Origin of the sequence: Coleofasciculus sp. D1-CHI-01, assembly GCF_040218875.1 — a bacterium.
Lineage (GTDB): Bacteria > Cyanobacteriota > Cyanobacteriia > Cyanobacteriales > Coleofasciculaceae > Coleofasciculus.
In genome coordinates, this window is the sequence record NZ_JAVJQP010000129.1 from 1 (window position 1) to 45810 (window position 45810).

At 45.1% G+C, this 45810-nt stretch carries 36 protein-coding genes and 1 pseudogene; 15 read left to right on the forward strand and 22 right to left on the reverse strand.

The features are described 5' to 3' along the window. Positions 1 to 121: 121 nt before the first annotated feature. Positions 122 to 577: a hypothetical protein gene (locus RIB93_RS22935; RefSeq protein WP_446375979.1), complete on the forward strand. Its 456-nt coding sequence runs from the start codon at positions 122 to 124 to the stop codon at positions 575 to 577. A 409-nt stretch (positions 578 to 986) separates the two neighbouring features. Here the strand turns inward: RIB93_RS22935 and RIB93_RS22940 are convergent, their stop codons facing one another. Beyond that, a complete protein-coding gene (locus tag RIB93_RS22940; protein WP_446375981.1) occupies positions 987 to 1697 on the reverse strand; it encodes a hypothetical protein in 711 nt (236 codons plus the stop codon). 118 nt (positions 1698 to 1815) lie between these two features. Between RIB93_RS22940 and RIB93_RS22945 the strand changes: the two genes are divergently transcribed. Beyond that, entirely contained in the window at positions 1816 to 3417 is a 1602-nt protein-coding gene (locus tag RIB93_RS22945; protein ID WP_446375983.1) for a peptide ligase PGM1-related protein, read from the forward strand. A 316-nt stretch (positions 3418 to 3733) separates the two neighbouring features. Here RIB93_RS22945 and RIB93_RS22950 read toward each other — a convergent pair whose 3' ends face one another. The 8 genes from RIB93_RS22950 to kaiC form a co-directional block, all read right to left on the reverse strand. Then, the gene (locus RIB93_RS22950; protein ID WP_446375985.1) at positions 3734 to 4087 is read right to left on the reverse strand and encodes a phenylpyruvate tautomerase MIF-related protein; all 354 of its coding nucleotides are present in this window, start codon (positions 4085 to 4087) and stop codon (positions 3734 to 3736) included. A gap of 342 nt (positions 4088 to 4429) precedes the next feature. Then, positions 4430 to 4912: a flavin reductase family protein gene (locus RIB93_RS22955; RefSeq protein ID WP_446375987.1), complete on the reverse strand. Its 483-nt coding sequence runs from the start codon at positions 4910 to 4912 to the stop codon at positions 4430 to 4432. Positions 4913 to 5162: 250 nt separating this feature from the next. Next, a complete protein-coding gene (locus RIB93_RS22960) occupies positions 5163 to 5555 on the reverse strand; it encodes a zf-TFIIB domain-containing protein (RefSeq protein WP_446375988.1) in 393 nt (130 codons plus the stop codon). A 265-nt stretch (positions 5556 to 5820) separates the two neighbouring features. Continuing rightward, positions 5821 to 6675 (reverse strand): precorrin-4 C(11)-methyltransferase, encoded by an 855-nt coding sequence (gene cobM, locus RIB93_RS22965; RefSeq protein ID WP_446376045.1) that lies wholly within the window; start codon positions 6673 to 6675, stop codon positions 5821 to 5823. Positions 6676 to 7749: 1074 nt separating this feature from the next. Further along, positions 7750 to 8628: a prolipoprotein diacylglyceryl transferase gene (lgt, locus tag RIB93_RS22970; protein WP_446375989.1), complete on the reverse strand. Its 879-nt coding sequence runs from the start codon at positions 8626 to 8628 to the stop codon at positions 7750 to 7752. A gap of 64 nt (positions 8629 to 8692) precedes the next feature. Beyond that, positions 8693 to 9187, reverse strand: coding sequence for a DUF427 domain-containing protein (locus RIB93_RS22975; protein ID WP_446375991.1), 495 nt, complete (start codon positions 9185 to 9187; stop codon positions 8693 to 8695). A 180-nt stretch (positions 9188 to 9367) separates the two neighbouring features. Next, a complete protein-coding gene (locus RIB93_RS22980; RefSeq protein ID WP_446375993.1) occupies positions 9368 to 9721 on the reverse strand; it encodes a circadian clock KaiB family protein in 354 nt (117 codons plus the stop codon). A 127-nt stretch (positions 9722 to 9848) separates the two neighbouring features. Further along, a complete protein-coding gene (gene kaiC, locus RIB93_RS22985) occupies positions 9849 to 11552 on the reverse strand; it encodes a circadian clock protein KaiC (RefSeq protein WP_446375995.1) in 1704 nt (567 codons plus the stop codon). Between the two features lie 316 nt (positions 11553 to 11868). Between kaiC and rlmN the strand changes: the two genes are divergently transcribed. Further along, positions 11869 to 12948, forward strand: coding sequence for a 23S rRNA (adenine(2503)-C(2))-methyltransferase RlmN (gene rlmN / locus RIB93_RS22990; RefSeq protein ID WP_446375997.1), 1080 nt, complete (start codon positions 11869 to 11871; stop codon positions 12946 to 12948). A gap of 87 nt (positions 12949 to 13035) precedes the next feature. Beyond that, positions 13036 to 13596: a DUF4334 domain-containing protein gene (locus RIB93_RS22995; protein ID WP_446375999.1), complete on the forward strand. Its 561-nt coding sequence runs from the start codon at positions 13036 to 13038 to the stop codon at positions 13594 to 13596. A 662-nt stretch (positions 13597 to 14258) separates the two neighbouring features. On the opposite strand, the gene RIB93_RS23000 is transcribed toward RIB93_RS22995, so the two are convergent. Next, complete coding sequence (locus tag RIB93_RS23000; protein WP_006104027.1) at positions 14259 to 14702, reverse strand: SufE family protein; 444 nt, start codon at positions 14700 to 14702, stop codon at positions 14259 to 14261. A 244-nt stretch (positions 14703 to 14946) separates the two neighbouring features. Between RIB93_RS23000 and RIB93_RS23005 the strand changes: the two genes are divergently transcribed. Together RIB93_RS23005 and RIB93_RS23010 are read left to right on the forward strand one after the other, a co-directional pair. Then, a complete protein-coding gene (locus RIB93_RS23005; protein WP_446376001.1) occupies positions 14947 to 17388 on the forward strand; it encodes a putative PEP-binding protein in 2442 nt (813 codons plus the stop codon). A gap of 19 nt (positions 17389 to 17407) precedes the next feature. Next, entirely contained in the window at positions 17408 to 19123 is a 1716-nt protein-coding gene (locus tag RIB93_RS23010; protein WP_446376003.1) for an asparagine synthetase B family protein, read from the forward strand. Between the two features lie 230 nt (positions 19124 to 19353). Here RIB93_RS23010 and RIB93_RS23015 read toward each other — a convergent pair whose 3' ends face one another. The 5 genes from RIB93_RS23015 to RIB93_RS23035 all read right to left on the reverse strand — a co-directional run bounded on the left by RIB93_RS23015 (position 19354) and on the right by RIB93_RS23035 (position 26634). Then, positions 19354 to 20631 (reverse strand): MFS transporter permease, encoded by a 1278-nt coding sequence (locus RIB93_RS23015; protein ID WP_446376005.1) that lies wholly within the window; start codon positions 20629 to 20631, stop codon positions 19354 to 19356. Positions 20632 to 20832: 201 nt separating this feature from the next. Then, the gene (locus RIB93_RS23020; RefSeq protein ID WP_446376007.1) at positions 20833 to 22008 is read right to left on the reverse strand and encodes a diaminopimelate decarboxylase family protein; all 1176 of its coding nucleotides are present in this window, start codon (positions 22006 to 22008) and stop codon (positions 20833 to 20835) included. 116 nt (positions 22009 to 22124) lie between these two features. Continuing rightward, positions 22125 to 22586, reverse strand: coding sequence for a hypothetical protein (locus RIB93_RS23025; protein WP_446376009.1), 462 nt, complete (start codon positions 22584 to 22586; stop codon positions 22125 to 22127). After that, positions 22583 to 24526, reverse strand: a complete 1944-nt coding sequence (locus tag RIB93_RS23030; protein ID WP_446376011.1) for a pentapeptide repeat-containing protein — start codon at positions 24524 to 24526, stop codon at positions 22583 to 22585. Before RIB93_RS23030 ends, RIB93_RS23025 begins: the two co-directional genes overlap by 4 nt. Before the next feature lie 332 nt (positions 24527 to 24858). Beyond that, a complete protein-coding gene (locus RIB93_RS23035; RefSeq protein ID WP_446376013.1) occupies positions 24859 to 26634 on the reverse strand; it encodes an asparagine synthetase B family protein in 1776 nt (591 codons plus the stop codon). Between the two features lie 281 nt (positions 26635 to 26915). Here RIB93_RS23035 and RIB93_RS23040 point away from each other — a divergent pair, with 281 nt between their 5' ends. Next, positions 26916 to 27527 carry a hypothetical protein gene (locus RIB93_RS23040; protein WP_446376015.1) on the forward strand — a complete coding sequence of 204 codons (612 nt, stop codon included), beginning with the start codon at positions 26916 to 26918 and terminating at the stop codon, positions 27525 to 27527. A gap of 245 nt (positions 27528 to 27772) precedes the next feature. After that, a complete protein-coding gene (locus RIB93_RS23045) occupies positions 27773 to 28636 on the forward strand; it encodes a Uma2 family endonuclease (RefSeq protein ID WP_446376017.1) in 864 nt (287 codons plus the stop codon). Between the two features lie 6 nt (positions 28637 to 28642). On the opposite strand, the gene RIB93_RS23050 is transcribed toward RIB93_RS23045, so the two are convergent. Together RIB93_RS23050 and RIB93_RS23055 are read right to left on the reverse strand one after the other, a co-directional pair. Next, positions 28643 to 29260 carry a DUF3859 domain-containing protein gene (locus RIB93_RS23050; RefSeq protein WP_446376019.1) on the reverse strand — a complete coding sequence of 206 codons (618 nt, stop codon included), beginning with the start codon at positions 29258 to 29260 and terminating at the stop codon, positions 28643 to 28645. Positions 29261 to 29728: 468 nt separating this feature from the next. Beyond that, positions 29729 to 30901, reverse strand: a complete 1173-nt coding sequence (locus RIB93_RS23055) for a YcjF family protein (protein ID WP_446376021.1) — start codon at positions 30899 to 30901, stop codon at positions 29729 to 29731. A gap of 105 nt (positions 30902 to 31006) precedes the next feature. Here RIB93_RS23055 and RIB93_RS23060 point away from each other — a divergent pair. From RIB93_RS23060 to RIB93_RS23075, 4 genes and pseudogenes are all read left to right on the forward strand, one after another. After that, positions 31007 to 31171 (forward strand): annotated as a pseudogene (locus RIB93_RS23060) (Uma2 family endonuclease); the annotation flags it as partial. Between the two features lie 67 nt (positions 31172 to 31238). Next, positions 31239 to 34937: an eCIS core domain-containing protein gene (locus tag RIB93_RS23065; protein ID WP_446376023.1), complete on the forward strand. Its 3699-nt coding sequence runs from the start codon at positions 31239 to 31241 to the stop codon at positions 34935 to 34937. A gap of 15 nt (positions 34938 to 34952) precedes the next feature. Further along, a complete protein-coding gene (locus RIB93_RS23070; protein ID WP_446376025.1) occupies positions 34953 to 36026 on the forward strand; it encodes a hypothetical protein in 1074 nt (357 codons plus the stop codon). A gap of 9 nt (positions 36027 to 36035) precedes the next feature. Further along, complete coding sequence (locus RIB93_RS23075) at positions 36036 to 37262, forward strand: YbjN domain-containing protein (RefSeq protein ID WP_446376027.1); 1227 nt, start codon at positions 36036 to 36038, stop codon at positions 37260 to 37262. Between the two features lie 29 nt (positions 37263 to 37291). Here RIB93_RS23075 and RIB93_RS23080 read toward each other — a convergent pair whose 3' ends face one another. After that, the gene (locus RIB93_RS23080; RefSeq protein ID WP_446376029.1) at positions 37292 to 38803 is read right to left on the reverse strand and encodes an FAD-dependent oxidoreductase; all 1512 of its coding nucleotides are present in this window, start codon (positions 38801 to 38803) and stop codon (positions 37292 to 37294) included. Positions 38804 to 39055: 252 nt separating this feature from the next. Between RIB93_RS23080 and RIB93_RS23085 the strand changes: the two genes are divergently transcribed. Next, positions 39056 to 40333 carry a hypothetical protein gene (locus RIB93_RS23085; RefSeq protein WP_446376031.1) on the forward strand — a complete coding sequence of 426 codons (1278 nt, stop codon included), beginning with the start codon at positions 39056 to 39058 and terminating at the stop codon, positions 40331 to 40333. A gap of 84 nt (positions 40334 to 40417) precedes the next feature. Here the strand turns inward: RIB93_RS23085 and RIB93_RS23090 are convergent, their stop codons facing one another. Next, positions 40418 to 41428, reverse strand: a complete 1011-nt coding sequence (locus RIB93_RS23090) for an endonuclease/exonuclease/phosphatase family protein (RefSeq protein ID WP_446376033.1) — start codon at positions 41426 to 41428, stop codon at positions 40418 to 40420. A gap of 593 nt (positions 41429 to 42021) precedes the next feature. Here RIB93_RS23090 and RIB93_RS23095 point away from each other — a divergent pair. Then, positions 42022 to 43266, forward strand: coding sequence for an HhoA/HhoB/HtrA family serine endopeptidase (locus RIB93_RS23095; RefSeq protein WP_446376035.1), 1245 nt, complete (start codon positions 42022 to 42024; stop codon positions 43264 to 43266). A gap of 76 nt (positions 43267 to 43342) precedes the next feature. Here RIB93_RS23095 and RIB93_RS23100 read toward each other — a convergent pair whose 3' ends face one another. After that, positions 43343 to 44434 carry an Rpn family recombination-promoting nuclease/putative transposase gene (locus RIB93_RS23100; RefSeq protein ID WP_446376037.1) on the reverse strand — a complete coding sequence of 364 codons (1092 nt, stop codon included), beginning with the start codon at positions 44432 to 44434 and terminating at the stop codon, positions 43343 to 43345. 183 nt (positions 44435 to 44617) lie between these two features. Between RIB93_RS23100 and RIB93_RS23105 the strand changes: the two genes are divergently transcribed. After that, complete coding sequence (locus RIB93_RS23105) at positions 44618 to 44839, forward strand: hypothetical protein (RefSeq protein ID WP_446376039.1); 222 nt, start codon at positions 44618 to 44620, stop codon at positions 44837 to 44839. A gap of 185 nt (positions 44840 to 45024) precedes the next feature. Here the strand turns inward: RIB93_RS23105 and RIB93_RS23110 are convergent, their stop codons facing one another. After that, positions 45025 to 45261, reverse strand: a complete 237-nt coding sequence (locus RIB93_RS23110) for a Uma2 family endonuclease (RefSeq protein WP_446376041.1) — start codon at positions 45259 to 45261, stop codon at positions 45025 to 45027. Between the two features lie 18 nt (positions 45262 to 45279). Beyond that, the coding region (locus tag RIB93_RS23115) for an SRPBCC family protein (RefSeq protein WP_446376043.1) at positions 45280 to 45810 on the reverse strand (531 nt) is incomplete at its 5' end.

A 45810-nucleotide genomic window follows, 5' to 3' on the forward strand; every position in this document is an offset into this window, starting at 1 on the left:
CAACTATGCCGATAACCTCAAGCTAAAAAACCGGGTAATTTATTGAACCCGTTTTAACGGGTTTAAGCTTTAAGCCAGAACTTTAGTTCTCGGCTTCAATCTTTATCAAGGAGACAAAAACATGAAAACTTCAACCTTACCAGGACAATCCCAGCCAAAAATCCCCAACTATGCCGATCGCACGCCCCAATATTATATCGACAAAATGGAGCCAGAACTCCGAGCAAGTTTCACTACCCAACAGCTTCAGGCAATATTTAACGTGTTAGATGAGGCAATTCCCAAGCCATCGCCCAAGATTGTCGATTTAAGATTTTTAGTCGATTTAATCGTCACCCGTTTCTATGTCGTGTTATTAGTCGGTAAAGATAGGCGACGAAAACCCCGGCGTTACATCCCCAAAGGTGTAGCTAAAGTTGGCAATGTCATCGCGGCGATTATCCTACTGTTAGGCGTAAACCTGTTATTGAGCGCCAGTTTATTCCTATTCGCGTACTTACTCAAATCCCTAGTCGGCATCGATTTCTTTTCCGGCGATCGCCATCTTCCCGATATAATTAAAAGCATTTTCCAGTAAGTAGGGGCGCAAAGACTTGCGCCCTTTTTCCGCAGCTTAATAAATTAGGGGCTAAAGCCCCTACTACGAACCCAATTTATTCCCCAATTTTAGCTGTGTCAATCCAGTAGTGCGAGCGTCTCGCTCGCTACTGAGTCGGGCTTTTGACTTAAGGGAGTAACTCCCTATCTTCTGCTCTTGGTTTTAAGAACCCAAATTCAAACACCTGCCGAAAATAATTCACGATCACAAAAAACAAAAACCCTAACGATAGAAGCAGTTCAGCAAACTCTTGGTCTCTGGAAATAACGAATCCAAATCCATCGGTATATTCAAGAATGACATAAATAACCAACGCCAAACTAAAAAATATCGCCAAAAACCAACTGGGGACTAAATAGGTGAGATAGTGATAACCCCCTTGCTGCTGTTATCGATGCGAACGATACCAGAAAATAATTCCTAACAAACACAAAAAACTAATCCCGATAATTCCTTCTCCCCAATAATCCTGAAACCAGACCAAATTATGAATCGTGAATTCTTCTTGAACATTGTAGGTTTCAAAGAAAGGGGGGAGTTCCCAGCCAAATAATCGTTGACCCCAACTGACCTCTTCTAAACCAACAAAAATAAAGAATATACTGTATAGATAGTACCCCCAACCCAAAACCTTTTGACGCAGCCGGAAAAAATAACGACCAATCGGTATCGAAAATCCACCCGCCAGGAAATAAGCAATAACCGTGCCATATTCAATAAATCCCCCCTCATCCAGAATCATCCGATAGGAACGGCTGTCACCGAGGCGAAATTTGAGCAGCAGCAGAATAATCGTGGCGAATATCGGGAAAACTAAGAGAAACCGCTTCATTGTTTCTCGCCCGGAAAACAGGGAAAAATGAACCAACCTTTTAATCCCTTGGCTTTTCCCCAAAAGGAACAACAGGATGCCTAAAATTAAGGCACTGATATTACTCAAATTCCACGTCCAGCCCGGATAGGATTCTAAAAACGGAGAGATTTTAGCCAGTTGTGCAATAGCGGCACCGATACCAAACAGCATAAACATGATGCTGATGACTCGACTAAAAATAGTGATCCGCCCTTCCAGCGCTTTGGTTTTGGGATAGAGGGTCATCCTTGATGTTTCGCCAGTAAACGTTGATTGCTTTTCAAAGATTAACGTTTACACTATCACAGTTGTGCCAAGTAACCGTTACTATTGCTATGTATAATATTGAGGCGGTTCAGGGGCAATGCATGGATTGAATTCTTCCTCCTCCACACAAGCAGAACGGTTTCGGCGACTTCAGAGTCAGTTGCGCGATCGCTGGTCTAGTATTGATCTGTTTGACCAGGACGATCGCGACATCTTGGTGGTGCCGTCTGTTACCGTTGATCAGCGGGAACTGGCGAAGATTCCGGGGTTTCTGCACTATGAGGAACGGCTATTATTTTCCCTGATTCGCTTACGCAATCCCCGCACCCGCCTCATTTATGTGACGGCGGTACCGCTATCACCGATAGTCATTGATTATTACTTGCAACTTTTACCCGGCATTCCCTTTTCTCACGCTCGTGAGCGTTTGATGCTCCTCTCCACCTATGATGCCTCACTCAAACCCCTGAGCCAAAAAATATTAGAACGTCCCCGCTTAATGGCGCGAATTCGTCAGGCACTGCGTCCCCACAAGTCGTACATGATTTGTTATAACTCTACCCAGTTTGAGCGAGAATTATCGGTAAAACTCAGTCTACCGCTTCTCGCACCTGACCCCGATTTACTCCACTGGGGCACCAAGAGTGGGAGTCGGGAAATTTTTAAAGTTAGTGGTATCCCCTATCCCGATGGCTGTGAAACACTATGGACGGTGGACGAGTTAGTAGAAACGGCGGCTGTGTTGTGGGAACGTCATCCTGATTTAAAGCGGATGGTGATTAAACTCAATGAAGGCTTTTCTGGGGAAGGGAATGCGATTCTGGATTTGAGAAAAATCCCCGAAGCTGCGCCGGGGAAAGCGTCTCATGATCAACGAGTTGCAGCTATCCACGAAGACTTAGACCATTTAGGCTTTCAGGCAAGTAATGAAACTTGGAGTCAATTTTCCAGTCGCATCCCCGAATTAGGCGCAATTGTCGAGGTATTTATTGAAGGAGAGAATAAGCGATCGCCTAGTGTGCAAGGGTATATTACCCCAAATGGTGATGTGAAGATACTCTCCACCCATGATCAAATTTTAGGGGGTCCAGACGGTCAGATTTATCTAGGATGTCGATTTCCCGCCGATGCAGCCTATCGCTTACCCTTACAACAGATGGGAATTAAAGTGGGAGAAGCCTTGGCAGAAAAAGGCGCGATCGAGCGGTATGGCGTTGATTTTGTCGCCGTTCACCAGCCGGAACAGGGGGAGAATGTTTGGGATTTACAGGCGATCGAAATTAACTTACGCAAAGGGGGAACCACCCATCCGTTTATGTCGCTGCGGTATTTAACCAATGGTCATTATGACGCCTCAACGGGTTTATTTCACAGCCAGCAAGGTCGTCAGAAATATTACATCGCTACAGATAATTTACAACGGGATCATTACCGAGGGTTAATGCCTAATGATCTGATGGATATTATCACCCATTATCGCCTACATTTTGATAGCAGTACCCGGACGGGGAATGTGTTTCATCTGATGGGCGCCCTCTCGGAGTTTGGCAAACTAGGATTAACCTGTATTGGTGATTCCCCTCCAGAAGCGGAGGCATTTTATAACCAGGTGATGCAAGTGTTAGATCACGAAACCACAGGAACTGATAATGACCAGTTTTCTTATCCCTGTGAGCCGATTTCCTGGTTCTCTAAGTGATATCGAATCCGCTTGATTGCCCACAAATGAGGCTTTCCCGTAGTTAGGATGATAATAAAAATGAGCGAAATCGAATCCCAGACGATCTGATTCATCCTGCAGTTCGCAAAGCCTTAGAAGCTGAATGAAAATCTTTGCGTCACTCTACACAGATGAAGCTGGATAGCCAATAGGATTGGATGCTGACCTTGATTAGGGTTAGTTTTGCGTGCCAATACAGCACGGTAGAGATCCCCCCAAACCCCCCTTAAAAAGGGGGGCTTACTTTGGGTTCATCTGAAAACAGCAAAGGCTTAATCAGGATAAAACCAACCCCTCAACCAAAGGTTGTACCGTTCCACCCCCACATACTACCCTTGGCATCAGCGAACTCAATATAAATTCGCTTAATCGGGACACCCAGCTTTTCACTAATCACCTGGCAAAAGTCTTGACTCATTGCCTGGGTTTGGGCTGGATTCATCGTGCCAATATTTTTGACTTCCAGGTAGCAGGTTGGCTCAACGGTACCGCCAAATGTCATGGATACACCATCTTCAAATGCCGTCATCACATAGGATTCAGGCTTGCCTACATGCTGGGCTAGTTTACCGGAAAGGGTTTTGAGCAACCCTTCCACTAGCGTAGGTTCTGGATTACTGACAGATGATTGAACTTTAATCAGAGGCATAGGCTTATTTTTTCAACTTCATTAGAACTGAGATCGTGCAGCACTGGTAATAAATCCCCGGTTACCCGGTGGTTGGCAAGAGCAACACATGATCATAGAAGGGTGTTTGAGTTTATATACTGTTTGCGGTCACAAACCGAGCTTTTATCATGCAGAGCGCAACGGAGTCAAGCGAAGCATCTGGTCAGATTCTTCACTCCGCTATCGCTCCGTTCAGAATGACAAACTCGCTTCCGGGCGAAGTATAACTCTTGCCCACTCTACGTCAAATCAGCTTACCCTTAACTGCTGCCAGAGCTGAGTTAGAACCATTTGGGATATGGGAAAATTGGCGTTCAGTCTCTAGCCACCATATTGCCAACCGGTGCTTTCGAGTAAAAGCGGTTCTCCTTCCCGGTGGATACCTGCGGCAATCACTTCACCCACATAAATACTGTGATCTCCCTTTTCCACCGAATCGACTACTTGACATTCGATGTAACCAAGGGAGTCAGAAATGATCGGACAGCCTGTGGCTTCTCCTTCATAAAATTCCACATCCGCGAACTTATTCCCAACCCGGCTTTGGGGTTTGAAGAATTTCGCCGCCATGTCTTTTTGTCCATTTTCTAGGAAGCTGATGCTGAACACACCATTTTTTTTCAGCATTTCGTGAGAACCTGTCTCTCTCTTAATACAATTAACCACCAGTGGCGGTTCAAATGAAGACTGCATCAGCCAACTTACGGTGAAACCGTTTAAGTTATCATCATCTTTGACGCCGCAGATATACAGACCATGCGGAATCTTACGCAGCATCGTTTTTTTCGCTCGTTCGTCTAGCAAGGCATCCTCTCCCTAGTTGCACAGATATGGCATTTAGTTTACCAAGAGGTCAGGGGTTTTGGGTGCAGGGGAGAGTTTTGAGCCTTCGCCACCCTAGAGGGAACATGGTTTGTAGGGGCGGGTTTTACTACTATCGTTTCTTTTTGACCCCGATGTGACTAAACCCGCCCTGAGTGAGTTTTCAATTAACTTCCCCAGCTTTCAGACGCGCCATGGCGCGTCTCTACATTACCCTCCCACAACAGACAAGCTAATGAGGACGCCAGGTTTTGCGAACTCGACCTAGAATGCCTTTGCGTGAGAAATTCCGCTTAAACTTCTTAAATTCACCCGCATCTAACCAGACACCGTGACACTGGGGGCATTTTTCATACCAGATACTATACCGATCAATATCAATCATGCGAAACATCGTCGCGCCACAGCGAGGACAATACACATCGTCATCTACTTGATCAAATTGATGTCCCGTTTCTGGAACTCCAATGTCCAAACTCTCGGAGTCTTTAATCCGCTTGAGTTTTTCAGCTTCCAGAGAATCAAACCAAATTCCTTTGCAGTTACAGCAGCGATCGATTTCTATGCCACCATGAGTGATAGACTCTAAGCTTGCACCACATTTAGGACAAACGGTTGGCTTCATAGTTGACTACGGAACAGGGAACAGGCAATACAATCACTATACTCGCACCAGAGTTAATGATAGGAATTTTAACGCCATCGTTAGCCTGTTGGGTTTCACTTACCCCCAGCTTCCCCAGCTTCCCCAGCTTCCCCAGCTCCCTCAGCTGACACGCCGAGCGAAGTCGAGGTGTCCCCCAGCTTCCCCAGCTCCCCCAACTCCCCCAACTCCCCCAACTCCCCCAGCGCCCCCAGCGCCCCCAGCTTCCCCAGCTTCCTCTGCTCCCCTATCTCCCCTCGCGGCGAAAGAGGTGGGAGTGTTCCGGATGGTAAAGGCGGGAACGTGTCGCTGTCTTATTATCTTGACTCGATATTGTCTCTGGTAACGACCAAGGCGTTCTCAAGGCGGGACTAATAATATAAAGTGTTGTCCGAATTAGATTTTCCTGGTGAGTGAGTGCTGCCATTTGCTCTAGAGGGACAAGCCACATTTTTTCATCGGACCAACTAATCCGGAAACAGACAGCAACTGGCGTATTTGCTGGATAATGTTGCATCAGTTTGGCTTGGGCGGCTTCTATATGACGAGCGCTTAGATAAAGACAAAGACTGGCTTGATGCGCGGCTAAGGATGCTAATTCTTCCGACTCAGGTACGGCTGAAGCTCGACCACTAATGCGCGTCAGGATAATGGTTTGTACCACGTCCGGCACAGTGAGTTCAACCCCTAGTTTAGCTGCCGCCGCTTGGTAAGCACTAATACCAGGAATCACTTCAAAGGGAATTTCCGCCTCGGTAAGGGCTTGCATTTGCTCGTGAATGGCGCTGTATAGACTCAGATCACCCGAATGCAGACGAACTACCGATTTTTGCGATCGCACTCGTTCAATCATCAGGGGTAAGATGTCTTCTAGGGTTTTATTCCCAGTTCTGATAATTTCTGCATCAGGACGGGTTTCCTGCAAAATTTGTGATGGTACTAAGGAGTCGGCAAATAAAATCACATCTGCTTTTTGCAGCATTTTCAACGCTTTAACGGTTAATAACTCCGGATCTCCAGGTCCAGCACCAATAATGTAGACGGCTGGAGCTAGGGAAGGGAGAGGGTTTTGAAGTTGAGTAGAGTCAGAACTTTGATACATATAAATTTCCGGATCAGGTTTATCGGGATAGGAAGAAAGAAATGGTAGATGCACCCTGGTTCAGTCCTAGAGATTTTTTCTCTGGGGCTTTTGTTATTTTTAGACGGCTTTTCCGGAGCAAGTTCATAAGGATAGGAAGAAAGAAATGGTAGATGCACCCTGGTTCAGTCCTAGAGATTTTTTCTCTGGGGCTTTTGTTATTTTTAGACAATTCATCCGGATTAGGTTCATAGGGATAAGAAGAAAGGAATGGTAGATGCACCCTGGTTCAGTCCTAGAGATTTTTTCTCTGGGGCTTTTGTTATTTTTAGACGGCTTTTCCGGAGCAAGTTCATAGGGATAAGAAGAAAGGAATGGTAGATGCACCCTGGTTCAGTCCTAGAGATTTTTTCTCTGGGGCTTTTGTTATTTTTAGACAATTCATCCGGAGCAAGTTCATAGGGATAGGAAGAAAGGAATGGTAGATGCACCCTGGTTCAGTCCTAGAGATTTTTTCTCTGGGGCTTTTGTTATTTTTAGACGACTTTTCCGGATTAGGTTCATAAGGATAGGAAAAAAGAAATGGTAGATGCACCCTGGTTCAGTCCTAGAGATTTTTTCTCTGGGGCTTTTGTTATTTTTAGACGACTTTTCCGGATCAGGTTCATAGAGATAGGAAGAAAGGAATGGTAGATGCACCCTGGTTCAGTCCTAGAGATTTTTTCTCTGGGGCTTTTGTTATTTTTAGACAATTCATCCGGAGCCAGTTCATAGGGATAGGAAGAAAGAAATGGTAGATGCACCCTGGTTCAGTCCTAGAGATTTTTTCTCTGGGGCTTTTGTTATTTCAGTTAAGCTGTTCGGCATTTAAACCTTAATGTCAAGAATTGCGGAATCCTTGTCGTAGTATGAGCATCTTGCTCACTACATTAAGTAGAATTCCACTGACTTAAAGCTGGTGGGCAATGCCCACCCTACGGTACTTTTGTTATTGCCCACCTCACGGTATCTTGGAGTTTGTGAAGAGTTCGGCACGTCTCAGTTTAAACTTGTAGATGGTATTCTAGCGTTAAATTGACCCCAATGAACCTTGTATTACTCAGATACTGCATCCCATTGCTGATTTGCCGGTGGTACAACATCTGGGAGAGGACGACGGAACCAGTAGAGCCATGCTAAACCTGCCAATCCCAAGAGAATTGACACTAAACTGACAATTTGAGCAATGCGTAAAGGTCCTACCATCAGGCTATCCGTTCGTAATCCTTCAATCCAAATGCGACCCGCACTATAACCTACCAGATAGATTAGCGCCAATGTGCCAACTTTCAGATGCGGTTTTCGTTTCAAGTCCCGAAAGAATAAGGTGATCAGTATCGAAAAAATTAATACATTCCACAGCGACTCATAAAGAAACGTGGGATGGAAATATTGATAATTGATGTACCCTGGAGGACGCTGTTGGGGAGGAATATACAGTTTCCACGGTAAATTGGTGGGACTGCCAAAGGCTTCTGAATTAAAGAAATTACCCCAACGTCCAATAGCTTGCCCCAAAATCAGCGAAGGAACAACCAAATCGGCTAATAACCAAACCGATAGTTTCTGAATCCGGGCAAAAATGATTGTGGCGACAAGTCCACCCAAAATAGCACCGTGAATGGCGATACCCCCTTTCCAAATTGCAATAATATCTTCCGGGCGTTGGGCGTATTGTTCCCACTCAAACAAGACATAGTAAAGTCTGGCACAGGGAATTGCCCCAATCACTAACCAGATTGCCAAATCCGCGATCGCGTTTGGATCAACGTTACGACGTTTGGCTAAATATTGGGATAAACTGACTCCAATTAATACGGCTGAAGCAATTAGTAAACCGTACCACCGGATAGTCAGTGGTCCTAGCTTCACCAGAATCGGTCCTGGAGAGGCAAATTGAAACGCCAAGATCAGGGAAGGTATGGCTTGCAGCATTTGGGTATAGCGGAGAGTGAATTAAAAATAGTCAATGTATTTGTGTGAGTTCCCAGGCTCAACTCTACCATCCCATTGTTCCGGGTTCACCCTTGAATGGTCCAACAATATCCTTGGTGATCCATCCCCCGTAGAAGTCCCCCGGCTGGGATTGGACTAATTCATCATCGACATAGCAGGCGTCCATTTTACTGGCATAAAAGCTAACGTGATCTTTAATCGAGGAAAACTCTGGAGTTGGCTGAGGATAATACCAGGCGGCATTGGCAGCCCGCTTGTCACCCACCACAACGTCGGCATATCCAGCCATTCCCTTCCATTCACAAAAACTTTTACGCCCTGTCTTGGCTAAATGTTCCAGCTTGATGTCTTCGGGTGGGATGTAATAGCAGGGAGGATGGCTAGTTTCCAATACTCGTTTCGCCCGTCGGGTGTCTGCGATCGCGATCCCGTTAAAGATGACCCGAATATGCTTGGTTGTCTCCTCTAGGCGAGGAGGACGTGGATAATCCCAGACAGATTCTTGACCAGGTTCAGGAGTAATACGATTGGGTTTCACGGTTTAGCTGTTTTCTCTAATGAGACGGCAGATTAGATGCTGTAGGTCTATGTATGTGTTGATAATGTTACCAGTTTCTCGGAAAAATTTCTAATCAATGCTCAATCTCATCGATTCTGAGCAATTTTATACTCCCTCAATCAATTAATCGACCTATGGCGTTGAAAATCTGTTTATTGATCAAATACTCAAGCAATTCTTAACTTTTTCCTTGTCTGTCATATCACCAATTAAACGCTGTAAAGGAGGAGGAAGTTCTTTGATCAGAGTTGGCACAGCAAAAATCTGCTCTTTTTCTAAACGTTCTGGATTCTCGTAAATATCGATTATTTCCAGTTTATAACGTCCTTTTAGGTGTTCTTCACAGATGCTTTTTATGTTTTTAACAGCTTGTATTGACTTAAAGTTATTATGGGCAATATACAAACGAAAAACGTAGGTTTCTACTTCCAATTTTTTAAGGGAATCGAAACTTACTTGAGAGTCATCGAGGAACTCCGGCGAATTGTCCTTGTTTTTGTCGAAATCATTCATGACGATGCTATTTCGCCTCCCTATAATACTAATCTAGTCATTGTACCGTGACTTCCTCTAAAACTGATCTGCTCAAGGATTCATTTTTTTTTATCATGTATTATGTATTGCTTATTAATTCTTATTTTCACATCTCCTCTAGGGAGTCAGAATCACGTATCTGCGCCCTTAGTCGGCGATCCTGGAGCAGTGTTTTATCCCGCAACTTCTCTTGCTGAATCATTTGCTCGATTTCTTCTTTTTGAGTTTCAAATTCAGCTTGCAATGCTTGAATCTGAACTTCCATAATCTGGCGTTTGCGTTCGATTTCATGTTGCTTACGTTCAATTGCCTGTCGGCGAACTAATGCCTCTGCCTTTTCTTGTGATTCTTGGATGGTTCGTGCGGTTCCCGCCATTACACCACCGACTCCCAGATACACATCAATCAATTGCACTCCGGTATTGGTCAACCGAAATTCACGGACTTGATGAGAATGTTTCATGCCGCGAGACTTGAGGACATAAAGTAAGCGATTGCGTTCGCCGCTACTTTCGTCATCCCGCAACAACAACCAGGTATCCATTAATGAGGAAATACCCATGTCAGTTTGTTCTTGGGGATTTCCGCCTAAGTTCAGATGGGTCAAAACCGTGGTAATTTGGTGCGTTTTAAAGAAATCAACCAGACGCATCATAAAGGATTTGATTTGCATGTAGTTACCGATATCCGTCAAATTCGATATAGGGTCGATGATAACTACGGTGGGCTTAAACTCATTAACAAAACGATGAAGTTTGAGTAAATGCGTCTCTAACCCATAAAAAGTTGGACGCATTGCTTGAATTTTCAATAAACCCTTTTGTATAGATGGCTCCAAATCGATGCCAATCGATCGCATATTGCGGATAATCTGACTAGCCGATTCCTCAAAGGCAAAGTAGAGACATGGTTCTCCCCGCAAGCAAGTTTCCTCAGCGAAATGGGCGCAAAGTGAACTCTTGCCCGTTCCCGCCGTACCGGAAATCAGAATACTGCTGCCACGAAAATAGCCTGCACCTCCTAGCATGGTATCCAAGCGCTCAACGCCTGTAGATATCCGCTCATTGGATACCTGGTAATCTAATCCCACAGAGGTGAGGGGTAATACAGAAATCCCGTCGTCTTCAATCAGGAATGGATATTCGTTTGTACCATGTCTAGAACCGCGATACTTGACAATATGTAACCGTCGTGTTGCCAGTTCATTGATGATCCGTTGATTGAGGAAGATGACACAATCGGAAACGTATTCTTCTAAACCTTGACGAGTGAGCGTATTTTGACCACTTTCACCCGTAATAATTGCCGTCACGCCCTTTTCCTTCAGCCAAAGAAACAGTCGCCGCAATTCAGAACGCACGATCGCATTATTTTGCAATCCGGCAAATAAAACCTCTAGGGTGTCTAAGACAACCCGCTTGGCGTTAATCGAGTCAATGGCATAGCCGAGACGAATAAATAAGGCTTCGAGATCATATTCGCCTGTTTCCTGGATCTGAGTGCGATCAACATGGACATAATGAATACCCAGTTTTTTTTGATCGGCTAATGCTTGTAAATCCCAACCGAATGAGGCGACATTCTGCGTCAGTTCCTCTGGCGACTCTTCAAAGGACATGAAAACACCCGATTCTTGGTACTCCGTGGCACCGCGTACCAGAAATTCCATTGCCATGAGTGTCTTACCACAGCCGGCTTGACCGCACACTAATGTGGGACGCCCTTGAGGTAATCCACCATTGGTAATTTCGTCAAGTCCCTGGATGCCAGTTGGACATTTGATCAGCTTGGCTTGGTTTGTCTGTGTCATTTGTTATTCATCTTATGTCTTATGTCCTTTGTCAGGGTTTGAGGAATATTTGCGGGACTTAATAGAGTTTGGTTTATCTCCATCAACCTACTTAGAGAGAATTGGGCGATTTTTTGATTAGAGCAATAATTGAGTCAATCGATTCTCTAGGTTTATGCATCATTCATTTTATTTTATCCCTACGGTTTCCCCCCAACTCTTACTTAGGCGGTAGAATTAGATATAGACTTGACTGCTTCAATGTCATCTCTATTCTATTTACGCTAATATTCTTGACAAAATAAACAATCTGTGAAATAAAAGAATCATCAGACTTATGGTTTACCCTGTCACCCCGTCCCCTCGTCCCCCCATCTCCCCAGAAAATATTCAGCCAGATGTAACGAATACACCCCTATTAGGGGCAAGTTTCGCCGAGTTAACCCAGTGGGTAGAACAGCAGGGACAACCCGCCTATCGGGGACGCCAGCTTCATAACTGGATTTATCAAAAAGGGGTGCGACGCCTTAGTGATATTTCAGTTTTTCCCAAGTCATGGCGGCAAGCCTTAGTTGATGTCCCCATTGGTCGTTCTACTCTACATTATCGCTCTCAGGCTCCCGATCGCACGGTCAAATATTTGCTGCGGTTGGCAGATGGTAATATTATCGAAACCGTCGGAATTCCCACCGCCAATCGGTTAACGGTTTGCGTCTCCTCCCAAGTGGGTTGTCCCATGGCGTGTGACTTTTGTGCGACGGGGAAAGGCGGATTTACCCGGAATCTCCACCGTCATGAGATTGTTGATCAAGTTTTGACGGTTCAGGAGGATTTTGGGCAACGGGTAAGTAATGTTGTATTTATGGGCATGGGAGAACCCTTACTGAATTTAGACGAGGTTCTCGCGGCTGTGCGTTCCCTCAATCAGGATATTGGCATCGGTATGCGATCGCTGACAATCTCCACCGTAGGCATTCGCGATCGCATCCGTCAACTGGCAGAACATAAACTGCAACTGACATTTGCTGTCAGTCTCCATGCTTCTAATCAGCAATTGCGCGAACAATTGATTCCCAGTGCTAAACGCTATCCATTAGCTGATTTACTACAGGAATGTCGGGATTATGTCAAGATAACCGGACGTCGAGTTACCTTTGAATATATTCTATTGGCGGGACTCAATGACCAACCTGAACATGGAATAGAATTAGCTCAACACCTACGCGGATTTCAAAGTCACGTTAATTTGATTCCTTACAATCCGATTAGCGAAGTGGATTATCAGCGTCCTAGTCCCCGGCGAATTCAAGCCTTTGTTGAGGCATTAGAACAGCATAACATTGCCGTCAGTGTGCGTCGTTCTCGCGGTTTAGAAAAAGACGCCGCCTGTGGACAATTAAGGGCTTCAACGGTTTGATAAAAGAAAGGTAGAGGCAAGAGGACTTCAGGGTAGGAGACAGGCTAAACAACTCGCGATCGCCACCATTACAGAATCCTTAAAAACATGCAAACAGTAGAAAGCTGCCAGTCGATTCTGAACGCAGGGAAAACGACAACCGAAACAGCGTTACAATTATTTGACGCTCTCGAACCCGTGGATTTAGACTTTATGATTGGTCGTTGGCAAGGATCGGGACTCCATACTGATCACCATCTGGATGGCTTCTTAGAAACATTAAATTGGTATGGAAAAGAATTTGTTGATCCTGAGACAGTTCACCCATTGTTATTTTTAGATAGCCAGGGAAAAATTTTTAAGGTTGCGCCCAATCCCACAGCAATTAACGTACTTTTTAATTTGCCAATTCTCAAAAATGACTCTCTGAAACCTTGGCTAAGCTTGACGAATTCCTTGCTGAAACCCTTTGTGAAAACTGAGGAAAGTCAAGCCAGACTCCGAATGATGGACTATCGAGGAAAAGTCAGTGCCACGATGATCTATGATCATTTGCCGATTAACGACTCGTTTCGCCAAGTAGATGACAATACTGTGTTAGGAATTATGGATTTGAAACGCTCACCCCAACCATTCTTTTTTGTGCTTAAGCGCAGTGTCACCCATTAATAATATAGCAATCGCCATAGCGGTTAGGACGCATCATTTTATAGGTTAGTTAAAACTTATGTCCAGAAACCGTAGGGGCGCACAGACGTGCATTGGTGTCAACTTAAGCTCAACCCCTCACCCCCAGCCCCTCTCCCGTGCAAAAAAAGCGAAGCATCCTCTGTCCTCCCCGTGCAAAAAAAGTGAAACATCCTCTGTCCTCCCCGTGCAAAAAAAGTGAAACATCCTCTGTCATCCCCGTGCAAAAAAAGTGAAACATCCTCTGTCCTCCCCGTGCAAAAAAAGTGAAACATCCTCTGTCCTCCCCCCTCTTGTAGGGGGGAACGAGGGGGGTAGGGGGGAACGAGGGGGGTAGGGGGGAACGAGGGGGGTAGGGGGGTTCGGAGTTGGGGTTAGGGGATGAGGGGGAAAATGTCGAGAAGTAGATAGACACAGCTTAAAACCTTGCCAGCATTGGTTTTCTACCTTAAGTTGACACCAATTACAGACGTGCGCCCGATTCAGGGGTAGCATCCTTCATAAGTATGGCATCACCTTGCTCAGGGAAAATGTACCCTTGCTCCCCCAGCTTCCCCAGCTCCCAGACGTGCCATGGCACGTCTCTACATTGGCTTCCCCAGCTTCCCCAGCGCCCCCTCACCACAGCGCTTATTCAGCAACCCCTAACTAGGATTCGTTGCTAGTTTGAATCCCAGGGCTTTTTTCTTCATCGTCTGGAAAATATTGTAGAAACCATTGGCACGAGATGGGGTTAAGCTGACATTTAACCCGGTTTCTTGGATAAACTCTGGAGACACGTCCACAATGTCCTCTGGGGGGAGTCCATTTAACCCTTCAATCAGCAGCGCCACTAGCCCTTTGACTAACTGGGCATCTGAATCCCCTTGATACCATACCTTTCCATCTTCTAGGTTGGCAGTGATGTAAACCTGGGAGACGCAGCCTTGGACTTTATTTTCCGGTGTTTTGTCTGCTTCTGGCATATCCTGAAGCTTCTTGGCATACCAGAGAAGCTGTTCATACCGTTGTTTAGGATTCGTCCGTCGCTTAAATCGCTGCACAATTTTGGCGAGGGAATCGGGTAGAGGGGTTGAGGTTGATGACATACCCAGTATTCAAGACCGACTGTTCACATTTATCCTAACAAGACTTATGCAATTCTACTCATGCAACCCAGAAAACAGAAGTCAATCCTTAGTCAGGGCGGGCGCGAGTTACATCTGGGTGAGGTCAAAAACGATAGTAGTGAAAGTGAGCCCCTACACACTTGGTTAGGGCGGGTTTTGCACAAACGTTATCATCAATAGCGACAAGAGATTTCCTAAACCCGCCCCTACGCACTCAACACTGTTGGCTAATCGAGTTTCCGTTATTCTAGATCACTTAACCGCGAGTGGTATTCCAAAGCAAATTGTGGACAATCTCTACTGGCTGGATCAGATTCAACCGTCACAACGTTCCCTGGTGGGAGAGAAAGCCTTTGGCTTAAGTCAACTTGGGCAACAAGGGTATCCAGTTATTCGCGGCTTTGTGATTCCAGCGATCGCGTTTTGGCAAGTCATCGCTGATTTAAGTCAATCAGAACCGTTGTTAGCCGATTTACCGCAGTCCTCGTTGTACGTGAATGTTGATAATCCCCGTCAGTTGCAACAGGTTGCTCAACATATTCGCCAAGTGATTACCTCTGCCACTGTACCAGAAGGTTGGCGATCGCAGATTCTGGATGCAGGGTCAACTCTAGACGCCGCCGCCCTGATTTTACAGCCTTCTGTGTCATTTACTGAGGTGCGATCGCTCCTGCCGATGTCTACTCATCCGGTTAACCGCGAGGATTGGGCTGAGTCTATGCCGATTCCAGAACTTTTGGCATCTCATTATTGCCGCAAACAGCCGGATGCTCTGCTCCATACTTTAAAGCAGGTGTGGGCAGAATTGTTTCGAGCCAAAAGCTTATTTTACTGGCAACGGGTTGGCATGGGACTGGATCAGATTAACTTAGCGGTTCTGGTACAACCAATCTATGACACTTTAGCCTCTGGCGTTCTCCAGGCGAAATCTGATTTCTGTCAGATCCAAGCCACCTGGGGAATGGAGATAGCGATTACTCAGGGTAAAGTCTTACCGGATACCTATAAAATCGCGATTCCCACCGATCAACTTTTGCTAAGTCAACCAGGAAACAAAACCCTCGCCTATCGGCTGAACCCGGAACCGACAGGAAATGCCGTGCAAGCTTATCCCCTCAGCCAGGGAGAACAGCAGCAGTCTGTTTTGGACGAGAACGCTTGGCAACAGATTATGGCGTTATCCAGAAAACTGCAAACCCAATTCAATCCCCCCTTTTCTTTTGACTGGACTCTTTGTAAAATTCCCAACACGACAGAACCTCAGCTATACGTGACTCAATTTCGCCCTCACTCTGCTTCTTCTGCTGAATCATTCCCATCCCAACCTCAGTCACGGCGAGGATTATCGGCGGCGCCTGGACAAGTAACAGCCGTGGCGCAAGTGATAGTTGGGGAGGAGCAAAATTGGCAGGCTATCCCCCCAGATCGAATTTTAGTGACTCACACGATTGCTCCCGATTGGCTACCTCTATTAAGACAAGCCGCAGGGGTGGTGACGGAACAGGGGGGAATGACGTCTCATGCGGCAATTGTGGCGAGGGAATTGGGGATTCCGGCGGTGGTTAATGTCCCTGGGATTACCCAATTGGTACAAACGGGGGAGGTACTGTTGGTGGATGGCGATCGCGGCGAAATTCAACGTTTAGCTAGGGATGCTAAAGAGCTTGGAGATGCCGTAGATGTCGCTATTGAGAAGCAGGAAACCCTTGCCGATGCCCCATCACCGAGGCAGTATAACCGATTTCCGATTGCGACTCAATTGTTAGTGAATCTCAGCCAACCCCAATCTCTGGAACGAATTCGGGATTTACCCATTGATGGGATTGGCTTATTGCGATCGGAATTGATGATTTTGGACGTATTGGATAATCAACCCCCCCAGGAATGGTTGCGACAGGGGCGGAAACAGGAGTTAATCACCCGCCTTGCTCAATTGATCATGCAGTTTGCGGCGGCGTTGATGCCACGACCTGTATTTTATCGTTCCCTGGATTGGGGTGAAGCGGAATTGATCCATGGGGATACGTCGAATGTTAACGGTTCAAGGTTATCGGTGGTGAATGCGATGTTGGGGCGGCGGGGGACTTATCGCTATTTACATGATCCGACGAGTTTTGATTTGGAACTGGCGGCGTTACATCAATTGTATGTTCAGGGGTATAGTAATGTTCAGTTAATGTTGCCATTTGTGCGGACGGTTGAAGAGTTTGTCTTTTGTCGCCGTCGGGTGGAACAAGCGGGATTAATGGATAATCCTCATTTTCAACTTTGGATTATGGCAGAAGTGCCATCGATACTGTTTTTACTGCCGGATTATGTTAAAGCGGGGGTGCAGGGAATCTCGATTGGTACGAATGATCTGACGCAATTGTTATTAGCTGCCGATCGCAATTTGGGGGAGTTAGGTTCAACGTTAGATGGACGCCATCCCGCCGTCATGGGAGCGATTAAGCAATTGATCGATATGGCAAAGGTGGCGGGGATTCCTTGTGCAATATGTGGTCAAGCCCCAGCCCAGTATCCGGAAGTCGTGGAATCCTTGGTGGAATGGGGGATTCAGTCTATTTCTGTGGATGTGAATGATGTGGAAGCGACTTATTATGCGATCGCTCGCGCAGAACAACGGTTACTTTTAGATGCTGCACGGCGCTCATTAGAAGCATAAGGATTCAACTGGATATGATATGAGATGGCTATTTTCCCGCTTAAATAATCAACAGGTTAGGCAACCCATTCCCTCGGTTCACCCAGGTTGGTTGTTAGCTTGGGGGCAATTTGGCGCTGAACCCCCCGATTGTACGTTCTTGATTCCCAACCAGTTAGCCGTCACTCAGATTCAACCCGCTTTTAGTCCCCAAGCAGAGTATGGGGTGGTGGGGGATATTTGGTTAAGTAATTCTACCCGATTATTGCAACAGGTGGGAATTGAGCCTGGGGATTGGCGGGGAACCGATCAAGGGTTGGTGGCGCTGCTGTGGGAACGCTGGGGACAAGATTGTTTAGCCTATCTGGAAGGGGTATTTGGACTAGCGATTTGGCATCAACCGAGTCAGAGGTTGTGGTTGGTGCGCGATCGCGTCGGCGGTCGGACGTTATATTATACGACGATGGGTTCCTCTTACTGGATTGCGCCTCGGTTGAGAACCCTGCGCCCCCACCATTCAGCCGACTTGGATTTAGTGGCGTTGCGGGATTATTTATGTTGTGCTTTTGTGCCTGGAGAACGCACGCTTTGGCAACAGGTGCGGGAATTGCGCCCGGGTACAGTGTTGCAATTACCTGATCGACAACCCAACTATTACTGGCAACCGCAAGAGCAAATTACCCATCCTCAGCAAAGTTTATCATGGCACGCTCAGCAGTTGCGATCGCGTCTCGATCAAGTGGTTCAAGACTACTTACCCACAAATGAATCAGTAGGGGTTTATTTATCAGGTGGATTAGATTCCAGTTGCATTACTGCACTCGCCGCTAAGTTTCATCAGTATCCCGTTCACACCTACTCGATTCATTTTGGCGCAGATTATCCCAATGAATTAGAGTTTTCCAATGTAGTTGCCCACCATTGCCAAACCCAGCACCACATCTTAGAAATTACCCCCGAACAAATGTGGGAACAATTACCGATAACCATGGCACAGTTAGATGATCCGATTGGTGATCCGTTAACGGTTCCCAATTATTTGTTAGCGCAACTGGCGAAGGAAGCGGTTACGATTATCCTCAATGGCGAAGGGGGAGATCCTTGTTTTGGTGGACCGAAAAATCAGCCAATGTTACTCAAGCAGTTATATGGTTCTCCGGACAATAATCCTAATTTAGTGGCGGCTTATTTGAACTCCTTTAAAAAATGCGCTCCGGATTTGCCGAAGTTGTTGAAACCAGAAATATGGGACGCGGTTAAAACGGAGTCATCTGTCTTTGAGGCGGATTTGTTTTCCTCGGCACAGTATTTGAATCGGTTAATGGGACTGAATATTAAATTTAAAGGGGCGGATCATATTTTAACCAAGGTGAATAATCTGACTCGTTCGGCTGGATTAGAAGGGCGTTCTCCCTTGTTTGACCAGCGAATTGTGCAGATGGCAATGGAAATTCCGCCGGACTATAAACTGGCTGGGAATCAGGAGAAAGCTGTGCTAAAGCAAGCGGTTGCGGAACTCTTACCGACGGAAATTATTCAGCGTCCCAAAAGCGGGATGATGGTGCCAGTGCAGTTTTGGTTTCGCCATTATTGGCAACGACAAACCAAGGCGTTGTTGTTGTCGAAAAAATCGGCAATATCGCCTTATTTAAATCAGTCGTTGATTCGCGATTGGATTGAGTATCGTGGGGATACCTGGAGTCGGTATGGGGTTAAGCTTTGGTTACTTGTAAGTTTAGAATATTGGCTGAATTGATGTGTTTGGGTTGGGGGCAAATGGGTGACATCGAGATTGTATTTTTTTAACGCAGAGGACGCAGAGGAAAACGCAGAGGTACGCAGAGGGGGTTAAAGGTTGGGGAGGATTGAGAAGAGGGAGGCGATGAGATGATTGTTACGATTAGTCGAGACAGTTATAAAACGATTAAACGCCTGAATAAGCGGAAACGATAAAATCAGTAACTGTAGGTAACTTCACTATAATTTTTAACCAAAACTGTCGGATGCAAACAAATAAACATCACTACTACTACTCTCACTCTCAACATCTATAAATACTGAATCTCTCCCCCCGGTGCTAATTTGACTCCGGTTAATTCCTTGAGTCACTATCTGTAATAGCCGTTGCGGTGTAAATGATTCCAACTCGACAAAATTACCGGATTCTAACCATGCTAGTTCCTCAGCCGATAACTCTCGCCGTATCTCTACGCTTAATTGTCTCGCCTGTTCTGCTGATTCTGGGGAGGATTCAATAAAAAGATTGCGACTATTTAAGACATGACGGGGAAGTAATCCTAAATCATAAATGGTGACGGTATTCTCAGCAAACCAATGGTGACTTGTGCGTAGGTGATGAATCAGGGTGATACCATGAGGACTGGCATTATGTAGGGCGTAGACATTTAATTCGGGATTGCGTCTCAGCATGTCTAATACCGTTGAAAAAATGCTTTGAGGATACCCGGTAATACTTAGCACCGCACAGTTATTTTCAAAGTGAAAATTATTGGCAATCAGCAGTTGAGCAATTGTGGCACTATCACAGACGACAACTCGGTCAAAACTATAGGCGGTGATATCCGGATTAATGGATGTGGATAAACGTTCTTGATTCGGAGGAGGTAAAAGTTGCTCAACTGTACCATTAATTTGTTGCCAACGTTCTAACCAACTTTGGAATTTACTCAGTGTAATCGAAACGGTTTGGAAGAATGTGCTTTGGCGACGCAGCTGACGAATTCCTAAATAGAACGATAACATACCGACAATAATAGTTATCGCAAATTGGCAAAAAATCAGCCAGTTGCCTCCACTACCATCGACGGTAGAGAATAAAAGAGATAAAATTCCATAGAGAAGCAAAAATCCACCAATAATTTGTAAATATCTAGCATTGCGATTACGGACTCTTCTGGGCGTATTGGCAGAATTGCTGATTTGGTAACAGGCAAAAATTAAGAGCGGGATTCCGATGTAAGGAATAATAACAATCAGAATCCAGGCAAAGATTTGCAGAAAAACATTGTTGATCTTGCGCTTAATTCTCTTGTTGATAAGGTAGTATAATTGTTGAGGGGTAAAGTATAGACTCCCATTTACTGATAAATCTGAGATGGCTTTAGCAAAAAATAGATCAGTTATTTTGGTCTGACCCATAGTTGTGGGTTCAAAGACAAAGGAATGTCCACAGTTTTTACACCGTCCTTGATTGGCGGTGCGGTCTTTAAGATTATTATCAGTTTGACATTGAATACATTTCATAATTAGGTAATTTTTATTTTTGATTATTTCTGTAATTGTCCAAAAAAATCACTCACATACTCTCCATTCCCCTCCATTCCTCTGCGTACCTCTGCGTCAACCTCTGCGTCCCTCTGCGTTAAAAAAATATAATTTTGAGGTTTACTAAAGCGCACATTAGGTAAAGGGCGCACGTCAGTGCGCCCCTACGCACCTGGGAAATTAATCAAATACCTGATTATTTAATAAAATACTATAATCTTCCCGTTTTCTAATCAATCGGTGAGTCCCCTGTTCAACTAAAACCTCAGCCGGACGCGGACGGTGTAAGAAATGAGACGACATCGCATATCCGTAAGCACCGCTATCCAGAATTGCGATACTATCTCCAATCTTTAACGCCGGGAGTTGACAGTTGCGCCCCAAGTAATCCCGTGAATAGGTGGTATTTCCACACACATCGGTGGGATACGGTTCACCCTGGGTATCTGTAAAACTGACAATTTTTCGATAGCCGCCATGTACAGATGGAACAGATAAATTCGCCACGGTAGTATCAACGCCGACAATTTGTTTGCCATTTTGCCACTTAACAGAAACAACTTTTGCTAACAAGGACGCACATCCTGCGATCGCGGCTCGTCCAGGTTCTATAATTAAGTCTATAGGTCTGCCGATTGTCTGGAGTTTCTGAGTTATCACCTTGCCAAATCCTTGCCAATCAAAAGCGACGCCATTCCCCTGATAGGGATAACCAAATCCACCGCCAAAGTCTAAATAGTCCCAATCCGGTAATTGTTGACCAATCTCGCATAAGGAATCAATCACTTGGGTAAAGGCTTTGGTTGCATTGGTTCCGGTTCCGCGATAGAAATGGATACCATTGAGGTGTAATCCCGCCGATTGGGTTATTTCCAGTGCATCGGGGAATTCTTCGCGTCGAACCCCGATGCGGCTATCCCCGGTTAATTCCGGTACATTTAACCGTAATCCTAAGTTTAATCGGGGTAATTTAGAATCGAGGGCGTGATAGACTTGACAGCATAAATCCAATTGGGAGATACTATCTAAATTTAAGGTGGTAATTCCCCAATGGAGAACCTGCTGCATTTCTGAATAATTTAAATTACTGCCACTATAAACAATGTTATCCGGGGTGAATCCCGCCTTTAAACCTAAATAGATATCTCCGGGTGTATTGGCGTGAAGTCCCCACCCCTCTTGCTGGAAGATTTGCAGCAAAGCGACATTACCATTAGTCACGCTGGCAAACTGGAACCGAGTGCGCGGATAGGGGACAGCATGAGTAATATAACCAATTGTATCCCGTATGCGATCGCCCTGATAAACATAGAGGGGTGAACCGTAGATATTCAGTAATTCTTGGTCATTTGTCATCGGTTCTGCTCCTATCTTGCACCACTTTCAACAAGTCAAATTGTAGAGTGCGTTAGCGCATAAAACAGTAGAATAGATGCTCCCGTGGGTTAATTAACTCTGGGAAAGACCCCTCCCTAGCCCTCCCCTGCGAGGGGAGGGAAGCGGAATATATTTGTTATGTGGAAGGGCTTTCCAGCTCCTGCTTTTTCCAACTGCTCCTTTTTCCAACTGCTCCTTTTTCCAACTGCTCCTTTTTCCAACTCCCCTTTTTTCCGGCTCCCCCTTTTTCCAACTCCCCCTTTTTCCGGCTCTCCCTTTTTCCGGCTCCCCCTTTTTCCGGCTCCCCCTTTTTCCAACTCCCCTTTTTTCCAACTCCCCTTTTTTCCGGCTCCCCCTTTTTCCGGCTCCCCCTTTTTCCAACTCCCCCTTTTTCCAACTCCCCCTTTTTCCAACTCCCCCTTTTTCCAACTCCCCCTTTTTCCGGCTCCCCCTTTTTCCGGCTCCCCCTTTTTCCGGCTCTCCCTTTTTCCGGCTCCCCCTTTTTCCGGCTCCCCCTTCCCTCGCAGGGAAGGGGGTTGGGGGGTTAGGTTTTTCACAACCCAAATAGTTTTGTAATCAACGGTTGCAACTTATTCCACGCTTCAAACAATGTCGCCGCCGTCGGTAAGCCAACAATAATTCCTTTCAACATGGTTGTGGCTCGTTTCGCCATTTTCTGATTTCCCTTTTCCTGGGGATTTTTTCCCGCGTCGGCTAACATTTTTACCTGTTCTAACGCCTCCGCCTTATCCTCCTCATCTAAATTTGATTCCGCTTCAATCGCCGCTTGCAGTTGCGCTAGAAGTTCTTTAATTCCTGGTTTATCGGGTTCAGGAGACTCAGGTAGCTCATTGATAGCAACACTAACCGTACCGCTAATTTCACCAATAGCTGAACCCGTTATACTTTCCCCTGCACCTGCAAGTCCACTGATTTTACTGCCATCTCCACTGGTTATGCTGATATTCCCTTTACTTTCAGACATTGTACCTCCTTTATTATTATAAGTTTGGGCTGAAATACTCGGACGTTGAATTGCTGCTTCTACTAAACTTGTCAGCATTTTAACTTGTCCATCTTTCTCCGCTAAAAGTTGTTGTAGCGCCGCTGGGGACAAGGCTTGCAAATCATTATAAGTCGTGAAATAGTCGTGATGCAGTTCAGAAAGGTTTGCTTGAGGTGATGTTTCGGCACGAATTAACACTTTATCGCGATGCTTCCCTCGTTTTTCAATGGATACAATATCTAGTTCAGCGTCAGGATGGGTTTCGGTAAGCTGTTGGAACGCGATGGCAATTAAACGGGGGTCATCCACTTGGTTGTGATAAAGGTCAAGGGTTTGTACCATGGGGGCGATGAAGTCGGCAAATTCGCCATCTTCAAAGTTTTTGTTCCAATCGTCTGGTTTGCGGTGGGGGTTAGGGTCAAGGCTATCGACTAGGCGCATGAAGATATAATCACACTGTATTTCATTGAGTTGGGTTTCTGGAGTGATACCCCAATCTTCAATACAAGCACCTGTTAATGTGGCTCCGGTTAAATTGGTGTAGTCGAGTTGAGTTTGGACAAGTTTGGCTCTGGATAAATCAGTATCTTGTAAGTTGGCTTGGCTTAAATCAGCGCCAATAAAACTAGCATCGGCTAAGTTTGCGCCTTGTAAGTTGACACCGCGCAGGTTTTGGCGGTCAAAGTTCTGAGCTTGTCCCTGTCGGGTAATTAATAGTTGTCGCACCTGAGCATCTTTAATATAGGTGATGCCAGGGCGAACGAGATCGAGTTTTTGGGTTTGATGAAAGCAAGTATGGGTAAGGGTAGCCTGTCTCAAGTCGATACTTTTGAGTGTGGCTGATGTGAAGTTTGCATCGGTTAAGTCAGCATGGCGAAAGCTGGTTCCGCCTGTAGCAGCAAAGGCAATGGCAGCTCCCCGAATCCAAGCATCTCTTTCATCTCCCTTGATGGCTCGCCAGCCGATGTAAGCACTCAAGAGCGTGGCAGCTCCAGCGACAGCGAAAGCTCCAGCTCCAGCGACAGCTCCAGCTCCAGGGACAGCGACAGCGAAAGCGACAGCTCCAGCGACAGCTCCAGCGAAAGCGACAGCGACAGCTCCAGCGACTAAACCTTTGCGGAGCATCACAACAAAAAAGATTGCCAGAATTATCAAACTTACCCAGCCCGCAATAATGTTCGCGATATCGCCACTCTCAAAAATCAACGCTACCAAAACACCAATGACTATTGACAACAATCCTGATATCCCGGCGAGTATCCATGAGCTAATAACCAAAACGGTTGCCCAACGCTTTTGTAATCCCGCCTTAGCGCCGCTAAAGTTCGCCCCCGTCAACTTAGCATTAGTAAAATTTGCCCCTCGGATATCCGCCTCACTAAAATCTACCCCAGAGAGGTCTTTTCCTTTAAAGGATTGACCTCTCAAGTTCTCACCACTGAAATCGCGTCTTCCAGCAGCGTACAGATTCAAAACTTCACTGGCTTTCATTTTTCAGGGAACAGGAAACAGGGAACAGGGAATCAGGGGTAAAAGCAATATATACTGTTCGTTGTCACAACCTGAGCTTTTGTCATACTGAATGAAACAAAGTGCAGCGAAGCATCTGGTGAGATTCTTCACTCCGCTTCAGTTCCTTCGCTTCGCTCAGGACTCAGAATGACATACTCTGACCGTGTGAGGTATAAATACGTGCCATGGCGCGTCTAAAGCCATGGTGTAGGGGCGGGTTTTACCGATAACATTGTAGACACAACCGATAACTTAACTAAACCCGCCCTTCTAGAGGAACAGGCAATAGGCAATTCATCATTCATCATTCATCATTCATCCCCCAATTTCCAATACCATCGCCAAAACTGAGACGGTAACCAAAAGGGATGTAACCCAGAATACCCAGATACCGTTTCATTTAACACCCTTCTACGCCAAACTTGCCACATCAGCAATAACCAGAGAATCTCACCCACTCGTCGCCCTCGCAAATAGGCGCTAAATTCCCCTTTAATCAGTTGCAGGGGTAATTGCGGTTGCCATCGTCCTTCGGCTGCTAAAATACCCGAATTTAACCAATATCCTACCTCAGACCATAATTCATTGAAACACCACGCCGTTAACGGCACCCCCATCCCCCGTTTTTCCCGCCACACTACCTCTGGCGGTAACCAAGATTCCACCGCACGTTTGAGGATATATTTTTCACAAGCACCCCGCAGGTAGAACTCCCCTGGTATCTGGAATGTCCACTCCGATAACGGAATGTCACAAAAGGGCGATCGCACCCACAATCCATGAGAGAATGCTAAGTTAGTTGCCCGTGGGTGGATATTTTGTGCGCCTTTTAACATTAACGTCGCCCGACGCAATCGGTCTAATAGGGTAGTGGTAAACTGAGCATCTAACGCTTCGGCTAACCATTGTTCTGGATGCACCGATAACGCCAGGTTTATCTGATGCTGAAATACCCGCTCCTCATATCCCCAGAGACGGTGAAACGTTCGTAAATACTGTTGGGTAAACTCTGTATTTCCGCCAGGATGTTCTTGATTATAAACACCAGCGGCAATTAGCGGTTTATTCGTCCATCCAGCAAAAAGTTGGTCGCCCCCTTCCCCATTAAAAATAACCTCTGTCTCTTGACTGGCGGCTTGACATAACAGATATAAGGGAACCGTTACCCCATCGCCAAAGGGTAAATCTAACGCCGTCGCTGTGGCTTGAATCCCTTGCTTAATCCGCCGGGGTGTCGCATCAACTTTAACCAAGGGAATAGTCAGATAGTCAGCAACCTGTTCAGCATAGGGCAATTCCGAGACGCCCTTTAACCCAAAATCTAAGGTATAGGCTTTAACCTTAACTCCCGCTTGCACTAATAATGCCGCTATTGTAGATGAATCTAACCCGCCAGAGAGAAAAACGCCAACGGGTTCACTGGGCAAATTTTCCAGTTGTCGATGAACGGCATTTTTTAACCGAATTTGCAGTTGGGAGACGGCTTCATCTTCATCGTGAATCAGTTCCGAGGCGGATTGCCATTGATAATAACGGTGAGTGGTATGAGTGAAGTCGTGTTCAGATGTAATTTGCCAGGTTTCTAGGGTTCCAGCCGCTACGGAAAAAATAGTAGATACTGGCGTCAACGGTGTGGGAACATAAGAAAAACAGCTATAGCCATACAACCCATGACTACTCACCTCTGGTGTTTTAAGCAGGGGTAATAATAGCTGCAACTTAGACGCAAACCAGATAACCTTTCCCTGTTTTGTCCAATAGAGAGGGACACGTCCAAAAGGTTCGCGTCCTAAAGTTAGATAATTATTTTCTACCTTAACCCAAGCATCGGCTGAATCCTGAAAACCAGAAGCGGATAACGCGGCGATGATACCCTCTTCATTGGTGAAGGAATTAGTCGGATTACTGCCAATATAACCAACACGCCAATTTGACCTACCCTTGACAGGGACTTTGTTGAGAGGATATTGCAATGGTGTTGATGTTTTTAAAACTGTCGCGGCGACGAGGAGTTTGGTTAACCTCGCTTCGACTTGATCGGGTGACTCTATACCCCAATAGCCGATAAATTGATAGGGATTACTCACAATAATTTAATCTTGAATTAATTTAAGTACAATAGCACTGAAATACGCACTTTAATATATCGTAGTGGTGTGTCACACTTAAGCAAAATGAATTAGCATTCCATCCAGACACTGTAGGGGCGCAGTGACGTGCATTGGTGTCAACTTAAGCTAAAAAAGAAAGCAATACCCAATCTACCGTTCAAGTTACTGGTCTACCCGTAAGCTTTATGGCGAAGACAGCGCAACTACAAACCCTATAGTATAAAATAAAATTTATTGACTCAATTCGCAACCCTCTGATGGATAAAAAAATAAAGAAGAAAAATTTTTACAATTTTAACAAAACTCAGGCATTTAAGCAACTTAACATCATCGATCTAATCCCTTGGCAGATTGAGTTTCAGCCAATTAAACCTAGCGTTTTTTTTCAACAACGGTGGGCAAGGTTACAACGTTTTGACTTGGAAAGCTATGAAGAATCCAAGAAGCTTATTATTGATGCCCTTTGCGAGGAAGCACTTGAAGGACTGGGGCGGCTAAAAATTTGGAAAGGGGCTAGTTTAGAAGGGAATACAACAAGCGGTAATGTTGATTATTTAATTGCTGAACGCAAACGCTATTTAGAAACGCCATTTTTATGTATTGTCGAAGCTAAAAAGGATGACTTTGAACAAGGATTGGCTCAATGTTTGGTCGAAATGCAAGCCTGTCAATGGCAAAATTGCCGAATCGGTAAGGATATTGATGTTTTGGGAGTGGTGACAAACGGCGATGGCTGGCGGTTTTATAAGCTGACATCTCAAGGCAGTGTTTATGAAACGTTACTCTATGGTATTGCTCATCTTGAAGAAATTTTAGGCTTGCTTCATTTCGTCTTTAAGTTAGGTGAACAAACGTTGAGCGATGTTTAAGAAAACACCTTAATTTTAATGGCACTAAAATCAATATTTTTGGCTCGCTGAAATCTTTAGATGTACCGTAGGCTGGGCATTGCTCCACCAGGTTTAAGCAGCGTGCTATTCACCTTAATTTAGAAGAATTAAACCAGTTGTTGTTTTGTCGGATATTGGCAACCCAACACGATAATAGGCTCGCATCCCTGACTAGGAACCGTTAAGATAGTGGAATAGATTTTATCAATAACTCTCGTTAGAAAATGACTCAGTTACCCCGCCAAACAGACCCCCCACTTCCCCCATGGCAAACTTTGCCAACGATGTATGATTTACCCAGTGAAAATCCGGAGGAACCTGGTTTGCCTGATGAGTTCCATTTTTTGCAGCCGTTGTTACTGTATTTGACGTTTTTACCGACAAATTGGTATCCAGAACGAGTGTTTAGTGCTTGTGATTTGAATCTCTATTATGACCCGACTCATCCCAACTGGTATAAACGTCCGGATTGGTTCGGAGTTGTCGGTGTACCGAGGCTTTATCAGGAACGTGATATGCGTTTGAGTTATGTGTGTTGGCAAGAACGGGTGAATCCGTTTATCGTGGTGGAGTTATTGTCTCCGGGTACGGAAGATGAAGATTTGGGTCAAAGGGAAAGCGAATTAAGACACCCGCCGACAAAATGGCGAGTTTATGAAGAGATTCTGCGGATTCCTTACTATGTTATTTTTAGTCGCTATACTAATGAATGGCAAGCCTTTCATCTGGTTGGCGGTCATTACGAATCCGTAGACTTGACTCAAGGCTGTTTACCGATACCGGAGTTGGGATTAAGTTTAGGCGTATGGCAAGGTGATTTTCGCGGGTTTAACCGACTGTGGCTACGGTGGATGACACTGGAGGGAACTTGGATTCCTTTACCCACGGAAGAAACAGAAATAGCCAGACAAGAAAGTGAAGCCGCCAGACAAGAAACGGAAATAGCCAGACAAGAAAGTGAAGCCGCCAGACAAGAAACGGAAATAGTCAGACAAGAAACCGAAGCCGCTAAACGACGGGTTCAAGAATTAGCCGCACGATTAAGAGAGTTAGGTATTGAGCCCGATGATTTGGGAAATAGGGAATAGGTATGATTATTTAACTGTAAATGATTTTTGGTCGAGTGCGCGATCGCCTAATCTCATCCGCACTTGCCAATCCCCCAGGGTTGCAGTAGAACCCAAGCTATGACGACAATAGGTAGACCAAACCTCTCGGTCAATTTTACTGGTTTGATAGCGATTCTGATGCACAATTTGACCATTGGGGTTAATCCAATCACACTGTAAGGAAAGCTTTTGTCCCACAGGTGCGTCTTGTAAGGTAACGCGGTAGACTATCTCTTGGCGATTAAAGTCCGATATCGGTTCACAGGTTTGGGGATTTGAGGTTATGCAACTTCCAGAAGCAGACACTGCCGCGATCGCACGTTGGCGATTTACAATGAATACCGTAGAAGCTGCGATCGCACCCACTATCGCCACCCCTACTCCTATCCCAATCCAGCGATTCCGTCTTTGTTGAACCGCTAACGCTTGACGACGACGTAGCTGGATTAGCGCTTCATCCAGCAACTCTGGTGGTAAATTCAATTCCTGCAAAATCTGCTCAACGTGTTGGCGGTCAATTTCAGCCTCGTGGCGTCTGGCTAATTGATCCACTTCAGCAACGAGTTGCGTTAACTGATCTTGAGTAAGTCGTTCATCAGTCACAATTGATTACTTCTAAACCAGAAGCTTGAGACTATCTCCTTTCTCTTTAACATAAAATCTCTCTTTCGTCAAGCTTAGCACTGTGACTCAGACTCCGTGATTCATACTGAGTTGCGCTCAAATGTAGTAGATAGGAAGAGCAGGGGAAGCAGGGGAAGCAGGGGGAGCGGGGGGAGCGGGGGGAGCGGGGGAAGCAGGGGGAGCAGGGGGAGCAGGGGGAGCGGGGGAAGCAGGGGGAGAGAACGTTATATCTTTGAATGCAACTTGGTATCAAAAGGATGCTTCGCTTTTTGTTCCAGGGGGGAGAATTCAAAGCTTCTCTCCTTGTAGGAGAGAGGTTTGGAGAGAGGTTTTCCAGATCCCGTGAAAAGTAAGAACAAACCACACCCCCAATGACAAATGACGTAGCTTGCTTCTCAAGGACAGCGAGTTCTCCGCCGTTAACTTTAATTGTCCCCACCTACTTACTTATTCAATATCAATTTGGTGAGGGGGGGTTAGGGGTTCCTCTTTCAGGGTTTTCTGACCCGTTCGGGCATAAAACTTATATTGTTCTAGAATGATTTTTGCCAGTTCAGAGAGAGGAATTTCGTGTCCCTCCAGCTTACGTTTCAGGTAATATTTGAGAGACTCGATATAAGCTAAACCCAGTGCCAAAGTTAGGGCGGCGGCGGTAGAGGCGGAGATGGCACCGCCCACAATTGTCCCAGCACCTGGTATCATTTTAAGTAAATTCGCCGCGATCGATCTACCCACGGTTGCCACACCACCCACTCCAACAATGGTTGAGAGTACGGTGCTGGTAAAGGCGCGATCAAAAGGTAAGCCAAAGATAGCCGTGATATTCGCCAACATAACGGTTTGCATGGTGACTAATATTGGTGCATCAGAAAAAGGAATCGGAGACGCGCCGACTAATGCCGAACCCGCCACATATCCCGTCACATATTTAAACGCTTCGCCGGCTTTTAAGGTAATATTACGACTCTGTTCTCTCAGGAACGCCTTGCGTGCTTCGGTAGACAAAAGATTAGCCGTGACTTCGACCAGATGGTCTAAACCATGGGCTTTAATCGTATACTCATCATCGATGGGTTTAGGTTGAGCAAGAACCGCAACTACCTGAGAAACGGGTAAGTTTTTACTATCCAAAAAGACTTGAAACTCACTGCGCTTTCGGGTTAAGGTTTGGGTTACGACTAAAATAATTGGTACATCTTGTAGTTGCAGCTTATTCAGCCATTCTTCCTCAACTTCATCAAACCGTCCCGCCTCATGTTCTAAACAGTACCAAATCACATGAATATGTTCTTGGGCGGCTTGTAGTCTTTGCGTTTCAATCAATTCCGCGACATCTAAGCGAACCTGTTGAATCTGTTCTGGATTGAGTTCAAGTCCAGGTGTATCGTAAACGGTTATCGGACAGCCTTTTTTTCGGTAGCGTCGGATGGTTTGGGTAACTGGATAACCCACCCCGGTTTCGGCTAGACGAGATTGGAAAATAGCATTAATCAGTGTACTTTTGCCCACACCTGTTTTGCCAATGACCAGAACATTACATTGTCCAGCATCCTTTCCGGCGTCTTCGTAGGCGTCGCTCATTTTGTCCAAAAGCTGATCAACTGAAAAATCCTCTGCCATTCCCAGTCATTCCTTGATCGTTGTCTGAGATAGAACCACGCTATCCACTGCTTTCTTAGTGTATCAAGTCATGCGATCGCGCTCATTACTTATCTACAATAGGGAAACCGCCAGGGGTATTGGTTGCGGTGGTGGGATGAATCTGGGCAACTGTTACCCTGGGGAGTAGAATTAGTGGAGCAGGAGCGACAACGCGCAGAACAAGAACAACAACGTGTTCAAGCTTTGATAGCGCAGTTAAGAGCGGCTGGAATTGAGCCAGAGGCTTAATATCAAGCTTCCCCAAGTTACTCTATAAACCGACACAGGCGATCGCAAGTATGTTAAGTTTCGTGAAATGGTTCTAGTGTCTTTCTCTCCTTACACAGAGGAAAAGGAAGAAGATGTCACTCCTAATCAGCAATCTGAAGCAGAAAGTACACACCCACAATCTCAAAAGCCGGATTTACAGGCTCAAAAGGAAAAAGCATCCCGTTTGAGTTCCAACTGGCTCAAGGTTCCGGTTAATACTCCAGGTTCACCGCCATCTCCAGTGCAGAGGACGCTTTCCACAAGCGGATTAGAGCATCAGTATCAACCCCAGATAGGACAAAGAGCTAATTCTGTATTGAATGGGTTGAATCAGTTTAAGGCTCAACAATTGGCTCAGGATTATTCTGTCCAACGTCAGGATAGTTCTGGCGAAAGTCAAATAGAAGAACCGGAAGAAAAACAACCCGAATCGCTTCATAATCAGCAACTTGCCAGTTCTCCACCCGATAACCCAGAGGATAATACAGCTTCCGGTTCAGATAGCACTCTGTCGAATCTTCAACTCCAAAACAACAAGGAACAGAAACGTCCTCAAAAGCTAGTACAGTCTGATGGAGCGATTCAGGCGAAATGTAGTGAATGTGAAAAACAAGAGGAAAAAGACGAATCTGTTCAGACTAAACTAACCGTTGGTGAACCAGGAGATAAATACGAACAAGAAGCAGATACCATGGCGGCGAAAGTCATGGCAATGCCAGACTCTACTCTATCTCAGTCTGTTGGGCGCCAAACCGAAGCCGAAAAACCCCCTTTGGCTAAATCGATTAGTTCCTTAGTCCAACGCTCCGCCTCAGATACCAGCCAAGCCAGTCCCAGTATAGAAAATCGTCTCGCTAGTTCTCAGGGTGGAGGGAATCCTTTACCAGAGAATGTGCGTAGTTTCATGGAGCCTCGCTTCGGTGCTGATTTTAGTGCGGTGCGAGTGCATACCGACTCCACAGCCGTGCAGATGAATAAGGAGTTGGGAGCGCAGGCGTTTGCCCATGGCAGTAATATTTACTATGGTGCAGGAAAATCTCCCAATGTTGATGAGTTAACCGCACATGAGTTAACCCACACCATACAGCAGGGTGCAGCCATGCACCTGAATAAACAGGTGCAGCGACACCTTCAGGAAGAGGAACAGGAAATACTGCAAGCCAAGGAACTTCCTGTTCTTCAAAGGGAAGTAAGTCAGAATAAGCCAGTCCAACTCACAGAAACCCTGGCGGCGAAAACAGTCCCTGATTCTACTGCTCAAGCAAGTCTTAATAAGGAACAGTCTTTTAAGCCAGAAATAACCGAAGCGGAGACAGAAGCACAACCGATTCAGGCAAAAGCTTACACATCATTGGCTGTAAGTTCCACCAGTCCTCGTATTCAACGGTGGAGTCTACCTAGTATACCGACCTCACTAGCAGAAGCTAAAAGTGCAGTTCTGAGTCCTGTGGCGAATCTAGCTAGCAGTATTCCTGGTTATCCTCTACTCAAGGTAATTGTGGGTAAAGACCCAATTAAGGGGACGCCAGTAGAGCGCAATGCGACGAACTTGATTCAAGGTGTCCTCAGCCTTGTCCCCAAAGGTAAAGAATTTTTTGCCAATTTACAAAAATCTGGGGCAATTGATAAAGCCTATACCTGGTTTACGCAACAAATCGCTAAACTCAATCTAACCTGGGCAACAATTAAAGGATTGTTCAAGAAAGCTTGGGATTCTTTGGGACTCAGAGATTTAGTGAGTCCCAGTTCAGCCTTTGCCAAGATTAAAAACGTCTTTACTGAACCCATTGGGCGAATCAAGAATTTTGCCATTACTGCGGGTAAGAAAGTGATGGAATTCGTCTTTGAAGGGGTGATGGGTGCTGGTGGTGCTAAAGTGATGGCGATTTTGCGCCGTACTGGAGGTGTATTCAGTACAATTATTAACGACCCGGTTAAATTTATTGGCAATCTAGTTGGGGCAGTTCGCGGTGGCTTCCAACAGTTTTCTGGTAATATCTTAAGTCACCTGAAGAAAGGGTTAGTCGGTTGGTTATTTGGTGCCTTGGCAGGTGCTGGGTTGACGCTTCCAGCTCAGTTTGACCTGAAGGGAATTTTCTCCCTAGTCATGCAAGTATTGGGGTTAACCTATCAGCGACTCCGGGGGATGTTAGTTAAGCTGATTGGTGAGCCAAAAGTCAAGAAGCTTGAGAAACTATTTACTTTCCTGAAAACTATTGTAACTGACGGATTGGGTGCAGCTTGGCAGAAGATAACCGAATTTGTCGGTAACCTGAAAGACATGGTGATTGGGGGTATCCGCAGTTGGGTACAGAACAGTATTATCACCGCAGCGATTACCAAGCTCATCTCGATGTTTAATCCGGCGGGTGCAGTGATTCAGTCGGTGACAGCGATTTACAATACCGTCATGTTCTTTATTGAACGGGGTCAGCAGATTGCAGCGTTAGCGGAAGCAGTATTCTCATCCATTGGCAGTATTGCTGGGGGAAATATTAAGGCGGCGGCTAATTATGTAGAACAAACGATGGGGCGCACGCTTCCGGTGGTGATTAGTTTCTTGGCGCGATTGATTGGGTTAGGTGGGATTAGTGAGCAGATTAAGAATGTTATTAAGAAGATTCAGGCTCCGATAGGAAACGCTATGCAAAAAGTGGCGAATTTTATTGTGGAGAAGGGTAAGAGTTTGTTGGGTAAAGGGAAGGGTAAGGCAGATAAAAAAGGTAAAAAAACAGATAATACCGAGTCGGTCACCATTCCTTTTTCAATGGATGGAGCTTCACATACTCTTACCTTAACATCGGGTTTGAATGCTAAAGTTTCGATGGCTTCCACGAATCCAGGATTGCTTTCGCAAAAAGTCAGTGTAGCAATCAACAAGTTAAATAAAAATAAAAATAAAAATACAGAAGTTCAGGAACGCATAGAAGCGCTAGGAGAGATAAAAAGCAAAGCAATCCAGGTTGAAAAAATATTACATAATCCAAAAGCTTCACAAAATGATAAGGAAAAGATGAAGAAAATGGGAATAGGACTTACAACAGCTATATTGGAATATGGAAAAAAGTACAATCAAAAAGATATTGATGGACTATTAAAGCTTTATCCAGCTCCTGTAGTAGGTCTTTACAATGAAATTAACGATCAAACACCCCCTCCAGATGGAACCACAAGAGAGGCGCATCATGCTCCACCCTTAGAATTAGCAAATAGTCTGTCTACAGAACTTTTCAGTGCTAGTCTGACTTTGCGAAAGAAAGGCATAGTTTTAGCAGATGATCCTTTTGAAAAGGCAGCGAAGAACATCAAGAGTGTAGGAAATAAGCTCCCAGCGATTCTGGTTCATGTTTCTACACATCGCGTAAAAGGCGCAGGCTCTAGGATTCATGGGAGTGAAATCAGAGCAGAACTTACCAAGACATTAAAAAGAAAAGGAATATCACAAGAAGAAACAATAACTACATCAAAGGGTGAAGTTGCAGTGAAGGGACAAGAAACAACATACAAACGCTATATAAAGAAAAAAGTTCAACAAACCTTGCAAGCGGGTGATATTACTGCTATTAAATTAGCCTTCAAAAAGGCATATAATTTTGCTGCTGCCCAAGCATTGCATCAGGTAGCAATTGCTTTAAAAAGCTCTGAGGTTGACGGCTCCAAAAAAGGGAGAAAGGCAGCAACAAGAAACCTTCGTAAAAAAGTGAAAGAAGTATGGAAAGGGCAACTTCTTCAACCGCTTAATTAACAAAGATGGGATTTTATGATAATGATAAGTACTGATTCAATCAATAGTTTTGTTGCGACTCTGCCAGAGGCATCTCTAGAAATTGAAGAAACGTTCTTATTTAGAATGAGATTGCTAGAAGCTATCTCACCTGCAACAGCTTCATTAGCTCAACGGGGTTATTTAGGGTGTCTACCGTTTGCTCACCAAGATGCTGATGAATTTGTAATCAGATTACTACCAGGCAGAAATCTTAGCAACTCACCCGTGGCAGTAGCGTGGTGGTCAGTTACAGAAGGATTAACAATTGCACCAGACATAAAACGGTTTTTACCTGGTTTAATGGCATACGCCGATATAGCAGCAGGAAAAATCAGTGACGAGGCAAAAAATCAAATGTTAAGTTTTGCTTCAGAATTTGGGGATATTTCCAGTACCCAAGCAGTTATCAAAGCTTTAGATGAAGCTAAAGCGATTCAAGATGCAAGAGATAGAAAAGCAATTATCTGGGCAGCAGCCGGAGTAGATAATCCAATCTTTAGGACTATTTCAGTAGCTTGGCAATTGGCAAAAAAAGATGCGGGAGATTGGGCGGCAAACGCTATTTTGGAAAACCCAGCACTAGATATTCCCTGGAGAATTTACTTTTACTATAACTTTATATATAAAACAGGTATAGACCTAACAGAAGCGGCTTGGAGATTAATTGAAAGTGATGATGTTTTTGATAGCACTTACACGGGTTACACCAAAGGTAATATGAAAGGGCAGTGGGAAGGAAAGCCGCTTGATGAAGCAGTTGAATGGCTACAAAAACAAGAAAATTTTGAACTAAAAACACACCCTTCCCTGTGGAAAGCTGTTCAAGCTTTTGGAGAAGACCCTGAAAATTACGATGGTAGTGAACACCTAACTGCGGCTGAAGAAATTGCTGCTGAAAATCCGGAGCTTGCTTATACCTGTGTTGCTAATGCAGCAGCCTATTATGCCTATGCTACAGAAAGAACTCCGATAAATGCAATTGTTTTTGCCCACGAACTTGCTGTTGCCAATGGATGGCAGGAACTGGAAATACTTCTAAGCTGGGCGAGAAATGAAATGAACATATAGCAAGCCAACGTGATTATAGATGCTGTAGCACTGAAAGTCATGATCCCTCCTCACACTGAAACTCACGCACTGGACAGTCAATTAACCCTATACGACTCCTCCCAAGTCCCCCTGACTATCCATACCATAACCCTTACTTTAACAACAAATAATTCCACTCTCATCGACTTCCGTTTCACCTTCCAAATCCCCCCCGAACTCTACCAACGCATTGATACCGAGGCATTATTTAATCTTAAACCCGAACTGCGTGGCTCCCTTTCGCATGGAGAATTCTTCAGCGAACCCAATATCGAAATTACTGCTACTTTAAAACCCGATTTACTCCCACACCTCACCCCTCACCTTGATGATCCACTAACCTACATCAAAAGCCTAAGCCAAGAACAACCCAATCACCCCTTGCTATCTACCGAAAGCTGGTTAGCCTTACAAGTCAAACAACAACGAGATCCCGTTGAAACAGGCTATCGTACCTTCTGGGATTATCTTCCTCCCTCAGCCATGAATGCTGATACTATGGATAGTGAAAAAATTAATGAAGCTATCTTCAACTTTTTCAAAGATTGGACTGACGCTAATCTATCAACAATGGGAACCGAAGCTATTTCTCAAGCCCTTGACGAGGTGGCAAAGGGATTTGAAGAATGGGTTGATACCAATCTATCCTCCATAACCGAAGAAAGCATTACTCCGATTCTTGAGGAAATGGTTAATGCCTTTGAACAATTGGCTGATGCGAGTCAATTTGAGGATAACACTCAAGATGATTCCAGTCCCCAAATTTTTGATACCGTTATCAAATTCTTCACAGACGATGATTGGTCTTTTGCCAAGGTTCAAGGTGAGCCAACGTTGCGGATGCTATTTCAAGGGAAAAATGGCACATGGACTTGCTACGCTAGAACCAGAGTTGAACAATCGCAGTTTGTATTTTACTCGATTTGTCCTGTAAAAGCGCCAAAACCCAAACGTCGGGCTTTAGGCGAATTTATCGCCCGTGCCAATTATGGCATGATTATTGGTAATTTTGAATTAGATTTTACTGACGGAGAAATCCGTTACAAAACCAGCATTGATGTCGAAGGTTCAACCCTCACATTTCCACTGCTCAAACGCTTGGTGTATACCAATGTGATGATGATGGATAACTATTTACCCGGAATTGACTCTGTAGTTAAGGGTGAGGCTTCCCCAGAAGACGCGATCGCACAAATAGAAGCTCAGACTGACTAAGGGGAGCAAGATGCTCCCACTACGCACAATTATTTAACCCGCTCCATCTCCTTAACCGCTGGTCCATGGAGAATTTGTCCATCACAACTAAAGCGGGAACCGTGACAGGGACAATCCCAACTCTTCTCAGCGCTATTCCAATCAACAATACAGCCTAAGTGAGGACAAACGGCGGAAACCGCATGAATGGAACCCTTTTCATCCCGATACGCGGCGACTTTGTTTCCATCAATAGTGAGCAGTTTCCCTTCCCCTTTGCTAACATCAGCAAAAGAAGACTTATCTAATCCCTTCAAGCGATCGCCAATCCAATGCTTACCCACGTCCAGATTCTCTTTGATCGAGGTTTCAGAGATAAAGGGAGTGGCGCGAGTGGCGTCATACAGATCCGCCCAGGGATTGGATCGTCCTAAGATCAGATCAGACAGGATCATCCCCGATAGGGTACTCTTGGTCATACCCCAGAGACTAAATCCCGTGGCGACATAAATATGATTGTTGACTGGGGTTAATTTACCAATGTAGGGTAGCTTGTCGAAGGATACCATATCCTGACTTGACCAGCGATACTCGAAGCTATCTATGCCAAACTGGGTGCGACCATAGTCTTCTAAACGCAGATATCGTTCCTCTGTCTGGGTAACTGTACCCGTTTTATGACTTTCACCACCAATCAGTAAGAGTACACCGTCATTGTAGGGCGTCGTCCGTAGCGATCGATAATGCTCACCGATGCCAATAAACATACCATCGGGTGCTTTGGCTGGATCAATCGAAGCGGCGACAATATAAGAGCGTTTCGGATAGGCTTTGGCAAAGAAGAGTCCTTGATCCAGAATGGGTAAATTTGTGGTAACAATTACATCTTTGGCTTTAAGTACCCCCCTGGTCGTTTTCACTTGACAAGGGCTATCTTCATCAACGGTTTCCACTCGCGTATCATCAAACAAATAGCTGCCATTACCGGGAATTGTTTTAGCGAGATGGAGTAAATATTTCCGGACGTGAAACTGCGCTTGATTTTCAAATTTAACCGCTCCAGCAATGGGAAAGGGGAGTGAGGTCTCTTTAACAAATGAAGCGGGAAGTCCGAGTTTGATTGCTGCTTCTACTTCAGCTTCAATTTGACTCAACTGTTCTGGAGAATCGGCAAAGGTGTAGGCACTTTGACGGCTAAAATCACAATCAATCTGTTCGTCTTTAACCAGTTGAGCCACCTGCTCAATTGCCGCCTGATTGGACTCTCCATAAAGGCGAGCTTTGTCTTCTCCCAATTGCTGAATGAGATCGGCATAGATTAACTTGTGCAGGGAGGTTACCTTTGCCGTTGTCTGACCACTCACGCCCATGGCAACTCGTTTCGACTCAATCACCGCAACGGTTTTACCCGCACGCTTTAAGATTGTGGCAGCGGTCAGTCCCGCAATTCCGGCACCAACAATCGCTACATCGACAACAAGGTTGTTGATAAAGGGAGAAAATGTAGACGTTGGCGTTGAATCAATCCAAAATGAAGCAGGTTTTCCAGCAATCAAAGTCATGGCTCTATAAAAATAGGCAGTATTGTTCTACTGTAATGGAGGAGTTGGACGCGATTTCATCTATCTTTGGGAGGAAGAATTTTTAAGGCGACTGTTGATACTCGATCTGGGTTGAGCATCTAAAATGAAAGTTTACGGTTAAAATTGGGGAATAAGAAGCAGGAAGTAAGTTCCAAGAAAGTCCACTTGTGGGTAGTTTTGGGTAAATCTTATCTAACAGAAACTATTGATCTAACGGACAAAGAATAGCTAATGAACCAAGAGCGATCGCACGACTATACCTCGACTCACCCCTCAGCGCCCCGATCACCTGGCGCTGAGAAAACCCAAACGCCCTCTAACCCTACTCATAACCCCACATTGTCCCCAGCCAATCCATCGGAAAAACCCACCTATACAGAAAAGACAACTCGCCTACAAGCCTGGAGTCAGTTGATTAAATCGGTAACACCTTATATTTGGGTGGCGGTGATCCTAATTGTAATTATCCCGTTGATCGGAAGTGGTTTTATTGCCAGTTCATTATCAACCGATGCGGGAAGTTCACAGAAGCCGAAACATGAGATTGTCACGATTGATCGGACTGTAGCGGATCAGGATAAAATCGATCGCGCGATCGCAACCGCGATTACCCATGCTCATCATACAGCAGAACAGTTCGCCTCCGACCAACTCGATGAATGGGTTGATCAACTCATGAGTCGCGTTGATGGCAATTTCCTGGATTGGTATTTTGATTATTTTAATCAAAAGAAACTGGAATTTAGCGCTCCTTTTGTCTGGGTATCTTCAGCCGTCTCCCACTGGATGGATACCACGAAACCGACTCCCAATCAAGCCGTCGCCGAACAAATGACTGAGGCGTTTCAAACAGCATTCACCAAACGAGTTCTCCGACCTAAAATTGCCCAACTCCAACTAGAACATATCACCAGAGATACGGTGAATTTATATATCGCTGACTTAGAAAACAACATTTCCAACATTCAAACTCAGTATCAGATTCCGCAAGGAGAATGGGAGCGCTATTTGGATGATATTGCCGTAACGATTCGAGATACGGAAGGCAATCTGTCTAATTTATCGTTAAAAGTTTTAGTTGGCGGAAGCACTTACTTATTTGCGAAAGCCATGATTCCTGTTGTTACCAAAATTGGCAGTAAAGTTGCCGTATCCTTTGCCGGAAAAGCCTCGGCTAAAATGGCAGCAAAAACAGGCGGCGCTGTAGCGGGTAAATTTGGCGCTCAGTTTCTTGATCCGATTGTTGGCGTAGGAATTATTATCTGGGATGTTTGGGATTATCAGCATACCGTAAACGTTGAGCGCCCTGTTTTACGGGAAGCGATTCGGGATTATTTACAAGAAGTTAAGGCGTCCCTATTGGATAATCCAGACAATGGCATTATGGCAGCGATTTATCAGTTAGAGGGAGGGATTTTACAGTCGGCTTGTAGTAAGGGAACTTTAGCCCTATATTCGGTTAGGTTTCCTGTCGTAAACCCAACCTACGGGATTTTAAAGTCGGTTTAATGGTAAATAGGGAACAGGAAGTAGCGCGTCTGAAAGCAGGTGAAGCTTGGGAAAGTAAGTTAGGTATAAAGATCCCCGACTTCTTCAAGAAGTCGGGGATCTGGCTGGTAACGTAGGTATCACCAAATCGATAATTAAGGGACGATGATCGGAACCAATATCTCCACCAGTGCGAATCTTTAAAACATTGATTTCTGGACTAATCAGACAATGATCCAGAGGAATTTGTAACATTGGCGCACCTTGGGGCCAAGTGGGTAAAATCCCAAAACCCGATCGCGCATTTTTCAATCCAGTCTGACGGATAAATTTGCGGTAATAGGGAGACCACATTGTTGTATTCAAATCACCGATGACGGCATGAATAGTGTTAGTTGAGCTTATCACCTTTTCCAGTTCTAAAAGTTGCTGATTGCGCGACTTAAAATACTCCGCATTAATCGGCGGTAATGGATGAGTGGCAATAATAGAAACCGTTTGTCCTTGCCACTGTACCTCGGCAAAAATAGAAGGGATATCATACTCGGTGAACGATTTAATATCCGTATTCCGCAGGGGAATCGCACTGTAGACAGCAATGCCAAAGTTATCAAATCTTGGATAAACCATCTGGTAAGGAAGTAAAGGTTTGAGCGCTTCCAGTTGCTGTGACCAAATTGGATTAATTTCCTGGACAACGAGCAGTTTAGGCTTTTCGGCTTTGACCAAGGAGATAAACTCAGCATAACGCTGGTTATCACTATAGACATTTGCCAGCAACACTCGCAACGGTTGTCCGGAAGGCGTATGGACAGGCGAAAATTGGGGAATATACCAAGGAATAACGTCTACAGCATTAAGAGTTAAACAAAATAAACTTACCAACCACCAAGTTTTTCGTCGTGCTAATAAAAATAAGATAAAAACAATACAACTAAGGACGAAGTATTGCACTTTGAAGTGGGAGAGTAATTCAAAATATCGGTGGAATCCTCCCAGATAAGCGGCTACAGATAAGAGAAGACAAGGAATGAGTCCCGTGAGTCCTAACCCAAAGGCGATATTCTTGATGTCAATTTGTCGGGATGTTGATTGAGAGAACCAGAAGTGTTTCATATCGAGTTGCTGTAGCGGTACAGTATCCTCCCCCTAACCAGGGAAGTTGTTGGAATCTATGTCTCATTGCATCTTCCTTATGCAAAAGGGATTATCCTAGAATTACGGTATGCACAACCTCAACAGGAGGATTTCCAGAAACAATTAGGAAGACTAAGTACCTGGACATAAATCCTATCCGCTATCCGAAGAAATGCTAACCCCCCTCAAATCCTTACTGTTCCCTGTTCCCTGTTCCCTTATCTCAACCCTCAACTTTAACTTTGTCCGACTACTTACAGCCCCAATCCAGAAATCTTCACATCAGCGAAACTACACTGTCATAACCACGTCACAACAAGTATCTACATTGATAAATGTCAGCGATAGGTCATCGTGATTCCTTCCCAAGCAACGGATTCACCGACCGACGCCAGACCCGGTTAATACCTTATCCGTAAATAATTATCACAAAGTCAATGGGGGTGTTAGCCATAGGTAGGAGAGAGTTGATCCTAATTCGGGTTTTCTCTACCTGGAAATGAATTAACCGAACTCCGACAAACTGTAACTGACATCATCCAAATCAATCCTATTTCAACAGCAGAATCATTATGGTATTCAACACGAAAACATCCAACTCTCATGACAGTGACGCTTCCCCGGTAAAAAAAGCCGTCACCTATCTATCCCTGATGTTGCTAGGCGCTGGTGTTTCCTTTGGCGCCAACTCTGTCATCTCCGGGAATCCTCAAGTTTCAGCCAACTCCATCGTTCCCCAATCCTCTCAGGTTTTGGGAGGAATCATTCCTCCAGGTAACCTGTCCACTCCCCAAAACAGCAATTTTATTACTAAGGTTGTGGATACTGTGGGACCCGCAGTCGTGCGGATTAACGCCTCCAAAACTGTGACCTCTCAAGTTCCCGATGCATTTAATAACCCGTTTTTCCGCGAGTTCTTCGGGTCTCAATTTCCGGAACAACCGCAGCAGCGAGTAGAACGGGGAACGGGTTCGGGGTTTATTATTAACACCGATGGGATGATTCTCACCAATGCTCACGTTGTTGATGGTGCGGATCAAGTGGATGTGGTTCTCAAAGATGGTCGCACATTTGCTGGGAAAGTGCTAGGAACTGACCCTGTAACCGATGTGGCGGTAATCAAAGTTGAAGCCGATAATCTCCCCATTGTCACCTTAGGGGATTCAGAACAACTCAAACCGGGGGAATGGGCGATCGCGATCGGTAATCCGTTAGGATTAGATAATACTGTCACCACAGGTATCATCAGTGCGACAGGACGTTCCAGTGCTGAAGTAGGCGTTCCCGATAAGCGCGTCCAATTTATTCAAACTGATGCTGCGATTAATCCTGGTAACTCAGGTGGACCCCTGCTCAATGCATCCGGTGAAGTGATTGGGATGAATACAGCAATTATTCAAGGCGCTCAAGGGTTAGGATTTTCCATTCCGATTAATACAGCGCAACGGATTGCACAACAATTAATCGCCAACGGGAAAGTCGAACATCCATTCTTAGGAATTCAGATGGTCACGTTAACCCCTGAGTTGAAAGAAAACATCAACAAAAATCCCAATTCGGATCTGACTATTGATCAAAGCAAAGGGGTATTAATTGCCAGAGTGATGCGGAATTCTCCGGCTGATAAAGCTGGACTGCGAGCCGGGGATGTGATTCATAAAATTAATGGCGAGTCAATTAAAGAAGCCGAAGATGTACAAAATGTGGTTCAAATGACGCCAATAGGTAGCGATTTAAACCTAGAATTACGCCGCGATCGCAAAAATGTTGAGGTAACAGTACAACCCGGTGCTTTGCCAACTCAGATGCAGCAGTAAGGTTCATCAAAAATAGTAGAGACGTTGCATGATAGTTGTAGAGACGTTGCATGCAACGTCTCTACAGTTCCCGGTGTCAACTCCCTTCAATTCTCTGTTGCACCATTTGTTTAGTTAGGGGAAAGGATGTTAAATTCAGAGTCTTGGGGTAGGTTTTCAAGATGGTTTCCACCGTCGCCTTCCATAAATCAGAGAGGATTTGACGCCAAGCCTGACGCTGTAGGGTATGGGATTCCTGATTGCACCATTGTGCGATCGCCTCAGATAAATCTTCAATCCGATCCGGTAACGGTGCTATCCACTCCTGTAACTGTGCCAAATCTTGAGCAGAAAACAAGTCACGCTGATTATTTAATAGTTCAAGAAAAGCGGCAACTTTTTGTTTCTGAAATAACTGTTCCGTCTGTTGCACAACCTCTAGCGGTAAATCTTGCAACTGGGCGATTTGCGGCAACTTTAAGCCAAATTCTATCATGCGCGGTATCGCGGCTAACTTGGCTTTGATTTCACCTTCTTCTAAGGCTTCTTGATAAACTTTAGTTTGCTTGAGTTCACTTAAGCTGAACATCGCTTCAATCTCCTCGCGGCTTTTTTGGGGTAATTTATAAACAATGATTGTCTCAATTAATTTGATCAGGTTGCGCTGGCTTGCTTCATCATCTATCTGTATTTGAGCTTGTGCGACTAATCGTCTTGCTCGTTCCGGTGCAGTTTCCTCATCCTCAATCACCAGCTTAACCATTTCAATCCCAAGGGAACCGGATGGGGTTTCTCCTAATTCATCTATATAAATGCGTGTGACGCGATTTAGGGCAAGGATTTCACCAAATTGAAAGGTTTGTTCTCGTTCAATCCTACGAGTGGGATAGATTACGACAACCTGCCAAGGGTGAGGCGGTTGGTATTGCCTCAAGTAGAGAAAGAGTTCACCAAATAATCGATAGTATAACGCTTCATCAGGTTGAAACTGAACTTCCAGCAGATAGAACGGTTTTTCTGCGTCTTCTGTCGTGGGTAAGAACAAGCCGTCTAACCGGAAGGAGGGTTGTTTGATTTCACGGGAGGTGAATTCATAGATGGCGGCTTCCTCTGGGTTTGAATCGATGAGTTCAAATAAAATACCTGGGAATTCGAGAAACAGGTTATAGAAAATGGTGTCGGTTTTCACGCTGAATTGCTGGACATGGGCGTTCTGAACATTGACCACTATGCCAGGAGCGATCGCGAAAAATTCCTATCACCGTAATCTTGACAAATTGACAGGTTTACCCAATTAGGCTACATTAACTAAACGGAACCCACCATTTGGTCAAACATAGGACATAATCCATAGGACATAATCGCCATTATTATGAATGCAGGTACGAGTTCATTTCCCCCCTTGCAGGTGTTTGAGTTTGAGGTGGTGAGGGTTGATAAACAAGGGACTATTATTAAACACAATCAGCAGCAAGCTCACTATTTCCGCGAAGACTTAGGCGATGGGATCACACTGGATATGGTGGCGATTCCAGGGGGGACATTCCTAATGGGTGCATCGGAAACAGATAAGAGACCAACAGATTTGATATAACGTAATGTGTGGATGAGCGAAACGTCGGGAAAGGGCGGGTTTTGTTGAAAGGTTATCGATGATATCGTTGATTGAATCCCTAAACCCGTCCCTACAGTATTTATTGATCGGCTACATCTAGGAAAAGGGCGGGTTTTGTTGAAAGGTTATCGGTGAAATCGTTAATTGAATCCCTAAACCCGCCCCTACAGTATTTCTAAACTCAACCCTGGTAATACTTCCTCCCCTGACAATACAACAGGCATCGCTACAATGTCCACACCTGTTCCCCCTCGATAAATCTCCACTTGCCGATCCTGATGATTAATCAACCACCCTAAACGCAAACCACTTGCCAAATATTCTTGCATCTTATCCTGCAGTGGCTTTAAGTTTAATACAGTAGTCATAATCGTGGAGAATAGCAGAACATCTGGTCTCAAGAGCCATATCTCCCCCAATTATAAATGCTCAACATACCGCTTCAACTCCCGCGCCATGCGTTGCATTCCCCGATGTTCATCTTGACGGATAAAGGGGACAAAAACACGAGTGAGCATCCCGGAAAAACGGCTTATATGAACATATTTAGTCCGACCTAAACCAATTTCTTGTAACTCAAAGACGTACTCATTGCGAAACGCCGGAATAGATGAAACCCAGCGCAGACAACTTTCGGGTTGTAAGAGTGTGATCAAGGGTTCAAATTCCGTTTCTTCATCCTTGGGTAATCGTCGTAATGATAGAGATACCGCTTGTCCTTTTTCAAAGGGCTGTTCTGGTTCACGGTCAAAGAGAAACGTGTTCCAATACTTCCACTGCTGTTTGTCTAACAAAACCTGCCAAACTTGTGACTTGGGAGCATTAATTTCGATTTCCGTATAGAGACTTGTCATAATAAAAAAGTAATAAGTCAATTGTAGGGGCGGGTTTAGGCACAATTGTAGGGGCGGGTTTAGGCACAATTGTAGGGGCGGGTTTAGGCACAATTG

What these genes read in the sequence shown, in the direction of transcription:
- RIB93_RS23090 (WP_446376033.1), bottom strand. Translation starts at nt 41,428, where the DNA reads ATGAAACACTTCTGGTTCTCTCAATCAACATCCCGACAAATTGACATC.
- RIB93_RS22945 (WP_446375983.1), top strand. Translation starts at nt 1,816, where the DNA reads ATGCATGGATTGAATTCTTCCTCCTCCACACAAGCAGAACGGTTTCGG.
- RIB93_RS23000 (WP_006104027.1), bottom strand. Translation starts at nt 14,702, where the DNA reads ATGTCATCAACCTCAACCCCTCTACCCGATTCCCTCGCCAAAATTGTG.
- RIB93_RS23105 (WP_446376039.1), top strand. Translation starts at nt 44,618, where the DNA reads ATGAATGCAGGTACGAGTTCATTTCCCCCCTTGCAGGTGTTTGAGTTT.
- RIB93_RS23040 (WP_446376015.1), top strand. Translation starts at nt 26,916, where the DNA reads ATGGATAAAAAAATAAAGAAGAAAAATTTTTACAATTTTAACAAAACT.
- RIB93_RS23020 (WP_446376007.1), bottom strand. Translation starts at nt 22,008, where the DNA reads ATGACAAATGACCAAGAATTACTGAATATCTACGGTTCACCCCTCTAT.
- RIB93_RS23080 (WP_446376029.1), bottom strand. Translation starts at nt 38,803, where the DNA reads ATGACTTTGATTGCTGGAAAACCTGCTTCATTTTGGATTGATTCAACG.
- RIB93_RS23015 (WP_446376005.1), bottom strand. Translation starts at nt 20,631, where the DNA reads ATGAAATGTATTCAATGTCAAACTGATAATAATCTTAAAGACCGCACC.
- RIB93_RS23030 (WP_446376011.1), bottom strand. Translation starts at nt 24,526, where the DNA reads ATGAAAGCCAGTGAAGTTTTGAATCTGTACGCTGCTGGAAGACGCGAT.
- RIB93_RS22980 (WP_446375993.1), bottom strand. Translation starts at nt 9,721, where the DNA reads ATGAATGATTTCGACAAAAACAAGGACAATTCGCCGGAGTTCCTCGAT.
- RIB93_RS23055 (WP_446376021.1), bottom strand. Translation starts at nt 30,901, where the DNA reads ATGGCAGAGGATTTTTCAGTTGATCAGCTTTTGGACAAAATGAGCGAC.
- RIB93_RS22960 (WP_446375988.1), bottom strand. Translation starts at nt 5,555, where the DNA reads ATGAAGCCAACCGTTTGTCCTAAATGTGGTGCAAGCTTAGAGTCTATC.
- RIB93_RS23065 (WP_446376023.1), top strand. Translation starts at nt 31,239, where the DNA reads ATGGTTCTAGTGTCTTTCTCTCCTTACACAGAGGAAAAGGAAGAAGAT.
- RIB93_RS23070 (WP_446376025.1), top strand. Translation starts at nt 34,953, where the DNA reads ATGATAATGATAAGTACTGATTCAATCAATAGTTTTGTTGCGACTCTG.
- RIB93_RS23085 (WP_446376031.1), top strand. Translation starts at nt 39,056, where the DNA reads ATGAACCAAGAGCGATCGCACGACTATACCTCGACTCACCCCTCAGCG.
- lgt (WP_446375989.1), bottom strand. Translation starts at nt 8,628, where the DNA reads ATGCTGCAAGCCATACCTTCCCTGATCTTGGCGTTTCAATTTGCCTCT.
- RIB93_RS22950 (WP_446375985.1), bottom strand. Translation starts at nt 4,087, where the DNA reads ATGCCTCTGATTAAAGTTCAATCATCTGTCAGTAATCCAGAACCTACG.
- kaiC (WP_446375995.1), bottom strand. Translation starts at nt 11,552, where the DNA reads ATGACACAGACAAACCAAGCCAAGCTGATCAAATGTCCAACTGGCATC.
- RIB93_RS22995 (WP_446375999.1), top strand. Translation starts at nt 13,036, where the DNA reads ATGCAAACAGTAGAAAGCTGCCAGTCGATTCTGAACGCAGGGAAAACG.
- RIB93_RS23010 (WP_446376003.1), top strand. Translation starts at nt 17,408, where the DNA reads ATGAGATGGCTATTTTCCCGCTTAAATAATCAACAGGTTAGGCAACCC.
- RIB93_RS23045 (WP_446376017.1), top strand. Translation starts at nt 27,773, where the DNA reads ATGACTCAGTTACCCCGCCAAACAGACCCCCCACTTCCCCCATGGCAA.
- RIB93_RS22940 (WP_446375981.1), bottom strand. Translation starts at nt 1,697, where the DNA reads ATGACCCTCTATCCCAAAACCAAAGCGCTGGAAGGGCGGATCACTATT.
- rlmN (WP_446375997.1), top strand. Translation starts at nt 11,869, where the DNA reads ATGGTTTACCCTGTCACCCCGTCCCCTCGTCCCCCCATCTCCCCAGAA.
- RIB93_RS23095 (WP_446376035.1), top strand. Translation starts at nt 42,022, where the DNA reads ATGGTATTCAACACGAAAACATCCAACTCTCATGACAGTGACGCTTCC.
- cobM (WP_446376045.1), bottom strand. Translation starts at nt 6,675, where the DNA reads ATGTATCAAAGTTCTGACTCTACTCAACTTCAAAACCCTCTCCCTTCC.
- RIB93_RS22935 (WP_446375979.1), top strand. Translation starts at nt 122, where the DNA reads ATGAAAACTTCAACCTTACCAGGACAATCCCAGCCAAAAATCCCCAAC.